Source organism: Bartonella sp. AA168HLJHH (assembly GCF_042197365.1).
GTDB lineage: Bacteria > Pseudomonadota > Alphaproteobacteria > Rhizobiales > Rhizobiaceae > Bartonella.
Genome location: NZ_JBHIRS010000001.1, coordinates 134,853 through 192,523 on the forward strand (window position 1 = coordinate 134,853; position 57,671 = coordinate 192,523).

The window sequence follows — 57,671 nt, forward strand, 5'->3', positions numbered from 1 at the left end:
TACCCTGAATTGTGTAAGTTGGTGCTTTACCATTAGATACATCTGCACCACCACCAAAATATTGTGATGTATTTTGACTTACACTTGCAACGTCCCGATTAACCTGCTCCAACTGCGCAAAATTCACTGCATCATCAGGTTCTTCCCCAGCTGCCACTCCTGTAATCTGCTTATTGCCAGCATCAATACCATCCACAGTTATTTTAGCCCCATCAGCAAACAAAATGCCATCATCACTGATAGAGCTTCTCCCAGCGGTAACTCGTTCCACTGTAATATTATTAGCTAGATCAAATGTTACATTATTGTTTTCCCCACCTTTTGTAATCTTAAGGTTGTCACTTGCAGCCGACAAATCTACAGTATCTTGTACACCAACAGCTTTAGCATTTTTACCTCCAACAGATAGTGTCCAACCTTGGTCTACGTATTTTTGTAATGATTTTAACTGTGCAACATTAACGGCATCAGTGTCGCCACTACCAGCTGCCACTCCTACAATCTGGCGCGTTTTTTTTGATTTAGCATCACCAACACTCACTGCACCTAGCGTACTCGCCCATATCATGTCGTCAGAATCTGAAGGGCCTTTAGTTAAAGAATTATACCCGATAGCGCCAGCAGCAACATCAGCCACAGACTCGCTCCCAAGAGCAACACCCTTATGCTCAGTCGCTCTTGCATCTGAACCAATCGCTATCGAAAGATCTGTTTGAGCTTGAGCACCATAACCTATAGCAATTGCTTTTTGTCCACCTGCAAGTGATTTGTTACCGAATGCAATACTATCAACGCCTTTTGCTTTTGCACGCCCACCAATAGCAATCGTATTGCTTGCTACTGCTTCAGACGCAACCCCTATAGCAATACTTGCTTGTCCACCTGCAAGTGCAGCAATACCAAAAGCTTGTGATCCCCCAAACTTTGCAGTTGCAGCCGCTCCAAATGCTGTTGAATAATGCCCCGTTGCGGAAGATCCACACCCAGTTGCAAAAGAATACACACCATAAGCTTCAGGCAGAACATTTGAAAGACCACCGGTTGCTTTTCCCATATATCCCCCCTTACCGGTCAGACCATCATCAACCCAATTAAGCTGAACCTTCGCCCAGTTAAAAGGACGCTTGCCATTAATCTCTTTATTCATAGAAACTCTTTCATATAGTTCCTCTGCAGTGATTTGGTTATTAGTACCTTGATTGCTTCCACCACGATCAACAACATTAAACACACCACAGTAATCCTTATCGCCAGCTAATACAATACTGCCATGGCTAGCGTATTGATAAGACACGCTAGGACCACTTGTACTTTGAACTTTATCACTTGTTATCGCAAGATTTGCAGCAACCACAGGAGAAACACTCGACAAGAGCGTCGCTATAACTGTTCCCAATGAAACAGCTTTAATCAAATTTGGTGTTGAATATTTTTTCATAATACCCCCTCATAACAATAGATTAAAAACACAAAAAAGGTGTGTTCTAGAGCTTTCTTATTTCCCTTGCGTGTTCCTGCTTTTACAGCGTGTTTTAGGACATAAATAAAATTAAGACGTAAGCTGTTGTTTCTGCAACGCCTTTATAGGGTAATTAGGGGTAGGTTCGTGAAAGTCAATTTGAGGAAGGTAAAAAAATACTTAATATTAGAATGGATTTCGTTTTTCTATCAAAGGTTGTGTGTCGTTTTTAGCTTTGATCTCTTTGAAAAAGGTATAATTTTTGTGCCTATTGATCATCCGCTTAGGCATCAGTTTATTTTTCGTGAATAAGATTTTTTATTTCATTAGAGGATTTATGAAAGCTTTTTACTAAAATGCCCCATCTATATCCTTACTAATGGTAATGTGTCTCGTTGCTGTATCCTATTTTACAAAAATACTCACTGCTACTTGTTCTTTTATTCCCTTCAGTTGTGAAAAATTCACTGCATCAGTATTGCTAGTTCCTTCTGCAACATTTGTTACTTTTTTACTTGCCGCATTAATATTACCGGTGGTTATTTGCGGGACATCAGTAATTACTAAGCCTGTTGCATCGACTTTTCTTTTCTCTCCTAATGTTATGCTTTTCAATGCTATATCATTAGCCAAACCAAATATGAGCTTATTTTCATCGTCCTTATCTCTTTTAACCCTGAAGTTACTTCCTCCAGATGAAAAATTTATTGTACTATCTAGCACCCATATCTTTAGCTGCCTCACCAGAAATAGACAGTTTCCAACCTTTTTTTCTTACGACTTCTTCTAAATCCTGCAACTGTCTAAGGTTCACTGCATCGGCAGGTTTGCTACCAGCTGCTACACCTATAATTTGTCGCGTTATGTTTTTACTAGGAACACCAATACTTACTGCAAATTTCGTACTTTTCCATTGAGATTCAGTGTTTTTAGCCGGTCCTTTCAGAAGAGACGTATACCCAAAAACGCCATCAGCCCTACCGGACACAGAGTTGTTCTCAATAGCCCCCCATCAACCGTCACTTTAGAATAAGAACCTAAAGCGATACTTCCAACCCCATTTGCTTTTGAATAGAAGCCCATAGAAATAGCTTCTTGAGCAAATGCATATAGCACGGAATGACCAAGTGAAATCGAACCACATTCCAAAGCTTTAGAAATAGCTCCCACTACTGTTGAATAATCACTCTTCGCAAGTTGTATAATCATTTTCCCCGTATTCGCTCTTCTTATTATATTCACTACCTATTGCGATACTGCTTTTCTCTAAAGCGTAAGCCATATTGCCTACAGAAACGCTTCATTCTTTTTCCGTTTGCGCTCCACTACCCTAAAGCAATACTTGTGTTTGGAGTACGTTGCATATCTGTAGATCGTTGCATTATAAAGCATACGTTTAAAACTATACGAAAATAAAAGCTAAAACTGTCTTCTTTTAATAAAGGGTATATTCGTATTTACATTTCTTGAAGCATTTTAATAAATCAAAATAATAGCAATCAATTTTTTAAATCTTTACCATTAAGGTCTTTTATTCTCAAAAAAAGTTGTCATAGGCTTTTTATATTCGGATTTTATATAATTACGGGTGTTTTATACATTTAGAATAGCTTTAGAGAGCTCTGGAAGAAAGTAAAAAATTTGCCCTTTTCTTCAATTAAGAAAAAGGCAAATCAATTTTATGGATTTAGTCGTTTATTAGTTGAGTATCACATTAACCCCTGTACTTATACCCCAGTGACCTCCAGAAGTGGTAATTGACAAGTTGGAACCAATATCACCGTTCTCTGAAGTATAACCTGCACCAAAAGCAAAAGCAGATTGACTACGCCATAAACCACTACCAAATGCGATTGTTAATTTTCCAGGAATATCACTATAGCGTAAACCAGCTACCGCTAAACCAACAGCTGCTGCTTGTCTTGCCTCTTTTCGAACATCCTCAACAGCATAACTTAATGTCGAAAACTTCATATCCGTATACGAATTAGCCTCACTAACTCCATCTTTTACAAGATGAGAAACTTGCTCATCCGTATACTTATTGGCATTTTCAAGCACAAAATCCATCTTATCTTTTAATTGACCGCCATTAACCGCTTCTTTCGAATCCTTTTCAATCTTTCCATCGGCTACATTGGCTATTAATACTGGAGAACTGTCATCTCCACCAACTAATGTAACTTTATTGGTCTTTTTGCCCGTTTTTTTATCTTTATCGTATTGTACAGATCCCTCCGTAACTTTATTTTCAATATCCTTGACCTGATCTGTAATCATTTGCTGAGTTTCCCAAAGCTGTCCTCCATTCACAGCTTCTTTTGAATCTCTGTCTACCTTGCCATCCTCTACATTGATAATCTTACTTGGACTCTTAACACCCTGAGCATCAACATGAGATGCATCATAGCTTCCTTTTTCTTCATTCCAATTCAGACTATTCGAAGAGGTACTCTTTTCAACTTCTTTTATACGATCGTTGATAGTGCTCATGCTGTCATTAACAACATCAAATGCTTCAGAGACATTATTACGCTCCTCTTTATCACCTTTCGTACCATCCTTATTAAAGACCTGAACGGTGAATTTTGGTCCTTGCCAGTTTCCTTCCTTATCATAACCAGCTCCTCCACCAAAATATGAGGCAAATGTCTGTTGAAGTGTATAAATCTGACCACCATTAATCGCATCAGTCGAATCTTCTGATATCTTTCCTTTCGCAAGGAACGTGATCTTGCTGTTTTCCTTTTTACCTTCTTTCTCATGCTGTGCTATAAACGCACCTGCATCATCACTCCACAACAACGCATTTTGCTCAATGTTGCCTGAAATCTCATTATGAAGATTCTTGAAAACCTTATTTACACCGGCAAACGCGGCTGCAATGCTATCATAATCCTTCTCTTCAAAACTTCCATCTTCTTGGAAAGTCATTATCTTGAAACCTGGAAGCGCCCAGCCATCACCATCATACTTAGCATCACCACCAAAATACTTTGCTAGCGACTGATTCAGATCATAAATCTGTCCGCCATTAACCGCATCACTCGAGCCTGATACTATAGAGCCAGCCGCAAGTGATGTGATCTTGCTTGCTTTTCTGTCTTCACCTTCCCCATGCAGAGCTACAAAAGCTTTGTCACCATCGCTCCAAGATAAAGAATCTTGTGCAATTCCCTCTGAGACCTCCTTAATGCGAGCGTTCACATTCTTGATATTGTCATCAAGCCCTTTAAAGGCAGAACCAACATCGGTATGCGGTTTATCTGTTACTTCGCCACCTTTATCAATACTGGATAAATTATAAGTTGGCCCTTTAAAAGCACCATCCTTAAATTCAGCATCTCCACCCAACAATTTTGCTATATCCATTGAAAGGATGTGAACCTGCCCTCCATTGATAACATCCGTTGAGTTTTCCGCAATCGATCCGGCGGCTACATTATGGAGCGCAACAGGTGTAGCATCCTTCCCTTTCCCAAAAGTTACATTTGTATAATCAGTTTGATTATCTGTTGTTTTATCGTAAAGAACAACAGAAGAACTATCAGACAGAAGGGTATCAGAAAGATCCTTCAAACCTTTATCAAATTGTTCTTTGTTCACGGCTTCATTGTTTTTTTCTGCCGCCTTTACACCAGAAAGAGTTCGATCCTTACCACCCTTGTTTGCGATATTGATTTCACTACCTTCTACTCCTTTACCAATGTTGATAACATCTTCATTTTTCGTAACAAGCAAATTACTGATTACATCGCTGATCGCAGTTTGAACCTTTGTGAAAAGTTTACCCACACCTGAAAATGCATCTGATACATTCTTATAGCTTGATTCAGCTTCAGTGCCATCATCATTGATAATTTTGAGCTTAAAATCAGGAACTTTCAATTCCCCATCCTTATATTCAGCGTCATCAGAAAAATATTTTGCAACCTTATCGCCCAGTGAATAAAGTTGAGAACCATTTACGGCATCCATCGATTCTTTCGTAATATCTCCTACAGCAAGCGATGTGATTTTACTTGCCTTTCTGTCATCACCTTCCCCATGCTGGGCAACAAAAGCTTTGTCAGCATCGCTCCAAGATAAAGAATCTTGTGCAACTCCTTCTGAGACTTCCTTAATGCGAGCATTCACATTCTTGATATTGTCATCAAGTCCTTTAAAGGCAGAACCAACATCGGTATGCGGTTTATCTGTTACAACACCTTTTTCATCAATATTCGATAATTTATACTCTGGTACTTTAAAGTTTTTGCCATCAAAGGATACATCTCCACCTAAAATTTTTGATAAATCCTCAGTGATTGCATGAAGCTGATCGCCATTAATCGCATCACTCGAAGCTGATATTATAGAACCAGCGGCAAGTGATGTGATCTTGCTGTTTTCCTTTTCTCCATCTTTTTCCCCATGCTTGGCTACAAAGGATTGTTCTTTACCATCCCACAACAGAGCATCGCCTTGGACAGATTCTTTGATATTCGTGACTTTGTCATTAAAATCATTAACGATGTTCTGCACATTCTTATTCACACTCTGGAAATTCTTATCAATTCCGTCAAAGGCTTCCGCTACATTATTGTAGGTTTTTTCTTCAACTTCAATTTCATTGCTCTCTAAGTTGAAAACTTTGAGTTTGAAGGTTGGTTTGTTCAATATGCCATTCTCATACGTAGCATCGCCGCCAAAATATTCTGCAACTTTGTTGCCCAGTGCATAAAGCTGGGAACCTGTTATAGTTTCGTGCGAATCTTTCTCTACCTTACCATCAGCGACATTAACAATCTTGCTCGCATCCTTCTCACCATGAGCAGCATTGTAGGCACCATCATCACCTACACTGCCATCCCAATTTAAACTATTCGAAGAGATGTCCTTTTCAAACTCCTTAATACGAGCGTTCACATTCTTGATATTATCATCAAGTCCTTTAAAGGCAGAACCAACATCGGTATGCGGTTTATCTGTTACAACACCTTTTTCATCAATATTCGATAATTTATACTCTGGTACTTTAAAGTTTGTTCCATCAAAGGATACATCTCCACCTAAAATTTTTGATAAATCTCCAGTGATTGTATGAAGCTGGCCACCATTAACGGCATCTGTCGAATTTGTGCTAAGATCTCCACCCGCAAGACCTGTTATTTTTTTACCTGCAGCATCAATACCATCCGCTATTACTTTGGGACCATTTTCAATGGTTAATCCCGTTTTATCTAAAGTGACGTCTTTTAATTTTACACTGTTCAATGTGACATCTTGTGCCAAATCAAATGTTATTTTTTTGTCTTTATTTTCTGTTGTATCACTATTTTTAATCTCAAAGTTTTTGCTTCCAGAAACCAAATTTAATATATCACCCGGCTGAAAGTTTGAAACAGCCTTATCATTAAGAGAAAGTGTCCACCCTTGTGCTACAAATTCTCTTAATTTTTTCAGCTGTGCAATGTTGACGGCATCAGTGTCTGCATAACCCGCTGCTACACCTGTAAGCTGTCGTGTTATCTTATTCGGAGTATCACCAACACTAAAAGCTCCTTGAGTGCTCTTCCATATCACACCATCATCCGTTGACTGGCTCCCTATGGAAGGATCATAGCCAACTGCGGACACTGAGTTACGAGAAACAGATTTATAACCCACAGCAACACCACCCTCAGGAAGTACTTGTACATTTGAACCTAATGCCATACTATTTTTAGCTGTTGCAGCTGAAAGTCCACCTAATGCAATACTATTTTCACCAGATGCATTTGCAAAACCACCTAATGCAATACTATTTTCACCAGATACATTTGCAGAACCACCTAATGCAATACCATTGTTGGCAGTTGCACTTGAAAGCTTACCTATAGCAATACTTTCTTGCCCACCTTTTCCCTCACTGGCAGCAATTGTAATGCTCTCCGTTTCGGCATGCCATTTAAAGACACTATCATCGGTAGCTTTTTTAATCTCATTGTGAAGATTTACATAAGACTTACCCACACCTTCAAAGGCTTTGGCTACATTTGGAAAACTTTCTTCTTCAATCTCATTCGTCTCAGGATTTAAAGTTTTAATTTTGAACTCTGGATTATCCCATTGACCATTCGTAAATTTAACACCACCGCCTAAATATCCAGCTATATGGGTAGCTACAACATTCAACTGACTACCATTTACCACCTCTTGTGAATCTGCACTAAGATCACCAGATGTAACACCCGTTACCTTTTTATTTCCAGCATCAATACCACCGGTGGTTATTTTCGGACCATCAGTAATTACTAAGCCCGTGGCATCGAAGGTATTTGTACCTGTCTTTACGCTCTCCAGTGCAATGTCTTGCGCCAGATCAAATTTTACTTTATTGTCATCTTCGCCCTTTGTAATATTTAGGTTGCTACTTCTAGCGGAAAAATCTACCGCGCTATTCATAAGAACAGTGGTAGCATTTTTATCTCCAACAGAGAATTTCCAACCGTTTTGTCTTACAACTTGTTCTAAGTCCTGCAACTGTCTAAGGTTCACTGCATCGGTAACATTAGAACCAGCAGCTACGCCTGTAATTTGTCTGGTTATACCCTTACTATAATCACCAACACTAACTGAGCCCCGCGTACTTTTCCATTGCGCCTCGATGTTTGTTGCAGGACCCTGCAACAAAGAAGTGTAGCCAAACTCACCAGCAGCCCTATCGGATATAGAATCGCTTCCTAGAGCAACACCTCCCGCAACCGTCACATTAGAGCTAGCGCCTATAGCAATTCCCTGCGTCGCCTGCTCCTTTGCATATGCATTGTACCCCATAGCAATCGCTTCATTTGCATAACTATGTGCTTTACTACCGAAGGCTATTGAAAAATCACCAACTGAAACTGTTCTCTCTTTTTCATCATAACTATCGGTTAGAGAAGAGCCGATTGCAATGCTATTTTTAGTATTTCTACTACTACCAGCTAAAGCAGTTAAGCCGATAGCAATCCCTTGGTCAGCCTTTGTCTGCGCTACTTGCCCGAAAACAATAGCATCATGCGCTTCTCCCTGAGCTCGTTCACCATAGACAAGAGGATTACCCAAATCATCCCTAGTTATCTGATCTCCCTTTACAACTCCTGGAGTTAAAGCTGCTCTTGTTATTTTTTTACTTCCAGCATTCATATCAATTGAACGTATCGAATCGCTGGTTTCTGCCAAAACATTCACTATAGGACTATAATTACTTACACCAGTAAGAGTTTTGGTTAAAAAATTTTCATAGTCATCAGCAGCACTTACCTTGAATGTCAAAGCAACATTCAGCGCTGTTAAATAATTTTCCTGTGATGAACTAGAAGAATCCAAATCATTCGAAAAAACAGGGGAAACACTGGCTAAAAGTGCCGCTATTGAAGTCAAGGATAGGACTTTAATAAAAGGAAAACGAGAAAATTTTAAATTGCTCCCTGCTAATTTTGTATATAATTTTTTCATAATGAGCTCCCCAATGAAAGAAATAACTATAAACACAAAAAAGACACATTTAAACGCTATTAGGTCCTCCAAAATTGGTTTTTCTAAACGTATTCAAAAATTTAGTACCTGACTGAAAAGATAGAGACGTTGTGTTTTAGGTTTTATGGTTAATGCGTTTTGCTCTTTTACATTTCCTAAGAAAGTAAATTTTTTTGTGGTGATTGGTTTTTTTTAACCTTTAAACTTATTTGTTGTTTTTTGCAAGGGGTAGAGTTAATTTAGCGTATTGTTTTATAGCTTCTTCCAGTAAAGTTGAAATACATTTGAATGGAGATTTTTGTCTTAGTAGAAAGCTTTTTAATAGATTTGTAGAGAGCAAAAGGTTTTTTTATCTGTAGAGTGCTACAGATTTTTCAGATTTAAAAATTAAAGAAGAAAATAATAAACTTATAATTTATGAAAAAACTCACTATCTTATTTTGAAATAAGAAGTTCATTTTGTTGAAAGCGTCCGGTTTTTCTGTTTTTTAAACCTGTATTTATCGTTAGCGCTTATCAATTTATATATATATATTTACATACCTAACAACAATTCACCCCTGCCTCATGAGACAGGGGTGAGAAGGAGTTTTTATGTATTTTGTTTATTATCAATTCAATGTCATATTGAATCCCGCACCTACACCCCAGTGACCTCCAGAAGTTGTTGCGGATATGTTAGAGCGGTATTTTCCATTTTCTGAGGTGTAACCTGCACCAAAGGCAAATGCAGACTGACTACGCCATAAACCAGTACCAAATCCAACGCTTAATTTTCCAGGTGTATCATTGTAGCGTAAGTTAGACACCGCAAGACCAATAGCCGCTGCTTGTCTAGCCTCTTTTTTCACACTCTCAATACTATAGTTTAAGACATCAAACTTCATATCTGTATATTGCTTAGCCCGATCAACAGCATCATCAATCGCATCAATCACAATATTATTAACCCGTTGATCTGTATACTGCTTGGATTCATCAAGAATAATCTTCATCTGTTCTTTAGTATAATCATGAAGTTGACCACCATTTACAGCCTCTTTCGAGCCTTTTTCAATTTTACCATCAGCTACATTATCAATCAGAACAGGTTCACTGGCATCCCCCCCCGCTAATGTGATTTTATTGGTTTTTTTGCCGTTTTCATCTCTATCATAACGAACAGCATCCTCTTCAATGCCGTCAACTCTATTATTGATGTTATCAACTTTGGCATCAATATTGATAACTGTATCACCAATATCAGCAATCGTATTGGAAATGGTATCAACTCTGTTGGTAAGATGCTTCACATCTTTTTCAACACCAGTAACACGTTCATTGGTTTCCCAAAGTTGCCCACCATTGACGGCATCTTTCGAGCCTTTTTCAACTTTACCATCAGCTACATTGATAATTTTATTCGGCTTTCCATCGCGACCAGCATCATAGGCTTTTTCTTTATCATTCCACTTTAAGGCATCTGAATCGACCTTGTTGATGACATCATCAATACGGTTATTAATATTTGACATATTTTTATTGACGTCACCAAAAGCATCAGCAACATTATGGTGCTCTGTCTCAACAGTCGTACCATCAGCATTGACTTGAACAATCTTAAAAGTAGGATCTGTCCATTTGCCATTCTCATATTTGGCACCGCCACCGAAATAATTCGCAAGTTGGTTATTCATGGAATAAAGTTGGTTGCCCGTAATGGCATCTGTTGAACCTTGAGCAATCTCACCATCCAAAAGATACTTCAATTTGCTGTTTGTTTTCTTGCCATCTTTTTCATGACGTGCCACAAATGCTTCTTCCTCATCATCCCACAGTAAAGCATCTTTAGAGAAATCTTCAATTTTCTGGTTAAACTCATTGGATACATTCGTTAAGCGTTGATTCACATCTTGAACATTTTTATCAAGACCTGTTAAAGCATCACCAACATTGTAAAAATTAGCCTTCCCTACTTCACCACCTACAATAGCGGATAAAGTATATTTCAGCCCTTCAAAAGCACCGTTAATGAACTTTGCACCACCACCAAAAAACTTTGCAATATCTGCTGATATTTTATTAATCTGACTACCATTGATTGCATCGTTGGAATTTTCAGAAATGCTACCATCTTTTACGTTATGAAGAGCAACTGGTCCGTTGTTCTTATCGCCGCCCAAAGTTACACTACCATAATTAACACTATTATCGTCATTCTTATCATAGAGAACCGCAGCAGCAGTTACTGTCTCAATATCCTTCGTAATATCCTTTATGCTTTTATCCAGTTGGTCTTTGTTAACAGCTTCATCGCCCTTCTCTGCTGCCTTAACACCAGAAATAGAACGCGCTACACCAGCATATCCCGCAATATTGATCTCAGTACCAGCTGTATCCTTACCAATAGTGATAGGAGCAGAAACTCCGTCTTGCTTAACAAGACTATTTTTTACCACTTCGGAAATCTTATTATCAATATTTGTGATCGAAGTATTAACACCTGTAAACGCTTCCGTAACATTATGATAGGTCTCCCCCTGAATAAGGAAAGCTGGTTCTATACCGTTCAATACATCTGTACTACCACCAAAATATTTCGATGTATTTTGAGCGACTGTTTTGAGATCATTGTTAACAGTTGTAACCTTCTTATCCGTAGCAAAAAGCTGTGAACCATTTACCGCTTCCGTTGATGTTTGAGAAAGTTCTCCATCTTTTACACCGGAAAGTGTTCTTTCTTGCTTATCTTTATTTACAAGGCTGATTTCAGTACCACCGGTTGCTTTACCCACAGTAATAAGACCATCTTCTCCCTCCTGCTTCACAAGACTATTTTCTGTCACATTATTAATCTGATTATAAATATCTGTGATAGAATTATCGACACCCTCAAAAGCATCAGCGACATTATGATGCGTTTTCTCAACAATAGTGCCATCCTCATTACGCTGAGAAACTTTGAAAGTAGGATCGCTCCACTCTCCATTCTCATAGCGAGCACCACCGCCAAAATAATGCGCAATCTTATCGCCCATCTTATAAAGTTGAGAACCATTTATTGCCTCTGTTGAATCTCCTGAAATATCGCCATCCGCAAGGAACTTAATCTTACTATCTGTCTTCTGTCCATTTGGTCCACGCAGTGCGACAAACGCTTTTTCCTCTTCACTCCAAAGTAACGCGTCTTGAGAAAATTTATCAAATTTATCATCAAATTTCTTGTCTACATATTGTATATGTTTATTCACATTTTTGACATTCGCATCAAGCCCAGTCAAAGCATCACCAACATTGTCAAATGTTTTCTGTACTACTGTACCATCTGCAGAAACCGTAGATAAATTATACTGTGGTCCAACAAAAACACCATTTTCAAACGAGGTATTACCACCAAAGAATTTTGCAACATCTCCAGCTATTGTATTAATTTGACTACCATTTACAGCTTCCATGGAGTCTTTGGAAATTTCACCATTTTTTACACCTGCAATGGTTCGCTCTCCCTCAGTACCTGTGATATCAATTTTCGTACCGCCTTTTTCAGCACCAATAGTGATAAGCTTCTGATCTTCTTTCCATTTAACAAGACTATTTTCTGTTACATTATTAATCTGACTATAAATATCTGTGATAGAAGTATCAACAGCAGCGAAAGCATCCGTTACATTGTCGTGTTTTGTATTCTGAACCGTAAAAGTTGGTTTGATACCATTAAGTATATCTGTCTCCTCACCACCAAAAAAATCCACTATATTAGTAATATAATTAAACAGTTGATGGCCATTTATTGCTTCTGTTGAATCGGAACTGACTTTTCCAACTGCAACGCCAGAAATAATTCGATCTCTGCCTTCAGAGTTCGCAATATTGATTTCGATACCTTCTTTTTCAGCACCAATGGTAATATTTTTTTTACTTTTACTCCATTTAACAAGACTATTGTCTTCTATCTCAAACTTCATTTTATATAATTGTGAAAGATTAACAGCATCATGCTCATTGCTACCATCTGCGACTCCTGTAATTTTTGTATTGGCGGCATGAATACCACCCTTGGTCATTCTTGGGCCATCTTTGATCATGAAACCGGCATTACTCATTCTGCTGTCCCCTGTTTCTACACGACCAACTTTAATATATTCGCTTAAATCAAACTTTACTTCATTGTTATCACCTTTGGTAATTTTTATATTTGTGTTCTCACTCTCATTATTATCATCGTCTTTATGCTTAACTGCAACAAACTTTACTGTACTTCCTGCTTCAACATCTGTAGCTTCTTCATCTTCAACAGCAAGTTTCCAGCCCGTTTCCATCCCCGCTGTAAAGTCTTTCAGCTGTTTATAATTTACTGCATCAGTATCATCAGTACCAGCTTTCACTTTTGTAATCTTTTTGCCACCAGCATCAATACCTTTCATAGTTATGCTTGGACCACCATCAACAAACTTAAAGCCATCGTTGCTCATAATGCTGTTGCCTGTCGTGACACTCGTGAGCTTAAGAGTATCATTCAAAGAAAATGTAACTTTATTACTGTCTTTTGCAATTTTTATATTTTTGCTACCATCTTCATTTTCACCAGCAACAAAATCTACTGTACTCCCAGCTTTAACATCTGTAGCATTGTTACCATCAACAGAAAGTTTCCAGCCATTTTCTGCAAGTGTCCTTACCTCTTTCAGCTGTTCATAATTTACAGCATCAGTATTGCCTTCTGCCTTAGCTACTCCTGTAATTTTTTTATCACCAGCATTAATACCATTCAAAGTTATGCTTGGTCCATTACCATCAATAAACTTAAAGCCCTCATCACTCATAATGCTGTTGCCTGTCGTGACACTCGTAAGCTTAAGAGTATCATTCAAAGAAAATGTAACTTTATTACTGTCTTTTGCAATTTTTATATTTTTGCTTCCGTCCTCACCCGCATCCGCAACAAGATCTACTGTACTCCCAGCTTTAACATCTGTAGCATTGTTACCATCAACAGAAAGTTTCCAACCTGCTTCAGCAAGTGTTCTTACCTCTGTCAACTGCTTATAATTTACAGCATCAGTATCTTCTTCCCCTGCCGCTACTCCTTTAATCGTTTTATTACCAGCATGAATACCATTAACAGTTATGCTCGGCCCCTCATCACCGTCAAATCTAAAGCCAGCAGCATCCATAATGCTGTCTCCTGCTGTGACAGTCATTACCTGAATATCATCAGCTAGATCAAATGTGACATTGCGATCATTATCTTTTTCGATCTTGATATTTTTTGTACCTTTATTGTCAGCTGACTGAAAATTTACTGTACCATTTGGACCAATAGCCGTAGCATTTCCACCGTTAACAGCAAGCTGCCAACTCGTTTTGTTCGCGTTTTTCACCTCTTGCAACTGTTTATAATTCACTGCATCGTTAGGTTCAGACCCATCTGCTACGTTTGTGATCTTTTGCTTGGCTGCATCAATACCATCAATAGTCATGCTTGGACCATCATTACCATTAATAAAAAAGCCGTCTACAGTCATGCGTGAACCGCTTTCACCGTTAACAAAAAAGCCATCATCACTCATCGTGCTTTGGCCTGTGGTGACTTGCGTCAATTTAAGATGATCATTTAAAGTAAATTCAATTTTATGCTTATTATCTGCAGTGTTTTTTGCAATCTTTAAGTTGTCTTTTCCCGCTTCTTTTTCACTTTTCACTGAAAAATCTACGGTATTGCCTGAATTCACATCTGTCGGATCGGTATCGTTAGCAGAAAGTTTCCACCCCCCTCCCCCTGCTATGATATCTTTCATAGCTTTTAGTTGCGCCACGTTTACCGCATCGGTATCTTCACTTCCAGCAGCGACCCCTGTAATTTGTCGTGTTAGCGTACCCTTACCAATACCACCAACTTCACCAACGCTAAAAGCGCCTGTGGTGCTCTTCCATGCTATACTGGTTTTTGTTGTCCCTTTACCTGTTACAGGATCATAACCAGCAACATTCTTGTCTCTATCAGAGATAGCCCCACCACCTACAGCAACACCATCTTTAACAAGCACTTGCGAATTTACACCAATGGCAACCGAATCTTCTTTTTCAGCATAAGCTTGCGTACCTATAGCAATCGCATTTTCAGCATTCGCGATTACTTTTCTGTTAGGATCATTTTCTTGGGTTCTGTCAGAGCGCCTGCCCCCTATTGCAATAGCACCTGAAGCTTTAGCTTCAGCATCTGTACCTATAGCAATCGTATAACTCTTTTCTGCCTTTACCTTTGTACCTAAAGCAATGCTATTTGTACCTAATGCAGTTGCAAGCCCTCCAATAGAAACTGAAGATTTGCCCGATGCTTCTGAGCCTACACCCATAGCAACACTTGCTATACCACTTGCAAGTGCGGAAACACCAAAAGCTTGTGCACCCCCTGCCTTTGCTGTCGCACCTGCACCAAATACGGTTGAATAATTACCCGTCGCTGCAGATCCACAACCCGTTGCAAAAGAATAAACACCATAAGCCTCAGGCATTGCACTAACGATACCGCCAGTCGGTGTCCCCATATAACCTTTAGTGGGATCACTTAATGTCCCATCACCAGTCCAAGTAACCTTTTCAGTAGTCGTGCCATAAGGTTTACGACCTCCAAAAACTTTCTCACCAATAAATCTCTCATATTGTTGCTCTGCGGTTATTCGTTGACTTTCACCAACTCTCTCTTGTTGTTTGCCGCCACGACCAATAACGTTGTCTACACCACAGTAGTCATCATCACCAGCAAAAACAACACTCCCATGACTACCGTGTGGATATACAACACCAGTACCAGTTGTACTTTGACTCGCCCCTCCTACTATCGCAAGATTAGCAGCAAAAACAGGAGAAACACTCGATAAGAGTGTGGCCATTACCGTACTAAGAGAGACAACTTTAATTAAATTTGGTGTGGAATATTTTTTTTTCATAAGAATCTCCTCCTACAGAGTTCAACATCATCACAACGCGCGAAAACACACATGGCAAAACCCTTAGTTTGCGCACTTCAAAAACCAATAAATCAAGACAAAACTCCCCCCTACGATACCGATAGTTATCCGGCATCGACCTAAAATCTCTGCAACAACATCAAATCTAGAAAAGTCCCCAACCCTTTTAGCTAGAGGGTTTCAAGCTAAAAAATAAATAAAAACACAAGACTTTGAAAATATACCGTAATCTCCATTCAAAAACACTGCGATTTATCTCTTAACAAAAATAGTTTCACTAAAGAGCAATTCTACTTTTCAAATAAAGCGCATCAGAAGAATGGCAAGAGTGTAAAAATAATTTTTTATAAATTTGTAAAAATACTTCTCAATAAATTAGCTGTTCTTATAAGCACAAATTTATGATTTTTTTAACTTATCGCACAATGTAATAGATAATGATTATCATCATAATCTCACTTTTTGTTGCGAGGTAAACTGTTTCAATATACTATACATCTCTTTGAAAGAAATCTGTCTTAAATATAATGATGCACGCTCTGTAAAAAGTTTTAACGTACTCATCTTATCATCTTCATAAAAAGACAAAAGCGCATCTATAAATAGTCTTTCGTTCTTCTCTCTTATATATCTGTTACCCTTCTATAGGAACAAAACATCGTCATTGTATTTTCACTATTGTATAAATTTTTTAATATCACAAACCGAAAAGAAGCTGTTTTCTAAACTCTTTCCTCTCACAGAACCCACTGTATTTTCACTGTTGTCCGTATCTTTTCTTCAACCAACAAATATTTCAGGAATGATGCTATACTCGCTTCCTTTTGAAGAAATTTTGTTTGTATTGCTACCTGTCGTTCTTTTTATGAACCGTTTTATTTTTAATCAGAACAGTCTATTGATTTATAATGATAGTTTCTCGTTTTTCAGGTTGAATAAGAGACTCGAAGATCGTGAGATCTTCACATTCCAAACTTGGTTATACAGCAGAAAACCAAAAAAGTTTTATTTTTTAAAAGGCTGTTCATTCGTATCTTATGAAATTTCTAGATGTGCTTTTCAGTTTCGATTTTACGCTTTAAATGTAATTTTAAAAGTGGCAAAGTGGCTTCGACTTCTTCTATATCATTGAGGTTTTGAATAAGCTCTTGCAATCTTCCATAAAGCTCTGCTGCTAATTCCGCAACATCTTCAGGAGAAAGTGTTATTTTTGCATCATGATAGGTCGTATAAGCTAAATGTCCAAGCTTTTTCATCAGCCCAACAGGTATCGCTTGCGGTTTAAAACCAGCTGCTTTTGCCTTTGCCATATCTGAAAACATCTCGCCATTTCCCGTTACTAGCCAATCTAATGAAACACCACAAATTTCTTGATATTTGGAGAGCGCAGAGGCTGTAGGCTCACTTATACCAGTTTCATAAGTTCCTATAGAACCAGCAGTGATACCAAGATGTTCAGCAAACTGCTTACGCTCTGTAAAACCAAGAGCGTGACGCACTTCACGAAAACGTTTTGCCAACTCAGTTTTAGGTTTTGCTTCCGGACGAGCCAAAAAAAACACTCCAAAATCAATATAATTGTTGACTAAATAACTATATTGATTTATATCTATCATTACTACCCCTTAAGAAGAGCAGTTATCACATACATAACCCCACAAAAACGGATGTTACAGCATCCATTCAAGCAGGAGCGAAAATTATGACAATTACAAAAAATGCAATCGCCGTGGTATTTTTCTGAGCTGCGCCCCTGTAATATAACCTCGAAAAAACTCAAGCCTATCAGAGGTTATTTTCCAGAGTCAAAAACATTTGGACACAGGCCAATGAAAAAACTAAATGCGCCACTGCCAACTCTATCAGTTTGCATGCCAAGCCAATTCTTGCCAACTGCTTTCTCAAAAGTTGCAGTCATATTCTTTCAAAAGCAAAAAGCCTAATACGATTCTCTTCATTTCATGCTGTGCAATATACCACTGAAATCTTATTACAAAAATATGCTAATGCATTTCCCATAGGTTTTATAAGGTAAAAAGTTTATCAATGTCTAAAAATCAATATAAAATAGGCAAAATAATTGGTATTCTACAAAAAATGAGATTATCACTCGTTATTAAAAAGTTAGACGTTTACAAACCCTGTTTGCTTATTTTATATATTAATGGCACTGATTTAGCTGTAACTGGCAATAGAGATTTCAGGGTTTTTGGTTTATCGTCAGAATACTCTTCCTCTACGCATATTAAAAGCCTTTTGGCAATGTATTTTAAATGCTATAAATTCTATAGCAAACACATTGCCATCCATATTTACAATTGGGCGCTTCAAAATCTTGGAGTAATAAAATCTTTAATAGGCTTTGATTTAAAAGCGCGTATTTTGCAGAAAATTGACAAAACCATGAGGTTCGTATACATGGCAATTTTAAGTGATGATAGTGGAGTGATACTTAAAAAAGCTGCATGGAAACCCGCAACGTTGAGGAATTAAGCATGACCTCTTTATGCGATAAAGAATTATCTGATACACTGGTTGGTCTTTATGACGACTATCAACGCGGTTTCGACATTGGAGAAGAGCTTAAATTGTGCGTGGATTTGGCGTTATCTCTTGAATTGGAACTCAGTATTCACCGTTTAAGTGAAACAGATGCTGTTTTAAAAAAAGAGATTGTGCAAACCTTGCATCGTCGTAGAAATACTCATTCCAGTGAAGATGAAATTGATACAATTTTTCATATGGATTTTGAAAAACAAAAATAATACAATACTCTCCCCATATGATAAGATATTACCTCATTGCTTTACTTTCTACTACGCTTAAACAAAAAACTTTCAAGAAGATTTAAAGTGTTACGTTTTCGTCTTCTTAACAACAGTGAGATGAATTAAAGAAACGCATCAATTCTTTTAGATCATTATCAAAAAATAGAGAGTATTCTCTAGCATACATCAATTTATACTTTGTTCATTAAGCACCAACTTTTACATTTTCTCAACTCTCCTTTAAAAGCAAAATATGAAATGTGCTGCAGCGTAAATGTTTAAAAATAGCGTATATTGACCACTCTTAAACGTAATTTATTGTTTTTCATGTTTATAAAACAGCACTATGAGTATTCCAACAAACGCAACAATGCTTTGAAAAAAATATATCGATTGAGGTGATATGTTACTGTTATCGCTTGCCATGATGAGATAGACTCCGAGGATCAAGCATCCAGAGATACCATTAAAACTTGCCTGCAATCTTCCTTGGTATTCAGGATCACAAGAGAGTTGTGATAAAGAAATCGAAAGAGCCCAACTCGAAAGTCCAAATCCAATCATAAAGTAAACAGGAAAAACAACAAAATTGTGTGTATTAACAGATAAAATAGCGAGGCCAATAGCCATAAAAGCTAATAAAATGGCTAATGTTTTCCTGATAGATAAAACTTTACAAAGAAGTGGTGAAAAAAACGCACCTGTCAATACACCCATAGAATAAAGCACCTCAAATATTGCAAAGGTCCTGTTATCCGCATGTAAAACCTCTTGTATATAAGGAACGAGAATAACAGGAATGGTCATCAAAAGAGTCATAATAATCATCTGGCTTATATAAGGTACAAAAAGAGCCGGATTCTGTTTAAAATAATGAAGGGATGCTGTATAATTTTCCCACCAATTTTGCTGGTTTTGTTTTTTAGATCTTCGGTTTTTAGGTACCTTCATTGCAAAATTAAATAAACCAGCAATGATAAAGAATATACCACCTATTAGAAGAGTTCCTTTTGTTCCTGCATAGGACAGTATAAATCCACTTAAGCCCATACCTACGATAGTGCCAAGTTCATAAACCATATCGATGGTTGCATTTGCATTGATGAGCTGTTCCTTCAGCACAATACTTTGAATTAAAGAAATAGCTGATGGCATATAAAAAGGGATAAAAATACCCAAAAGAGCAGATAAGACCATCAATTCAATTTTTATACCAAAATGCCAAAGCATTACCCAGCTCACGATTACCAAACCTCTCACAAGATTTGAAATAATAATCTGCGTTTTACGGTTATATTTATCTGCCAATATGCCAAAAATAGGCGCAAAAATAATGCTAGGCGTCCAAAGAAAAAGCATTATCAACGCCACACCACGGATTGAGCCCGTCTGATTGTAAGCGATCCATGACAATGTAATATAATTTAGTCCACTTCCAAATGTAGCAAATAAGCCGCTCAAAGTAAAATAGAGAAAAGTTCTATTTTCAAATAAAGCAATGCGTTCCTTCAAATTTGAAGTGAACATAAATTATCCTCTAAAATGAATACCAGTCGATATGCATGATACATCCTGTTTAAAAACAGGCATTCTTACAATTTTCATTTTAGATCATTAAATTTAAGAAAGCAAAATTTCTTTTTTGAGGCTTTTACAATCTTTGTGCTGTTTTATGATTAATTCTTCTATGAAAACGGAACATTTATGGACAAAAACAAAATTAATATTTTATGTGCGTTTTATTCAGAAGCTACACCTTTATACATATGTGAAACAATTTTACGGTATGGAAGCTTCACTCACATTTTATTGTCCTTATTATTCCGTGCACTAAAATATGCTCGAGTATATTCCTCCATGTCGTTCTTCTATCACCACACTTCATCTCTAAAAGAATAAACATACTATTATCCTCACAATAAATATTGCTAACTTTTCTACTCCCCTTCTCTAAATCTTTTAAAACAAGCCCATTACAGTTAGTTTTCTAAATACATTTTTTCAATAAAAGAGAGTTTTTCTTCGTATTTTAAGTTTAAACCATTCCTTTTCTGCAATCGTTCCAGTACTGTAGTGGGCGGTAAATGAAGATAAAATGTAATATGGGGTCTTGGAATAGATTGATTTAATTTAACGACACTTTCAATAGAAAGCTCTCGAGCATAAAAATAAGCAAGACTAGAATAAACAGATCAATCGCTAATTAATAAATTTTGCAATGAAGCTAAGGAAGGTTCAATAATTTCAAGCGTATGTTTGCGTCTATCTGTCTTGCTAAGAGTGCTAAAAGCAACGGATCAATTGCTTTTCCTTTATCTAAATATCTCTAATTTATGGATTATTTCTATACTAAGAACTGTGTTAAAAGTTTGTATTATATGTTTTTCTGTTGAGTAATGACGAGAAATTTCTTTGAAGACCGCATGGAGTTATAAACTTTTTTATCAAGATACATTCTGTCTATATACTCTCCATAAGTTAAATTGTTTTTTGTCTAAAATCTTTTAATGTTCAATAAGATGTTTTTTAACTCGTCTCTAAACAGAAAAACACAATACTCCCGCATTTTGTATAACTTATTAACTTTATGATAAATGGCAGTATATAGACTTAGTTTTAAGATAAGGTTATATTTTAGACAACTTAAAATAAGATTAAGTATTTGTAAAAAATATATTTTTTTGTTCACACTCCATAACCTGCCATTTTCTAACGAATTCTAGTAGATTTCTGAGGATTACTCCTATAGCGTCGTGTAAATATATAGAAATGAGTTCGATCTCAGTATATTATTGTCCTAAGAGCTAGTACTGGATTGCACTACATAGAAATCTAATGAAATCAGCTCTATCTTTTCTCAAACCACCGCTCACACTATAAGCATTTGATATTCAATTCCGTCAAAAAGCAGCAGAGCAATTCTCAGAAAACATCGCTGAGATATTGAAATATGTCTTGCAAAAGCGTTTGAATCAAATGTTTCAATATATCTTTCGGTATATTCATAAACTGAAACTAAGAATATTATAATAAGCCCTCAAACAACGACGACGCCCAAATCGGCCGTAATAAAGCCTCCTAAAACTGAACCAATAATACCTCTCTCTGAAAAAGACTACTATGTAAAGGCTTTAATACAATACCTTAGCGCTAATGCCATAAATGTTTCTGATAGATAACGAAGTTTATTGTCACAATAACATCTAACAACGGTCAATAGAAAAACCTCAACCTTGAGTATAAATGGAGGCAATCTTGAGAGTGCAAACACAGCCTTCCCAAGAACATAGCTATACTGGTCATTTAGCGAAGAAACTCCTCATTGGAAAAGCACCTCACAAGAGATACAGTAAAAATACCAACCGCCTCCGCTCTCAGTTTCTCCAAAATTAGCTATCGCTATGATAAACGTTATCGTTCAAATCTGTACCATGCTTCTATCGAAAAAACTTGACATGCCTAACAACATATATATTAGCTTTTTGTAAAAATGTATAATTTATAGCATGTCTATTTAACATGGGGGGATAATGTGCACAAACAACTGATGTTTCGGTTTTATGGGCTTGTTGTCCTGCTGTATCTTTCTGATATGGTTTTATTTTTAAGTAATCTTTGGAATGCTTATCGCATAACATCCTCATCGGTTTTTCTAGGCGTAACCATGGCTTTGGGCACCCTTATGCCCTATCTTTTGAAAAAAAGCAGTCTTGTGCGCATTAAAGCCTCACTGCGGTTGGTCGATTTATACAAAAGGCGAATCATTATCTATAGCCTTCTTTTATTGATTGCTCTTTTCCATTACGCTGATTCCCCCTTTGGTTTTATTGCTGTCTCTATCTCTATCGGCTATCTCTCTTTGATTACCTTAAGCACACTCGAGACTTATAATACTAAACTAGCACTTAGTGGTTATATTAGCGCCCAAAAGGCTTCCCGCATTATGCAAACAGTGGTGCAAATTGGCGCATTTTTGGGAGCAGCACTGAGTGGTTATCTCTTAGAAGCGACCAGCCCTCGAGGGGCAGCAGCTGAAATCGGTTATAATGGTTTGATTGTGACACTTTGTGTGTTTGACATCATTATAAGCCTTATAGCCGGATATATTATCTTTTGCGATGAATACAACGCTACAGATACCACAGCACTTGCAACTGGTAAGAAGCCAGCACCTACACCGCAAGTGGATGAGCTCTCCCATGAGCTTAAACTTTTATGCGTCTGCATAGGACTTATTGGCTTTCATATTTGCGCTTATAATACGCTGGCAACTATTCTTTTTCAGAGTGTGAAAAATTTTGGCTCTGAATATTATGGGCTTTGCAGTGCGGTTGCAGGCGTGGGCGCTTTTTTGGCTGCTTTTATCAAAATCCCTCGTTTTGAATTTATTCTCCCAGCCCTTATGTTGAGCATGGCTGATCTTATTTTTAGCACCACACAATCGCCCTATTTGGCTGTGGTCTTTTGCTTTTTTATTGGCTTTTCAATGAATACCATGCGAATTAATGCCCGCAAACATACGATTGAAGCGACCAAAACAGAGGCTCAAGCAGAGCTGGTGGGAAGCTATAGCGGCATGCTTTATACTCTCTCCCAATCGGCAGGTTATGTCATTCTTGGTCTTCTTACAAGCTCTGCCCTTATGGGTCCTCAAGCAGCTGTTTATCTTCTGCCCCTTATAGGGTTGATAATCTTTATTTATGTTCTTTTCCTTTTATCGCAGCGGAACAAAGTATGAGAAAACCTATTCTTATTGTCGACCCTTTCTCCACGGGTGCCCTCTATGGCCCTGCTTTGCAAAAATTAGGCTATGCTTGTTATGGTGTTGTCTCTCAAGCAGCTCCTTTTTCACACTATATGCTTTCTTATCAGGGAAAAGGCATGGCAGAAGCGAAGCTTCATAGTGTCGATGAGATAAAGAAACGCTTTCCTATCGGCACGATAGAGGCTGTAATAGCGGGTGCCGAAAGAGGTATCTATTGTGCAGAGAAATTGGCGGCTTATTATGGTTGTCTTGGGAATAACCCCTTGACTACCGATTGGCGACGGAAAAAAGCAGCGATGCAAAAACGCCTTTGTGAAAATGGTTTATCTTACATCCGATCAAAGATTCTTACAAAAAACGATTGTACTTTCGATGGTTTTGAAAGCCACAGCGGCTATGTGGTAAAGCCAAATGATTCTGCAGGGAGTGATGGTGTTTTATTTTTCTCTAATCTTGAGGAAGTAGTAACGTGGACCTCTGAAATCGACTGGAAGAAAAAAAATATTTTTGACGCACCTAACGAGGCTTATTTGCTCCAAGAAAGATTGGAGGGAGAGGAATACATCGTCGATGCCGTTGTAAAGGGAGAGGCTATAAAAATATGTAGTTTGTCACGATATAAAAAAGGTATTCATAATGGAAGTACTTTTGTTTATGAAACGCTTGATGTACTTGATTCTCAAGATCCCTCTTATGCCCCTCTTATCTCTTATGCAAAACAATGCATTCGCGTGCTGGGAATTGAATATGGACCTGCGCATATGGAAATCATGCAAACAGCTCGTGGTCCAGTGATGATTGAAGTAGGAGCCCGACTCCACGGAGGAATTGCACCCACCTTGTTCGCACATTGCTATGAAGATGATTTACTTGAAAGCTCCGTTAACCTTATTGCAGGCGTGTTTTCGCAAACACCAAGTCGCTTTAAGAAAAAAGGGCGTATTATCTTCCTTATCAACGAGATCGACGGTCATATTATAAAAGATGTTAATGTATGGCGGCAAAAGCTTCATTCTTGGGAAAATGTGGTTCATTTTATGCTCTTTTTTAAAGAAAATGAGCCCCTCCCCCTAACCATCGATTTAAATACCTGCCCAGCTATTATAGCAATTTGGGGACACAGTGATGATGAATTATCAGCTTTGGAGAGGATCATTCGTAGCAATTTCTTATAAAATACAGCAATTGGGAGGAAAACATGGATTCAGAAGCGCAGTCAATTGAAAATATAGACAAATATTAAAAATGGAAGCAAGTCATTTTTAAAGAATTCAATGCAACCATGAATAACACAATTAGGCCTTTTCTGCCTATTCGGTGTAAATGGATACTCAAAAAATATGCTTAGATTTGGGTTCTACAATAAGTTGACCGCAAAAAATATGATGGAAGACCTGATAACTTATTGCGATAACTATAAAAGTTTTGGAAAGAACACATCTTTTGTTGCATTCGAGAAGCCTGCCCCCGTACAAAGTATCGAAGTTTATAGAGAAAAATTCTGGTCTATACTTAAAGATTTGCGAACTCTTGATGACCAAGAATGGCCTAAGCATATACCAAAAAATATGTACAATCGTCTATGGGAGTTCTGCTTTCATGGCGAACCTATGTTTATAGTTTGCAATATCCCGTCTCATATAAACAGAATAAGTAGGAGAAGTTCTACATTTATGTTAACTTTCCAGCCTAGGTGGGTTTTTTCTGATCTGCTCGATACAGAACAAAAAGCAAAAAATGCATTCTCCGCTGTAACAAAAAGACTTGAACCTTTTGATATTATCACAAAATCTCCTTTTTTAGGAAAATATGGCGAACCCCAAAATAGAGAATGGACGCAATACTTCCTGCAAGGTAATAATATTGAATCCCCACCTTGCCCATATCATATAATGGAGCACGATAATGACTAAATTTTCTAAAATTAAATTAAATAAAAATATCTATGATATATTCAAAATGATGCTTCCAGAGCAAGGATCAATAGAGATACAAAGAGATTTTCCAAAAAAAAATACACGATTGGCATATTCACCAGGTCGATGAAACTCTCTTAATTATAGAGGGTGAGCCAGATTTTTTCTATAGCGAAAAACATATAACCTGTACACCAGGAGATATTATACATCTACCTGCCAATACAAGGCACAAATCAATTGCGGCATATGTAGGATGCATATATGCAATTGCTACAGAAAATCTCACTATTGGAGATATTAGAGATGGGTAACCGCACGCTCTTTAATGGATTCTTTCTCATACAGGATTTTATTCTTTTACTCCTGCCTCCCATAATGCGCCCATAGATTCTGCGGAAAATAAGGCTATGAAGTTTACGTCCTCTACCCAAACCAACGTGGAAACTTTTCAGAAACCGCATTTTACAGTACAAAATAGAACGTTATTCTTTAGGAAAAAAAATGGATCAAGCTTAACGGATTAAACAAAAAGGAAATAATTTTGTTTACAGCTTTATTGTCGAGCATTCACGAATGGATTCTGGTATTATCTCTATCTGAAATTCCCTACAAGCATGAAGCAGAAAAGTTATCAAGCATATTTAGTATACCTAATGAAAACTGCTATTACCATGCGTGATGGCTCTAAAATGTAGATGGATTTGAATTTTTAAATAATTTTTAACTCTTGCATCACTTTATTTCCATAATTTTTAAATAATATTCAATAACTTAAGTAAAATAAATATTTTTATTTTGGGTTTTGTTGTGTTGTTAATCTAAAGCATGTGAAGAGAATATATTAAAGAATTAAAATATTTATATATCGAAATTGAAGATGTCCTATTTTACCCAAAAAAGAACTATTATGACATAGGTGAATTTAGCTATTAATCTTTTGTTGCCAACAAGTGGTAAAATGATGCTGAATGTAGAAAAAATTGCATAAGAACCTTTAACAAAAATGATTAAAATTTAGATAGAATTACAAGGTATAAAATAGAATTTATTCCATCAGCGCTGCAATTTTTTCTGGTTAATTTATTCTACCAATATCATTAAAGCTTTCTTCTAATGACATCGTCTATCATTGGAAGGAGATATATGATTGTTTTTCGAATTGTGACAGCACAGAAATTTCGTGATTTATTTTGTCCATTAAAAGATGTTTGTTAGTTGAGTAAGTTAAAAAATACATAGCATTCCGTATAATGTAATGTGTATGTATAAAACTTCTCAGGATGATCGTGTTATTTGGGAAAGATTTTACAGCAATTACGAGTATCTCTAGAATGAAAAGCACTGATTTTTAGAACAGAGAAAAACATTGATTATAACAGTTTATTAGGCTAAACGCAAAATATTATTCTAATAATTGATGGTTAATTGTAACGGGATAGTTTTTTGATAATCATAAAGAAAAAGGTATAGAGCGTGTTTCTTTTAGTTAAGGAAAAGTATTGCTCATTTTTCTTTCTAAAAGTAAGCAAATTCAAAGATAATTTTTTGTTCTTATAGTGGTGAGAAAATAATTGTCGAAGTCAGTGAAGGGGAGATTCTAATAGATTGTTACAAAGTTTAATAAAAGTTGGAATACTTAAAAATTCTTAGTTCCTATGATGATTTAAGAATACCAGATTAGGATACGGAGAATTCAAGAGCTCAAAACTTTGTGATAATATTGGTTTAGAATTACATCTTGTTCATTCAGACGAGATGAGCCAATTATTATATGTCACAGAGACATATGGGTGGAAAATTTAAAAAAAGCTTATCCAGAATCTGACTTAAAGGTTATTGGAACTTTAGTAGTAAGATTGGCTTGGTCTCATGTTTCTCAAAAATTAGCAACCAATCTTGTTGTGACTAGACTAAATTTGGAAGATCTGCTCACTGAGCGTTTTTATAATATTATGAAATGATAAAAATATTAATATTTCTTCTTGTCCGGGACATGAAGCCGGTGCTATTTGTATTTATTATCCGTTGCACCATTGTCCGAAATATATTTTAAGTGGTTGTCACTTGAAATATGCCTTGGAAAATTATTTGGCAAGAGAGCGTACCTATATGTATTGGAAAGTAATTTCCTATTATTTGTCTCAATCTATGGGTACAACGTTGCCAAGTATAGAATTCATGCTGACAGATGACTTTCAAAAAATAAGTGCCTATAACGCATTTGAACTAAACTTTTATGAAAAACTGGAATTTAGTACCGAACCATATTCGACAATGGAGAAAATCATAAAATGGCTTGAGTCTCTGTTTAAGAGGGAGGGGGCTAGTGCGTAATTCTGTTTTTCTTATGATTGTGATTGGTTGTTTGACGAGTTTTTGTGCTAGTGGTGTATTATCTATTGGCCTTTCTTTGTTACAATTCCAAGATACAACGGGAGAAGCGTCTGCTACTTTAAATGTCGTTAATTTAATCGCAATTGGAATTGCTGGCTTATGTTTGGGAAATGTGTTGGCGTACTATCAAGGCTTTATAATTGGGTTTTATAGTCAAATTATTTGCGCTTGTTTATTGTCTTTCTTATTATTTATGAACAATCCGGTGCTTATTTTATTTGTATTTTTTTTACTTTTTCTCTTGATGGGGGCTGATAATCCAAATAACAATAGTGCCTTGAATCAGCTGGTTCCAGCTCCCAAACAAAAAGCTGGAATTTTTGCATTTTATACTAGTTGCTGTCAGTTTTTTGTTATTATATCCCCGTTGCTTATATATTTTATAATTGCGCATTTGGGGCACAAAATAGCCATAGCCTTTATTGTATTTATCTATCTTTTGAATGCCAGCTTATGGTTTTGTATAAAGTCTATACAACAACTAAACAGAGCAAAAGAGCTATTAAAAAAGCCATCTCAAAAAGCTTATGGAGTTGGGTTCAGGTGCCTTTGGCGGATTTCTGCGTTGCGTTTTTTAACGATTAATCGTATTTTGAATAATTCTCTCTATACGGGGCCTATTGTTTTATTGCCACTTGTTCTTGCTTCTATAACATCAGATAATATAAAATTTACAGCTATTCAAAATTCTATTTTTGCTTTGTCAGCACTGGGTTTTGTGATCAATGGTCTTATCTCATCTTATTATTTACGGAAATTTCCATCTTTAATTCGTTTTTTTGTATGGGGGGCACCGGCTTTTGCCGTGATCGCAATCTCTTTTGTTTTATATTTAAATTTTACTCAATATTCCCTTTATATTATGGGATTTTTATTAGGTATTGGGCAATTTTATTTTAGGGTATCGGGCATAACAATTGGACAAGCTATCACACCTAGTGAAAATTTAGCCGAGGTGATTTTGGCAGGCGATGCCAGTGTACGCATCATAACAGCTTTATTCTCTATTGTGCTTTTATATGCAGGAAAATTTTTTTCATTTTCTATATTATACGTCCTGTGTGTATTTATAGGCTTTTGCGCCCCTTTATTTATTTTGCACGGACTATCTATTTACATACAAAGCTTAGAGATAAAAGAAAGCGCCGCATGAATGATGTTCAATTATTATATTACGTCAGCCTTTTTTTGATTATCGTATAGATAAAAATTTTGTACAAATATTCATGACATTAATTTTAAATAAACACATTGCGTGAGAAAAGCTGAGGTATTCGTTACCTCTCATGTGGATAAAACGCATTTAGCCCGTTAATCAACGAAATTGCAAATAGCACTATGATCACCATTAATTCTAAAAGCTCTACCAGAAGTTAGTGATAATGGCAAAAATCCTTTAATGATATTTGAAGAGATCGTTTTAAATTAATGGCGGGGTATTGCCCCCCTTTGAGTTCGAATCCTCTACACCTACCATTGAGTTGCAACAATAGTCGTCCTGAAAGATAACAAAATCAAGGTTTTTGTTGCTACGGTACTGAGGGTTTGCATTTCAAATACTGGGTAGCATGAACCCTTTAATGCAGATTACTACGGTACTATACCGAGGGTTCGAATCCTGCCTTGCCTTCATTGGAAACGGATAATCGCCGCAAAATATACGGTGATTAAGCCAGTTATTCACCGCAACGTGCTGTAGCTATTGCTGTCTTAATAATCGGAGCAACAGAATCTTTAGATATATTTCTGTCAGAGCAATATTTAGAATTAAGCCATTCAAGCAAAGGCTTTTGTCCCTTGCTTGAATTACATCCACAACAACAGAGCGCTATATTTTCCCGTGTGATTATGGATGCGTCATTAATGATATGCTCCCAACTTGCCGCCGTTTTTCTAGAAACGTTTACTGGCGTAAATTCTGACCTGCAATAGACGCAAATCTTATCACGATCCCGCACTTCTTTTTCCAACCAATCAGGAATGTTCCAGTTATTAGCCAAGGTTACTTCTCCTCGGAATTTGTTGCGTATCTCCAGAGGCTGCATACTCATCCAGCCAGCAGAATGTGTTGACCAGTTTCATCTGCTCTACAGAGTCGCATGGGATTTCCAGCAATTTTGGATTAGCGATCACGACCGCCAAACACTGTACGCGTGACACGGCAACATTCAAACGGTTCTTGCTGTAGAGAAACTCAATGTTGCGCGGCAGATCTTCGGCGCTGGATGTCACCATAGAAATCAGCACGATCGGCGCTTCTTGGCCTTGGAACTTATCAACGGTGCCGATCTTAGCATTGTCCGGCAGGATGGAGCGCAGATAATTGACCTGCACATTATATGGCGTGACCACAAGAATATCGTCCTCGGTGGATCGGGCGGATGCCATTACGGTCGGTAAACTCTTGGCCAAGCAAAGCATCATATTTGGTTTTGATGATCTCGCCTTCCTCAACGCTTTTTTGTGAGCAGCCTTCATGCTCTGCCGGGATCATGACAATCCCTGCATTGGGCAGATCAACGCCTTGCAGATTCAGGCCGCGCTCAGCAGTGCTTTTATGAGCAGTCAGGCGACCATCATAAAAGGCATCAGAAATAAACTAGCAGATGCTTGGACGCATACGGCGTGTCTGACCAAGGAAGATGCCGCGCTCAGCCGGAATAGTGGAATAATTGCCCAACAAGAATTCCAGCACTGACAATCCAGCCTCGCCCGGATGAGTGCCTTGGATAGGCTGACCAAGCTGCATTTGATCTCCTACCAGAATGATATTCTTGGTCGCCGTGGCCATCGCCACCACATTGGCGGTAGCAACTTGTCCGGCCTCATCAATAAACAGGTAATCCAGCTAACCATCAAAGTGCGGGCTGGCAAATGTCCATGCGGTATCCGCAAACAGATCAGTGCCAAGGCTCATATTCTCGATCTTGGTTTCTGAGCGGATGAATTGCCCATCAAAGACGGTTTCATCATTACCGCTGCTGGTTTTTTTTGATGCCATGGAAGTTCCGGCCTTTTTCAGCAGCAACGCTTTCCACTTTTTCCAGCAAGTTGTGAATGGCCTTGTGCGAGTTGGAGGTAACGCCGATTTTCTTGCCGCGTTTGATCAGGTCCACAATGATATGGCTACTGGTATAAGTCTTACCTGCGCCCGGTGGACCTTGGATAAAGAGATAGCTGTTATCTAATGCCGCAATGGCTTCCAGCGCATCGCCTTGCAGATCATCAGAGGTGATAACCGCTTCGCCCGACTGCTTGCCCTGAATGCGTGGTACATTTCGCGCCAGTAGTTCTGTCGCGGCATGAGTGCCTTCTGACGCTTCCAGCACATGGTCGGCATAGCGGTAAATAGCGGAGCGGATGATCTTGCTGTCAATCGGTCCCGGTGGGCCAATTGATAGGCTTTCCGGCAATGGTTCTTTGCTGACCCCGCGCTTGATTTTGACAATGCAGGCATCTTCATCGATTTCAACAATCGTGCCTGCATTTTCCATGACAGCAATATCAACGGCCTGAGCGCCGACCTTCAACTTGTATTACTGTGAAGGAAAGCGATCGCTGTATATCAGGGAACGCTTTTCAGGCTCGGGGCTGCCAACTTGCCGCAGGCCACCAAGGCACTCCGTATCGTCAACCAGCTCATCTTCAAATTTGTTCTGCCGTTCAAAGCTGCTCCACCATTGCGGCTTGGCTTCCCGATTATGAAACTCCCGCAGATGCGATAGCCGCTCATTGATCGGCGGTGGGTTATTCTCGATCACACCAAAGCGGGTTTGGTAATCCTCATATTCGATTTCCCAGTCCTTGCGCTGTAGCTTTTCTTCCTCGGCATATTCCGGAAGGCCCTTAAACCACGGCGCATCTTCCGGCTTAAGTGTCAGCAGCCAATCACGCAGCAAATGCGTGGAAACGCAATCCACCTCGTTATAATCAGGAATCTCTTGCAGCAATTCATCAGCACCTGTTTCACGCCATTCGTTGTAGACGATGATGCTATCGGCGGCGGGTCGCCACAGCATTGGCACGCTTGTCCATATAGAAGGTTTCCATGTTTTTAATGGAATAGCCGGGTTCAGAGGTGCGGATGCTTTCACGCACCACCAGATACATATCAATGAATTTCTGGTTGCGAAGCAGATTATCCAGCTGCTCTTCGCAGACCGCATAACGGCAGGCCAATCGTATCAGGGCTGTGGTTTCATAGTGGTTGTAATGATAGATATGGGCATGTGGGTGTTTAGCAAGATGATCAGCCATAAAGCCCATGAAGCGCTTAAAGGTCTCTTTTTCTTCTTCATGGTCATGCGCCCAGAACGGAAGGAACAGCTCCTTGCCATCTTTGAAATAATACACCCCAAACAAATACTCCAAGCCATTCGGGTAAAGCGGATCGCCTTTCATATCAAAGAACAGGTCACCATTATCCGGCACTGGCATACGGGTAAAGCCCTTGCCTGGAGGAAACGGAATGATCTGGCATTTATTCTCCCCAGTGGTGGCTTTGTGGTGTTGCAGGACAGCTTGGGAGCGCAGGCGTAAAAATACATCACGGCTCAAATCAGGGATTTTGGTGTCAGGTGCAGTGGCGGCAAGCTCTGCAACGGTGCGGATACCAGCCTTCCGTAGCTTATCCATCTGTGAGCGCTGAATGTTGGCTACAAGGCTTAAATGGTCATCTTGCTCCCACTGCGCTTTGCAGCCATCACGCCACGGGCAGAAATTGCAATGGCCACAAGGCTCAGGATATGAGTCCGCAGGCGGGTTTTGCAGATAGCTTTCAAAGCGGCCTTTGGCGCGGGTGTAGTAATAGAAAAAGTCAGCCACGCGGAAGCTGTGTTTTTCATGGTCGCCCAGAAACAGATGCATATCAGCCGGGCGCAATCCTTGCAGGTCAGTCAGCAGCTCAGAATAGACGCAAAGCTGCATGATATGCTTGGGCTCAGCCGTTCGCGCCAGTTTGGTATCCAGCATCTCATAGCTGAAATCGCCTAAGTCTGATGACGTATCGCACTTAATCAGAAAGTCAGCTTCACCCCGCCAAGGCGGCACAAAGAAAACGACCTGATAAATGACATCCGCACCGGACTGCATGGCCTCCAGTGTTAGCTGGGCACAATCTTGCAGATTGCAATCTTTAGGGATTTCAACGACGGATTTACCTTCGTCTTTAAGCTGCTGGAGATACACCGCCTCATGTTCCAAGCCTTTTTGCTGCAGTAGCTGAGCTGTAGTGCTGGCTTCGGCCTTATCTATGCTCTCGCTCAGCGCCTTCACATCAAGGAAGCTCGCATGGTGACACCCCAAAAAGGTGACCAAGTCCGATGGTGAGTAGAGAATCTGATCGTTACCGTATTGCTGCACTTACATCCCTGCCATTTTTTATCATTGCCCTTGTGCTTATGAATATTTTAGAATATTTTACATCTTAATGACCAAATTATAAGTAAGAAGGCATGTCTGACGAGCACGATATTCTGACAGTTGAGGAAGTGGCCCGTTACTTAAAAGTAACAGAACGGCACGTCTATAAACTCCTTTCAGACAGGAAGATACCCGCGTTCAAAGTTGGTGGAGCTTGGCGTTTCAAACGAGAGCAGCTCGAAAAGTGGATAGAAGAAGGCGTTAACGAACAATCAAAAGAAAAAAGAACCAACAAAGATGATTGATATTTTTAAGACAAAATACAGCGATTGGAATTCTCTTGAGAGAACGCTTGAGGCTATTGGTGACAACAAAGCTAAAGGCGATGCGTTTGAATATTTCTGTTATTTTTATTTGAAGTTCTTATCTGACTTACATCAGATTAAAGAGATATATTGCCCAATTGTTGATAACCGTCCGTTTCCAAAGCATGTTGTTGATAAGCTTCGTCTGGAGAAAACAGACTATGGCGTAGATGGAGTTTTTATCAACAACGCAGGAGATTATATCGCTTGGCAAGCCAAGTTCCGGTCTGGGCGAGCAGCACTTACATCACGCGAACTTTCAACATTTTGGGCTGAAGCAGAGTACGCTGATTACAGGTTTATTATTTCTAACACTCACATTCTGCCGAATGTAGCTCATAAAAAACCGGGCATCTAAGTGCATTAGTTGACCGATTTACCTCTTTGGACGAAGACTTCTTTTCTTCTTTATATCAGTCTGCCATTTCTCAAAATATTCAAATTGAAAGAGATAAGAAGAGTCCTCGACCATATCAATCTGAGATACTTCAAGACATTATTTCTGGATTTTCATCAAGTGATCGAGGAAAGCTCATTGCGGCTTGTGGAATAGGAAAGACTCTCATCGCACTGTGAACCCTTGAGCATCTTCAAGCTGACAACGTAATATTTTTTGCCCCAAGCCTGCAACTTGTTAGGCAAGCACTGGAGGAGTGGTCCGCTGAGTCTTCATCGCCATTTTAGTATTTGTGCGTTTGCAGTGATCAAACAGTTGATGCAGAAGTTGATAGCAATAACATTGATATAGGCGATATTGATTACCTGTGACTACCTCAGCAGAAGCTGTACGTAATTTTATTGCCCAGCCTTCTAATAAAAAGAAGTTTATTTTTAGTACATATCACTCTGCGGAAGTAATAAAGAATGCGCTATCCGAGAATGAAAATAGCTTTTCATTCGATATCGCTTTTTATGACGAAGCGCACAGAACTGCGGGAGTTTCAAACTCTCAGTTTAATATTGCTCTTGACGATGCTGCCATAAAAACAAAGAAAAAACTTTTTCTTACCGCCACAGAGCGCCTCGTTAGACCAAAACTAAGTTCAAAACTCGAAGAACATAATCTCTCTGTTTTTTCTATGAATAATAAAAGTATCTATGGTGATGTTTTTCACCGGCTTACGTTTGGTGAAGCAATAGAGAAAAATATTATCTCAGATTATCGCATTGTATTTACGGGAATTAGCAGTTCTGAATATAATCAACTTATAAAAAACAATGTTTATGTGACTGATGATAATAGTCATACAGAAACTGTTCAAAATATTTATAAAATAGCTTTGCTAAAGAAATCCATACAAGATCTTGGATTAACAAAGGTTATATCATTTCACTCCAAGATTTCTGAATCTCGTGATTTTGCAAATCGCTTGTCTGCTGAGAGCTCTTTTTATGATAAAAAGACTGCTATTGCACACATCAACGGAGCCATGACTGCTCAAGATCGTGCTGAAATAATACAAAATTTTGAAGACTCAGAACTGGGCGTGATCACAAATGTTCGTTGCTTGACTGAAGGAATAGATATTCCTCTAATTGATGCTGTCTTCTTTGCTGACCCTAAAGGTTCAATGATTGACATTGTGCAGGCTGTCGGTCGTGCTGTAAGACAGAAATTTGGAGAAACAGGCAGGCTTTCGTATATAATCGTTCCTGTGTTACTCGATCAAGAAGGTGAAGATGTACTTTCTGGAGCTGGATTTGAAGCTTTATTTAATCTCATTCAAGCTATGCGAGATCAAGATGAAGCTCTTGCAGAATGGATCGATTCAATCAATTTGTCTGCTGCAAAAGGTCGAATAAAAGGTAGTAGTTCTGTTCCGGGAAAAGTAGTTATAAATCTGCCAACGGAATTGAACACTTCGGACTTTGAAGATGCGCTTTTGCTACGAATTGCAAACGTAAACAAAAACCCAACGGGTAGCATAGGTGTCGGTAGTAAACTTGGAAAAAATGAAAGAAAAGGCGACTTCACACGTATTTTTAAGACACTTTGTGACTATACACCAATAAAATTAGAAGAAAGCTTAATAGCTCCTACATTTGAAATTATCACTGATAACCCTGATGCAATATACACGTCAAAAGAGATCAGAATAAACAATAACAATGTATCTCACTGTAAAAGGGTTGGCTTCCTTCATGAAGTAGAGAGAAACAAATACCAATTAAGTAAACTAGGCCTTTTGTACAAGCAAGGCCATATAAGCTTTTTAGACGCTCTTAAAAACCAGTTTCTTTTGTACAGGGAAGAACATAAAGACGGTATTCTCTTTCCATATAGGGAGGCGATTAGCTTCATGCTTGAAATAAAGAGCCTGAACTACATCCAGTTTTTGTATAGCTTATTTTCAATTCAATTCAATGATGGAAAGCCTGATTTAGAACTTGCAATATCGGTTGCCAAGGAAATAGAAGCTGCATACCCTAATATTTTGCTTACAAACGAAGCAAATAAAAATGAGATACTTAAAGACTTAAATTCAAGATATGAAAAGGATTTTTCGTACAATAATGTATGGACAGATCGTACTACAGCTGGAAACCAGTATCGGTACCTTATGCGGCACCTAGAAATCTTTGATGAGTGCTTTACCTCAAATAAAAATATCTTCTTGATAATAAAGGAAAAAGAAGCGTTCCTAGCGTCACTCCTTGCGGAGTCAGAAAAACACATACATAAAGATTATGGAGATACGCTATGGGTGAAATAAATCAAAAAAAATATTTTAGCAAACATTTAAAGTCACTTGGTCACACTCCGATTTATAAAATGCATAAATATTTCGCGAGAAGACCTCACAATGTATTTCGTGAACTCATCGACTTTTATACGAAGGAAGGTCAAATAATTTTTGATCCATTTGGTGGAGGGGGCGTCACCTTAATTGAAGGGTTAACTCTTAATCGAAAAATTGTTTCGACCGATGTTAATCCGGTAGCCTCTTTCATCCAGTATTGCCAAATTTGTGACGTTGATGCCGCTAAAATTCTTTCTTATGCACTTGACCTTAAGAAAATGGTTAAAGGTCATTTTGAAGATTCTTTTACAACAAAATGCGGAAACTGCAAAAACGACAAGGCACATGTTCGTTGGATAGAGCATGCATATTTAATAAAGTGTCCACATTGTAGCAAAAACACGTCCTTTCGTAATGACAATAAAGCGCTTAACGATGCTGGAAAACCAAAGAATGGCATATATGTCTGCGACCATTGCAGCTCAAATATTAAAGCAGCAGACGCTCCCAGAATTTCCAGTGAAATAATTAGCTTAAGATATCGATGCAAGAAATGCGGAGCACATGATGCAAAGGAACCGTCTAGAGACGATATTGAGAAACATAAACAATATAGGGAAAACCTAGAGAAATTAAAAACTAGTTTAGGACTTCATTTTCCTGATTTTGAAATTCCGGCTGAATGGGACCGACAACAGGAAGACTGTCTTCATAGAAAAGGCTTTGTGAAATTTACGGATTTTTTCACCCCAAGAAACCTTTTGATTTCGGCGAGCTTTTTTGAAATGGCCAAGAAGCTTAAAATTCAAAAAGATATGAGTGATCCCGAGTATGATTTTTTAATATTTATATTGAGTTCATTAATCAGGTACACCAACAACATGAACTTCTCAACTTCATCTTGGATGGATGGAAGACCTGTTGCGTGGGCAAAGCATGCGTTTTGGATACCAAATCAATTTATTGAAGCCAATCCATTTGAATATTTTGACAATAGATTAAAGGCGATCAAGTCTGGCCTAAAAGATCGAGATTCTAGATTTAATTCAAAGAAAAATACTCTGAACTTCTCAGACCTTGAAAAGGGCTCTGCCGACTTCATGGTGCAATGCGTGGATTCAAAACAGGTCGATATCCCAGATGGTTCTGTCGACATGATTATAACTGATCCACCATATGGAAGTAATGTCCAATATGGTGAATTGTGTGCTTTTTGGCAGGTCTGGTTAGAAGGCAGAACTAAGTTTCCATTTCCAGAGCATAAGCTTGCCTCTGAAGCCGTTGTTCACAGAAAAACAAAAGATAAAACCTACCAGAAAGATTTTTCCGATTACTATGAACTTTTACTCGGCGTTTTTCAAAAATGTAACAGAGTATTAAAATCAGACGGTTGCTTGGTTTACACCTTTAACAATAAAGATATTAGAGCATGGTATGCCGTTATCAAAGCAACCTTGGATGCAGGATTTCATATTGAACCGGAAGGGATTTTTTACCAAGAAGCCATTCATGCTTATCGAGATACGGCGCACCTCCGTCACGATGGAACTCCACAGGGTGATTTTATTTATACATTCAGCAAGAAAAGTCTGCCTAATGAGAAAGACTATAATGGCAGTTTCAATGAATGTCTCAATGATACGATGTTAAAGCTTCAAGAAAAAGACTGCAGTGTGTCATTCGGGGAATTTTTAGTTGAGCTTTATGCTAACTCGGCCCTTTGCCTAATACGTCAGATTAAAGATGGAGCAAATATTGAGGATATCGAAAACGAATTTAATTCGATGTCGCTAGAAAAAGCCTATGCGCGGATAGATCTAAGAACTAATCAAGAAACGGAGGGCTTAGCGGATGTTGCAGCTTGCTAAATCAGAAAATCAACCACGTTTGATATGGTCGGATTTGGAAGATACATTTTCGTCTACAGAACTCTGTAAATCTTTAGAAGATCTAGAAGAAAAATATAATGTTTCAAATGAAGAATCTTTCTTTAAAAAACTAGTTAACACTTCTGTTTCAAAATTACAGCCATACCACAGGTGGGTTAGATACCGCGAAGGTTATGCAGGAGATCTTGTTAAAGAAATTTTATCCAGATACCCAAACGTTTCTGGCAGTATTGTTCTTGATCCCATGTGCGGCTCAGGTTCAACCTCTGTAGCAGCGTCAGAGCTAGGCATTTCATCTGTCGGCCTAGACGTTAATCCTTTCGCAATATTATCTACAGAAGTCAAATCTTACGCTTTATCTACAGGTGAACTGCAGAAACTTCATAAGATAATAAATAATTGGAATAAATGTACTGACCATGAAAAATATGAATACAACGAATATGAGGATCAAATTAGTAAATATTTTGATCAAGGCAACTTTACTGAACTTGTTAAAATAAAGCGTCGCATTCACGAAGAATCAAATAAACGCATATTCAACATTTTGAATTTTTGTTTATTAGCAATTTTGGAGGACTGTTCTAATCGAAAACGTGATGGTAACGGGCTGGCAACAAGACCTTCACCTGTAGGTGACGTTAAAAAGCGTTTCTTGGACCAGCTGCAACTAATACTGATTGATTATGAAGAGAACCCACACAATGAGGACAGTTTAGCACGTGGCGTAGAATTTGATGCAAGAAAGTTGAGTTTAAGTGCTATATCTGGCGATCACGCTGGCTCTATTATATTTTCTCCGCCCTATGCAAATTCATTCGATTATTTTGAATCATATAAGCTGGAAATTGTTTTTGGAGAATATTCTCTACTAAGCAAACTTGGCAAATACAGGGAAAGGCTTGTACGAAACTATAGAATTAAAAAGTCTGCTGAAAAAACAACTGATATTGATTTAGTTGATACGCTGTGTGTTGAAATCGAAAAAAAGATTCCTGAAAAAGAGAAAATGACTGGCAAGCGTGACAGTCGTACACGTCTCGTGCTGGGTATGCTTCGATCATATTTTTATGATATGCGAACAATTATTGAAAACTGCTACGATGTTTTATTAAAAGGCGGATTTATGCACATCGTTGTCGACCAAAGTGCTTATGTAGGAATACCCATACCCACAGATACACTCCTAGCTAAGATAGCAGAAGATACAGGTTTCAAAGTAAGGGAAATGATTGTTTGCCGAGGAGCTAGCACATCTGGCCAGCAGCTGAAAATGAACCCAAGACTCAAAGAGCTGCTTAGAGAAACAATAATTGTACTAGAAAAACCACTCTAGTGTATTTGATAAAGCAAGCATTCGGCATACCTACGCCGAACTAGCCCTTTGAGCTTACGTCTGCCCGCCCAAACCCAGCGCATGAACTGTTCTGGTACTTCGGCGTATTCCTCACGATTGATTTTACGGCGCAGTGTTGAACGCTGGAGTGCTCCGCCGCCAAGATTGTAGGTGAATAACACTAGCGCATCGAATTGGCCATCTGTCAGCGGCACATTGATTAGGTGCAGGACGGCACGCTCTGCGATCGTGGCATCTTGGCGCAAGAGTTCTTCAGCCTGTGTTTCATCAATGCCTGCCGAAAAGTCCTCGTCGTTTTTCACAACATGGCCATAACCGATTGTGGGATAGCCAGCTGGGCAAAAATAAACGGTTCGAGAGAAGCCCTCGAACCGTTTGATCAGGTCCAATTCGTTTTGTGTGATATGTCTCATTTTTCCAGTGTTCCTATAACTTTAAGGTTCTTGCTCCCATATTCAAAAACGCCATGCCATTGCTCTTGCCCGAGGACTTCTTTGCGCTCAATCATCAGCGTAAAGCGGTCAATGCCGTATTGCTTGGCCGTGGCGTAATCTTCCAGTGCGTACCAAGCTTTACGGGCCAGTGTGGTGGCCATTTTCTTGACCGTGTATTCAAAAGCATCGAGCAGTGCTTCGAGCTCTGCATCGGTACACTTCTCATTTTGAACATCTTCAATCACGGCCTTGTAAAATAGTTTGCTCATGGTGTTATCTCCCTGTTTTCAATTACTTTTTACACTTACAGTAACGCTTCATTCCGGGCGCTTATCAAGTGAATAAGATCTTGTTTTTCAAGGATTTGAGCGGAACTTGGCTAAGGCACGTTGATCAAACCAGAAGGACATGACAGCGGCAAATAATGCCTGTGTTTCAGCATCCCACAGGGCGATCAGTCCGTCAGTAATTCCGACACCCTGATCCAATAACTTGAACAGTGCAGCGGTTTTGACGGTGGCGAACAGAATGAAAAACGCATAGGTGATAATCGGGCGAACAGATGCACGCAGAGCCTCAACCCATTTCACCCCACTGGGCTGGCTGGCATGAGCATAGAGCGCTTTGCTTTCTGCCACATCGGCCTGCACCTGTATTTCTTCAAGACGCTGCGTATGGCCTTGACGTTGCGCTTCCGTATAAAGCTCACGGATGACAGACAGGTGCTTGTAAATGGCGCTTTGTTCTTTATCCAAAGCCTGTGCGGCAAAGGCCAGATCATCCAGAGTGGCCTCATGGATAGGTTTGGTGGTGTCTTCTTCTATGGCACCAAGTGCCGGGATTTGAATAAATGCCGGAACATATTTGGCGTAAAGGCTGTCTTTAATCAGCTTTTGTAACGATGGTTTAAACATGAAACCTCCTTGATTTCGTGGGTTAAAATTTGCTCTTTGGTCATGTCGTTTCGGCTGCCGGGTTCTGACGCCGCCCAAAGAGCAAAGCGGTCGCGGTATTTCCTGCTTCAGGTCTTGTATTTCCGCGAGAACCCGGCATGTTTTCTTGCCTTCAAGGAGTTACTTACCGAGAGGACTCAAAAACTGTCGGCGGCTCAGTGCAGATATTCCGCAAAGCCACGCTCCTTCAGCGATCCGCGAAGTTCGGACAGCGTCCCGTAGAGGGTTGAGCGTGGGGTTTTGGTTTTGCGTGAGATTTCACTGATGCTGAGCGTTCGCAGATCAACCAGCAGAAACACAAGATGCGGCGGCATCTGCTGAACAGCTTGTTCAAGGTCAATTTGAAGGTCGCGGTTGGTCAGGTCTTCGGTTGCAGGGTCAGGCAGAGCGTTGTCGTCGCCGTCCTTATCCTCAAGCCACGCATCAAGTGAAAAATCACTGATGCCGGACCCACGTTTTTGGGCGCGGGCAGCCTCAATGAGGCTGGCACATTTGTGGTTGAGGATGCGGTCAACAAAGGTCGACCATTTTGCTTTTTCAGGAACATAAGCCTGCTTGCGGGATAAATAATCCAGCATCAGCTCTTGCTCGAGGTCCTCGACTTCTACGCCATGAATGGCGGAGTGCCGCATCAGGCTGCGTGCGTGATAACGGACTTGGTTTACGACATAAGGATAGATGCCTTCATAGTTGTTTTTGCTCATGATTTTCGTCTCCTGTTGCGGTTAGCCGCCACGCGGGCGGGTCAACTGGGACTGGCGAAAACTCACTGGAGACTCTGAAAATCGGTGCGTTACTCAAGGCGCAAAAACAAAAAAGCCCCGCATGCCGGGGCTTTGGTGGGTGTAAATTTTTTTGAAAAAAATTTCAGGGTGGTCGGTGAAATTTCACCGAAGGGAGATTAGGCAAATCCAAAATGCTTTAATTGCTCATCCCAAATATCGGGAAATGGGGTTTGTATATCCTGCAGGCTTAACTGGCGCAGCTGCGTGCCATCCAAGATGGCCTTTTTGATCTGGGGAGCAAGTTGATTGAGGCGCAGTATCCGCGACATATAAGAGGTGTTGATCTGGCGTTGGCGTGACATGTCATCAATGGATTTATAGCGCCCCGTATCAAGCAGGTTTTGCCAGTAATAGGCTTTGGCCAAGGCCGTTACGAGTGTTTCGTCTTGCTTGGGTGCTTCTTGTGGCGGGGTCATTTGGTAGCCTTCAGGCAAAATAATCATTTTCTTGCCACCATATTTCTTGATCCGCATTGGCACCCGGATTGAAATGGTGTTGTTCGCCATCATTTTTACGCATTTATCCATGCTTTCTCCTCCAGTTTTTTTGTTGAAGTGCCTTGCAGCCGCTTGTCTTGCTCGTCCAATTCCCGAGCCAAACTATCCATGCCTGCAGCCCTGATCCGGATATCGACAAATTCATAATTGACGATGACTTTTTCAATCATCAGCTCAAGGATGCGTTGTTTTTCAGCAGGATAAAGTTCTTTCCAGATCGGGACGATGTCATTCAGGTTGCTGTAAACCTCATGCTCCGTGATGGTCTCATCCTCTTTTTGTGCTTCGCGCCACGTTTCCATGATCATCTCCGGCGAGGCAAAAACAGCTTGAAGCTGATTCAATATCAATGCCTCCATTTCATTGGTGCTGACATTGCGAACCTTGCAATCCGGGTTGATACCTTTGCGGTAATGTTCACAGGTGTAATAGCGATAAAACCTGCCACCTTTTTTACGGGTATGACTTGCCACCAATCCACATTCGCATTCACCGCACTTCAAAAGCCCCATCAAAATGGCCTTGGTTTTCTTCCGCGTGATTGCGCCTCGGTTGATGGTATTTTCTTTCATGGTGGCGCGGACTTTATTCCACGTATCCATATCGATGATGGCTGAAAGGCGGCCTTCGTAGATTTTATCTTTATGTTTGATTTTTCCGATATAGATGGGGTTTTGCAGAATCTTATAAAGGCCGCCTTTATCCATTGCTTTACCACCGATAACACGTTCGTTTTTGGTTGTGCGTTTTTTGCTTAATACCCCCATGCGCGGCAACATCTTTGCCATTTCCGTGGGCGACTTGGTCATCAAAAATAGATCGAATATTTTGCGGATACCCTCAGCCTCATCGGGCTCAATCACAAGCTCACGGTTTTTGACCACATAGCCCATAGGTGTGACACCCCCATCCACATGCCTTTGCGTTTGGAGGCTGCCAATTTATCGCGGATACGTTCGCCGATCACTTCACGTTCAAATTGGGCAAAGCTGAACAGGATGTTCAGCGTCAATCGGCCCATTGATGTGGTGGCGTTGAATTGCTGAGTAACGGAAACGAAGGACACTTTGTGCTCGTCAAACAGATCAATCAGTTTGGCAAAATTAGCCAAGGAGCGTGACAAGCGGTCAACCTTGTACACGACAACTGTATCAATCAGGCTGCTTTTGATGTCGTCCATAAGGTGTTTTAAAGCTGGGCGATCCATATTGCCGCCTGTAAAGCCGCCATCATCGTAATTATCGGGAAGCTGGAACCAGCCTTCATGCTTTTGTGAGGCGATGTAGGATTCACAAGCTTCTCGCTGAGCATCAAGGCTGTTGAACTCCATGTCTAAGCCTTCCTCGGTGGATTTGCGCGTATAAATCGCGCAGCGTTTTTTCGGTGTGGTTGTGCTCAATGTTTGCCTCTTTGTGCTTTGTTGTTTAATCCGAAGAAGGCAGCTCCAGACCAGCTGCTGCCTGTAATGGCCAGTGCAACCTTGGACAGGCTTTTGTATAGGCAGCCTGCATATTCATAACCTTCCTCTACAATGGTGACCTGATATTCGATGCCCTTATATTCCCGCACCAGTTTGGTACTGGGGATGGGCCGCTGATATTGTGTCTTGCGTTTCGGCTTGGCTTTTTTGCCAGAGCCGAATAAATCATTGGCCTGCTGTTCGATCCGGTTCTCAATCTGTGGATCAACGCCGTAAGCAAGATCCTGCAGGCGATACGCCAGTCTGCAGACAATGTGGCTTTTATGGCCACCAGGTGGTTCGGCCTGATACACATCCCGCCATAAAGCCTTTAAGTCGGATAACGGCATATTTGGGAGCGCCGCCACACGCGCCAGAAGTGTTTTATCCATTCTTCACTTCCTGCGATTCTGCTTTTTTCTTTTACTTCAAGCGGAGGCGTTGCCAGCCCAAGTCGACAATATGGGCGACTTCCTTTTGCCGATCTGCATCGGACACAAGTCCGGCAGGAAGTTGGCCCAGCTTGATTTGTAATCGCTCTCGTTCGGTGAGCTCTTTGTTTTCATGACTCATCAGGAACTCCTTGGTTTTTTGGTTCTTCGTCATGGACATGAATGCTTGGAAAAACCCTGAAGTCCAATGAATTAGAGGGATGTGTTGGCTCGAACTGACGGTTCAGGCGTATCTTGCGACGCAGGATGCCAAGTGTCAGCAAATGTGCTACCTCATTGCGGCGATCTCGTTCATTTATTAGGTTTGGAGAAAGTGAAGACATGGCGAACCTCCTTGAGAATTATTGCGTCGTTCAAGGAGTTACTTACTGAAATGACTTGAAAACTGTCGGTTCAGTCAATGCTGTGCATTGAATCAAATTAGGCTTGTGAAAATCATAAGCCTAATTTATATTAGGTTGTTAATTAAAATATAGTTGAAGTTTGAAAATGTCAATTTTGCTCAAAGATATATGGCCGATTGAAAATTTGGCCGACTATAAAATTCACTTTGCGAGATACAACCAGCACTCGCAGCCGCTAGAGGTATGGGGAAGAAGCAAAGAAGAATGGCAAGGCTGGCAGGAATACTGGCCGGGCCGCAATGATTTTAACAGGCCGCTTATTTTCTCACTCATGCAATTTCACTACGAAACCGACATCTGGCTGTTCGGTGGTGTGTTCAGAGTATTGGAGAAACATGCAGACCGCTATGAGGTTGAGCTTACTGATTTGGGCAAAGAGTTTATTGGGCGTCTGAAAATCCGATCATCTTATCGCAACCGCACGACTAGGACCAATATGGAGCCACATTACCATAAGTTTGAAGTGCAAGAGATTTTGCGTGAGCCATATTCCGGTAGAGCATTCTGCGGATACGATAAAATAGACTTATCATTTGAAGAGCTCGAAGTCTTGATCAAGAATGACAGGCCAGATTGGAAAACAGCACTAGAATGCGTTAAGGGTATTTACCCGATTACCGATACGCATACGGGAAAACGCTACATCGGCTCTGCTTATGGTGATCAAGGCATATGGTCACGATGGAAGTGTTACATTGAAACGGGTCATGGGGAAAACAAAGGCATTCATGATATGATAAACAAAGCGGGAATTGATTACTGCCGTTCTCATTTCCGTTTTGCGTTGCTTGAGCAGCGGCTTAGCACCCCCCCCCCGATGAAAAAATACTGGAAAGAGAAGTCTTCTGGAAACGCATTTTGCTCACAAGAGGCGAGCAAGGGCTTAACCATAACTGAGTGTAAGATGGATAGATTAACACAAGCACAACAGAGTTTATTACAGGCCATTGAGCGCCTGAAACGTGCCATGGAGATGTCGCCCACGGTACAAGAGCTTGCTGTGGAATTGGGGGTGAAAGCACCCAGTGTGTTTGAAGGGCTCAAGCGACTGGAAGATAAAGGCTATATTCGCAGACAGGCGCGAAAAGCGCGGTCCATCGAAATCCTCCATGCACAAACACCGGATAAGACCAACCTGACGGCTGTTCCTGTTTTGGGGATGGTTGCGGCTGGCCAACCGATTCTTGCTCTTGAAAACAAGATTGGTCAGGTCATGGTGCCGAATAATGTTCTACGCGGGAAGTGCTTTGCGCTCAAAGTGCACGGCGACAGCATGATCGATGCTGATATTTTCGAGGGAGATTACGTTGTTGTGCGCCAGCAATCTATTGCTGAAAACAGCGATATTGTGGTGGCCATGGTTGGCGAAGAGGCCACTGTAAAGCGGCTGAGTATTGAAGGGGAGCATATTGAGCTGCGCCCTGAAAATCAGAAACGAAAACCCATCATCATAGGACAACAGGATGAACTTAAAATAATTGGGAAGGTCTTACACGTCTGCTCGGGTATTGACACCGAGGCCCTCCTAGACGAACCCCAAGGAAGATAACTACATGAGCACCTATAATTTACGACGTTTTGCCCAACCTGATGTTTTGAAACACATCGAACAAGATAATCTGATTACTTTTCTTAAACGGTATGAAAGCTACCTGACCAGACGCGGGTTCAGCTTTGAACTGAATGAAGATAATGAGCTGGATTTTGAAACGCTCTGCCAAGTTCTGATGAATCCATCAGAGGATATGGACATTGAATTCGTTGAAGCCTTGTTTTTCATTCAAGAAATGTCCGATGGTGAACATTTTGAAGAGTTGAGTGAACAGGCTGAAGCCAATAATATTGACACGCATGAAGATTCAACAGCAGCTGATTTGGCCTTAGCATTATGGCTGCACGATCCCGAGCTTTTAAAGCGTCCTCACGCAGAGGCGATGATCCTCAAGCCAAAATCATTCATGTATTTCCAGTCTGATCAAAAGTCCCCTGATACGTTTACTCTTCCAAAATCAGAAACCATGCGAACGCTGGAAGCTGATATGGACGCTTGGTTTTTGAAAAATAAACGCGGCACTGACTGTCGAATTTTGCCTGTCAGCGCAGAGGACGAAGACAAGACATACTTCCTGATCCGTCATGGCATGCCGTTTAAGCGTGAGGGCAAGATTGAATCTGGACAATCCAAGACCATTTTTTACCGCCCAGAGTTTCATGACGTGATTGTCTATGATCGTGCCAATAATGAACTAGCCGTCTTTAATAAGTCCGGTGCCAAGAAAGAGCGCACCATGTATTTAGATTTGTTCAGCCAACATCTCTTCGGTCAGGCTGAATATTTCCCCGGCGCAGAAAAATATACATTGCAGCCACTGATCGATAACGGCGTTGATGCTTTGGCTTGTGCCGATATTGATGGACTGGAAGATATAAAGCTGGTAGAAATCCAGCACCAGTTTCTTGGACCGTATAATGACAAGCAGACGCTACGCTCAAATGATGTGTTTGCGTCCTTAGCCTCAAGAGATCGTGAATTCCCGAACTTTGGCAGACTAGTCTCAGCCAGTTTTTCGGTGAAATTTGAAAATGCCAAACGTCCACGCATGGTCAAGGTGCGAACACCGAATATGGCCAACTTTGATCGCAAGGAAGATTCTCACCTGATTGAAACATGGCTGCGGAAACGTGGCTTTGTAAATGAGCAGAAAGAGGAAGAAGACAGCAAACAACCCGTAGCACATCAGGAGAGTCATGACGCCGTATCAATCGCCGCCATGGCGTAAACTCACAGAGCTTTCTGGTGGCAAGGGTGTAAAAGCTGAATGGCTAGACTTTCCAGAAGAATTGCTTGCCATCACCAATGAGCAGGCATCTGCCATTCCCTGTAATGGCCGAGCTGGGTGCTACATGAATGTCGTGCAACATGGGTCTAGCGATATTGTTGGCATCTGCACATCAGATACCAAGCAGTGCGACCGACGCACGCTCAAAAAATCAGAACTGGCGCTGTATCGCATAGATCATAAAAAGCTGGCGACCAAAATTGCTGAGGCCATTGGTTTTACTGAGGAAAATGAAAAGATCACGGGCCAAACGGCTCTTTGGAAATTTGGTGTGCTCAATCCGCAAGCCGAGCATAGCTTTCCTGTCTATTGCTTTTTGGGCCAGACATCCTCGCAGTTGGATAAAATTGTCAATCAGCTTTGCATGGCTGATCAGACGTTTCTGTTAATTGCCTCCACCAGCAGTCTTATCAGCACTGCCAGCTCTGACGCAAGCATCAGGCATAAATCCAAGCTCATCGGCATAAATGATGTGCTCGTCGTTGATGCTGCAGGCAAGGTCACGGCGAGAGACAGCGCTCAAACCATCATCTCCAATTGGTTGGAAACGGTGTTGCCGAAATCAGCTAAACCGGGATCTGAGTACCAATTCCCGACACCAGCAGGCGCAACATGGGAGCAGTTTGTGTTCGAATTTACCGCAACAGAGATGTTGTCAGTGACATGCGGACAAACTCAGAAACGTCTGGAACCTGAGCATCTGAAGATGAAAGATCAGAGATCTGGAAAAAGAACGAACCAGTGGACACTCCTATTGGTTCTTGCAAAAACCGGGGGAAGCCTCTCGTGGCAGGATAGCGATGCAAATGATAAGCTAAAAAAGCAGAAGCAGGAATTAGCAAACAAACTCAAACAGACCTTCGGCCTTTCTGAAAACCCGCTTCGATGGTCGCGTAAAGAGGAGTGCTATAAAGCCCGCTTCATCATTCGCGCAGATGATAATGTCCTGCGTCAGCTCACTGGTTGACAATGCTAGGCATAGACTGCTGCGAACTGGTCAATTGCCAAACCCTTGATTTCCCATGACTAAAAGCTCCGTACTTCGTTTTTCCAAGTACGGTGTTTTTCAGGAAAGGGGCATATATAGGAGAAAAATTAGAGAAAAACGGGGTGTTTTTATAGAGAGGAAGTCAATTGCAAATAGCGAAAAAGCCCGCAAATGCTGGGCTTTTGAGGCTATGCCATATAAGGCATATGAAAGTTCGTTTTAGGTTAATGGCGGAGAGAGAGGGATTCGAACCCTCGATATGGTTTCCCATATACACGCGTTCCAGGCGTGCGCCTTCAACCACTCGGCCACCTCTCCAGAAGTTCGCACTATACCCAGAAAGAAATAACGTGCAAGTCTAAACTATACATTCAAAACCCAAAAAACAAATTCATTTATTAAAGTAAGAGCTTTTATCTGTTGAATAACAAGCACATCCCTTCTTTTTAAGAAAAAACTTTTTTCGTGGATAGGTTTGTAGAATACAATAATGAGAATAAAAAGATTGTCACCAGTTATAAACTTTCATGCTCATTTACGCACTTTCTGCTTCACAAAAAAATACTTCTCTTAAAATTAGCATACAGCCCATAGTTTTACACAACCAAATAATTAAAATCACTTACTTATACGTCATAGGAAGGGATGGTATGTGGGGGAAGAACATTTTAAGAGAGGATAAGCGGCTCTTATGCATTTTCTTAAATAGCACGAATTTTTGCAACATTGAGAGCTGTAAAATAGTGTGATGGTATCAGTTTTCTCTTTCATAGGATTACATAATAAGCCCTATTCTAAATCCTCTATTCAATTTCACACTTCTATATTTAGTTGATACTAAAGAAAATAAAATTCAGAAAAAACTTTGTATTTTTAATTTAATATGTATGAATATATCTTATTTTCTGAAATGAAAAAATAGTCTCATTTTGATCAAATACAAAATCATAAAAATGCAAACCTGTTTTCATTTTTACCATATACTTTTAAATCCAGCTTTACAGTTTTCAAAATATCTAAAGTAATCTCAATTATTTAAAAAAAATTATGTATTACTTCATACTTTTGATTATCGCATTCTTTAAGCGTGATATGGTCTCATCACAAAACAGAATACTCTAAAAATACTATTTTCTTTCCCATCCACACGTTTGTAAAAAAACATCTCTTAAAGCTTGCTACATCTACCTCATACGGTATCTATGAATGGTATAAAATCTATTGGATAACATCATCTTTCCTTAAATAAAAAGTAAAAGCCAAGTACTATCACGCTATTTGTCGCCTAATGTTACAATATCTATTGCTATTTGAGAGAATGCATAAAAGGAATTTATTCTTTCTTAGAGTGTTTTTATCCATACATTACTCCTCATTGTAATGTATAAAAGAGTAATTTTTATTAATTAAATATAGAGAAATTTAAAACGAAAAAACCCTACAATATTCAGGGTTCTCATTATGTAAAACGATAAATTACCATTATAAATTAATATACTGTATTAATGTTTTACAGCACTAAAGATCTGATTAGTCTGCAAAATGAGCTCGTTCTTTCCCCTTAATGTTCTTTATTACCTTATATCCTTGCTTAGAGCACGTACAGCTCGTGCAGTTTCACATTGTAATGCTTTTTGTGCTAAAATTTTCATATCTTCAAAACTATGAGTCTGTAAACACGCCTTTACTGGAGAAATATCGCAAGATATCATAGAAAGCTCATTAATTCCCAATCCAGTCAAAATCATTGCACCAAAAGGATCTCCAGCCATACCACCACATACACTAACCCAACACTTATGTTGTGCAGCTCCCTGAATAGTCTGATAAATCATACGCAAAACTGCTGGATCAAGGCTATCAGCTTCAGACACAAGGTACGGATTTTGCCGATCAACAGCCATTGTATACTGTGTTAGGTCATTGGTTCCAATTGAAAAAAAATCAACATGGGCGCTTAATACATCTGCCATAATGGCCGCTGCTGGAACTTCGATCATAATACCAAGTTTTAATTTTGGTGCATCAACATCGTTGCGGATTTCCTCTGCAATCTTTTTTATAGCGACAATCTCTGAAACAGACATGACCATCGGAAACACAATCCATAGATCTCCACCCTCTTTTGCCGCTCGATATAAAGCACGTAATTGAGGCACCAAAAGATCACGTCGACGTAACAAAAGCCGCGTTCCTCGAACACCTAAAAAAGGATTGTCCTCTTTAGATAAATGTAAATGCGTAACCTGTTTATCTCCACCAATATCAAGTGCACGAATAATTAATGGCTTATCTCCTACAGCTGTAATCATCGCCCGATATATATTAAATTGTAGCTCTTCATCCGGAATATATGGATTCTCTAAAAACAAAAATTCCGTGCGCATGAGTCCAACACCTTCAGCCCCTAAATCAAGCGCAACAGGAACCTGATTTGCGTAATTGACATTAGCCATGATACGAATTCTTTGACCATCTGTCGTTTGCGCTGGTAATCTACATGCATTTATTTCACTGACACGTTTTTGCGCAACAGTATCAATATGCCTTTGAGCATCTTCAACGTCTTCAAGCGTAGGATTAAGGTAAATAAACCCGTTATCGCCATCAATAATAGCCTGAATATCAGACTGAATTGCTAAAATATCATCACCTGCAGCAACAACCATTGGAATACCAAGAGTACGCGCCAAAATAGCTGTATGAGATAATGGACCTCCCCATGCTGTTGCTAATCCTTTTACCCTTGTACAATCAAGTTGTGCTACATCAGAAGGAGAAAGGTCATTTGTAACCAGAATTACACCATGTGGAATATCATTTAAAAAGAACGATCTATAGGATGGATTGATTTCACCTAAAACACGTCGACCAACATCAACTAAATTAACAGCACGTGCTGCTAACAAAGGATTATCTACCTTAAAAAACATATCTGAAAATTGACGAACCGCTCTATCCCAAGACCAAGCGACACCATGACCTTCCGCTATAAAACGACAAGCTTGAGCTATTAAATTTTCATCTTCAAGCAAAACCATTTGCGCAGAAAAAATCGCAGCAGAATCTGCTCCCATACGCACTGTAATATCAGAAATCACAGATGCCATTTTATGTTTTGTTTTTGTAAGAGCATTTTCAAGACATGCTGCACCAGCTGCAAAATCAATTGGCTGATCTATTATGGAAATATCATTTTGCCTTAAAACAAAAATCTTACCAAATGCTAATCCTGAACTCGCTCCAACACCAGAAATGCCTTTTTGCATAGAGCGTGGATACCAACCATGAAAAGCCTTTGTTTGAGATTCCATTGCTCTCATCAGACATTTTTCACTAATACTCACTTTTTTTGCAATAGCAATGGCATCATTGAGAAGTTGTGCTCCTTCTGCAGCATCTGTAGAAAAAATCAGAACATCACCGTTTTTTGCTCCTAATTGCAATAAACCAACCAAATTTTTCATTTCAACGGTATATTGACCATGGCGAACTCTGATAGAGTTTTGAGCCTTTTTCGCAAAATCAACCCATAGAGAAGCTGGTCGTGCATGAAGACCACTTGGATAATCTAAAGTCCATTCCTGACACACCGAAAGGTCACCAATAAAAGTTTTTTCTATCTTCATCTCTTGGTCAAACAAAGTTGTAACAATTTGCTGTTTGTCCATAGTTGTTGCAAGTACTTCAAGCTGTTTTTTATCAAATAAAAGAGACGTCAATTTTTTACAAATTTCTCTATAGCGATCTGGACACGCTGCAATGGCAATAACCAAATATGCTTTCTTGCCATCCTGCCACTCAACACCAGCAGGCACCTGTATAACAGCAACAGCATCCTTGATAATTAAATCACGATTTTCAGCCATACCATGAGGAATGGCTATACCATTTCCAAGCCAAGTATTGGTTGTTTCTTCACGTGCAAGCATACTTGCCAGATAACACTTATCAACTGCACCAACCTGCACAAGCAATTCAGCAGCAGCATAAATTGCATCATTTTTATGATCAAAAGCAGCTGCAAGTTGTACAGATCTTATAGACAAGATTTCACCATCAGTAAAATCTACATTCATTGCTTCTGCTTTCTCATATCTCATCATGAATTCAAATTGCCTCACATTTGAACACCAATATCTCTGATACATTCCTTTTCAAAGCTGCATTTCCCAAAATACAAGCTATAAATACCACCACAGCTCTCTTTATATTTTACAGAATATAGCTAAGTGAGGTGCTTAAATACCTCAATATAACCGATAAAACAATTAGATATTATTATCCACCTCAGTGCTCAAAACCATCATAAACAAGTCTGCCTCTTACTCTTTTACTTTACAAAGACAAAACCCCGTTTTTTACAGCACCAATCACCTGAAAAACTATGCTTTCAAAATGCTCTCATTATCCTAAGTTATCCAACATAACTTTTCACTATTCTCCCTACAAGAAAGCATCCTTCCCAATCATCCGTAACTTCAGCTAATATTTTAATTGATTCCTCAAAGTTTATTTAACCTATTATCCCTCTTTATAAGTTCATTACATAATTACAAATTGCTCCATGCAACTTATCATCTTTAAAATTCCGTGCTACCCATCTTATGATATCAAACTCTCGATATATAATATTTATATATTTTAAGCTACACCTTTACTTCAATCAATATCGCAAATACACAATACCCTCTGTCGCACATTTGCAAAGTACGACATCCCCTCCCAAGCACCATCACCAACTACTAAAATCAAGAAAAACTCTACAAATAAGATAAATAAAGTAAAAAATGAAAAGCAATTATTGCCTTAACCCTAGCTCTTATGCTTGTCTATTTTCAACAATACACAATAATAGTGAAATCAGAAAAAATATTCTTGAAGGGCGCTGATTGCAAGTTGGTTATTTTTATATCTTTAAACACCGTACTCCTTAAAAATATAATTTCACTCTCGATTTACCGAAAATTCCTTAATGCACGTCACTTTCAAAGTAGTTTTGACTACCTTCTTATGGATTTTTTATCCCTATGTCTTTTTAAATGAATAGCCCCACCTACCCACACTACCACCTAAAAACAGTATGACAACTCATCAATACCACAATGCCGATAAAAAGATCCATCTTTATCAAAATGATTACATCAATAATGCTCTCATTAAATTTCTCATAATTTTCTGAAAACAAACTGCTTCTCTTATAAGAAATTACTCGACGCTTCTTCATACATAAAAAGAAAGTCTCTCCTCACTGATTATTATACAGAAACTTATCAACAAACTCTATCATAATATCAATATGTTCAGTACTTAAATACTAACATAACAGCGCACAAACTTTTTCCCTCATTGAGAAAAGCCATTTCCCCGATTCTACCTTTTTATCTTCTACATTTATTATAGTACCAACGCAAAAAGAGAAAGATGAGATTCATCTTTCCCTTTGAATACTTATAAAACCACAACTACAATTCAATGAAATCCCGTTGATGGCTAGAGAGTGTTACAGATTACTCTGCTGCCTCCACCATAGGAATGACTGAAACATAGGAACGATTACCCGCTTTGCGTTGAAAAGAAACCTTTCCATTTGATAATGCAAAAAGCGTATGGTCTTTTCCAATGCCGACATTGTTTCCAGGATGCCAACGTGTACCACGCTGGCGAATAATAATATTTCCGGCAATAACGGTTTCACCACCAAATTTTTTAACGCCTAGACGTTTCGATTCTGAATCACGACCATTACGCGAGGAACCACCAGCTTTTTTATGTGCCATAGACGCTCTCCTTTAATCTTTCTTACTCTTTGATGCTACAGATGCTTTCTTCTGCGACGCAGTCTTTTTTTCAACCATTTTTTTAGTCGTCTTCTCAACAGAAGCAGCAGCTTTTGTTTCTTTTGGTGTAGTTTCTTCTTCTTTTATAGGTTTCGCAGCAACTTTTTTAGGTTTTGAACCACCCATTAAAATTTCTAAAACACGAAGCCTCGTAAATTCTTGACGATGGCCACGCGTGCGTTTAGAATTTTGACGACGGCGCTTCTTAAATGCGATAACCTTGCGCCCGCGTGCCTGTTCTAAAATCTCAGCTGTCACCAATGCATCAGCAACGACAGGGGTACCAATAACCGCATTACCTTCTTGCCCAACCATTAATATGTCATTGAATTCAACCACATCACCCGCATTTCCACTAACTTTTTCAACTTTTACCACTTGATTAGCAACAATGCGGTATTGCTTACCACCAGTTTTAATGACTGCGAACATTTTTTATCCTTCCGTTCACTCCAGCTCTTATTTAATTTCTGCCTTGAAATAAGGGAAAATAGGCTGCTTTTTATCAGTCGTAATAGATCCCAAAGAAGGATAAAACCTTCTTCAACACAAATATGCGCAGATTTCCCCACGCTTATATTTTGTATATATGAAGGAATTTCTATTCTCTGTCAATAAAGTCCCATAAAAAAGAAAAAAAGGTTGTACCAAAAACAATTGAAGGTTATCTACCCCTTATACACTCAAATAGTGCCGATTTTTGTTTCACTTTATTATGGAGAGATGGCTGAGTGGTTGAAAGCACCGCACTCGAAATGCGGCATAGGGGCAACTCTATCGGGGGTTCAAATCCCTCTCTCTCCGCCATTAATTTATAAAGCGATATTATTAAAACTGCCTTTAATCGTAGCTTGCCTGTAGCTTGTCTGTAGCTTGCCAGCGGGTTTTGTATATTTTGACACTAGGTTTTGTACCAATTTATTTTTTTCTCAAAGAGTTTTTAAGAGGTTCTCAAAGGATCTTCAAAGACCTTTCAAAGGTCTTTATCGTTTTTGCGAATAAATTCTCATTTTTACAATTTTTGCACTTTTTTGATTTTCTGTTACATAAATCTAGTTCAGATAACAAGAGAAAGCATAGTAAAATTAAAGAATTATTTCATATTTCTCTCTCATTCTACTTTTGCTTAGTTAGTACAAAACCTACTGTCAAATTATATTTATTTTGCACGTCTTGCTTGAATATGTGCTAGCAACCCTAATGTTGAACTATCGCGATTATCCGCTTTACTTTCTCCACGAAGAATTGGTAGTAACTCGTTTGCTAATTCTTTACCAAGTTCAACACCCCATTGATCAAATGAATTAATATTCATTAAAATCCCTTCAACAAAAGTGCGATGTTCATAAAGCGCAATAAGACGACCGAGTGCAAAAGGCGTTAATGAATCTTGAACCAGCGTAATGCTGGGACGGTTTCCTTTAAAACTTCTATGACGTGCTAAATGATCTGCTTCACCCTCATCAACTCCATTTTTTATCAAGATATGCCGAGCATCTTCAATACTACGCCCCTTCATCAAGGCTTTTGATTGTGCTAAACCGTTTGCTAGCAACATCTCATACATAGAATGTAATTTTTTCTCATGCCCTTTTATAAATAAAATAAATTCTACAGGAATAATATCTGTTCCTTGATGCAGAAGCTGAAAAAAAGCATGTTGACTATTTGTTCCTGAATCCCCCCAAACAATTGGACCACTTGAAAAACTTAATGGTTTTCCATCCAGCGAGACTTGCTTACCATTTGATTCCATATCAAGCTGTTGTAAATAAGCTGGAAAATGTATTAAACGCTGTGCATAAGGAATGATCGAACGTGATGAATAACCACAAATAACACGATGCCAGAATCCTAAAAGAGCAAAACGAATAGGAATATTTTTATGCAAAGGCATAGTTTTAAAATGTTGATCCATTTGCAAAGCACCATTGAGAAATTGGCGAAAATTTCCACCACCTATTGCAAACATAACAACAAGTCCAATGGCTGACCAAATTGAATAACGTCCTCCAACCCAATTCCAAAATTTAAAAACTCTTGTGGAATCTATGCCAAATTCTGCCACTTTATCAAGCGCACTTGAAACAGCAACAAAATGCGTACAAACGGCTTCTTCTCCTAAATGTGAACAAATCCACTGACGTGCAACTTGAGCATTGACCATTGTTTCAGCCGTTGTAAAAGTTTTAGAAGCAATGACAAACAGCGTTGTTGCTGGATTCAAAATAGAGAGAGTATCAGAAATATGGGCACTGTCAGCATTCGAAACAAAATGACACTGTGGACCATCATGATAAGGTTTTAAAGCATACGTGACCATTGCAGGACCAAGATCAGAACCACCAATACCAATATTGACAATATCACTTATTCTCTCGCCACTGCCTCCCTTATAGCTTCCATCACGCACCTTTTCAGAAAATCTTTCCATATCGTCAAAGACGTCTTGAATATCGCGAATAAGATTATGACCATCCAACATGAAAATTTCATCAGCAGGTAAACGTAATGCAATATGAAGAACTGAGCGTTTTTCAGTTGTATTAATCGCCTTACCAGAAAACATTGCATCACGCCGGCCTAACACATCTGCTGCGACCGCTAAATCATCTAGAAGTTGCAATGTTTTAAATGTCACACCACATTTTGAAAAATCGAAAAGAAGATCATCAAGTCTGAGGGAAAAATGGGAAAAACGCTGTTCATCTTCTACAAAATGCCGACGAATATCATAGACCCCATCCTTTGCGGCATGGTTTCTTAAAGCTTTTAATGTGGCTTCAAAAGCCATTTCATTTCGAATCGAAAAGCTATCTCCCATAAGCTTATCCTATACGGTTATTGATAATGAAATCTATGCCCAAACAATAACAAAGCAGAAAGCATCTCTTTTATTGCTCGCTATTTTCACTGCTCACATAAAAATGAAGGAATATACAAAATATAAAGGATAAGATCCGAAAATGATATTTTTACAAGAATAAATTTTCAAATCTTTTCTATCATATACATCATTTAACTTGATTGAGTTCTTTTGTTAAACGTAAATCTTCTTCTGCTTTTGGTCTTATAAAACGCCCTAAAAAAAGATAAACAACCGGTGTAACATAAAGCGTAAAAATAGTTGCTAAACCTAAGCCACCAACGATAACCCAACCTAAAGCTATACGAGCTTCTGCGCCAGCACCTTTGGCTAAAACCAAAGGAATACCTCCTAAAATGGCACAAATCATTGTCATACAAACTGGACGAAGGCGAATGTTTGCTGCTTCTTCTACGGCTTCACGCACGCTTCTTCCCTGATCACGTAATTGATCTGCAAATTCAACAATGAGAATACCATTTTTTGCCATAACACCAATTAACAAAATTAATCCAATTTGGCTGTAAATATTAAGACTCACACCACTTAATAGCATAGCAATTACAGCACAACCAATCCCTAATGGGACAGTGGCCATGATAATGAATCCTGAAATAAAGCTTTCAAACTGAGCAGCCAAAATCAATAAAATAATCAAAAAGGCAATGCCAAAAACAATCATAAAATTGGAAGATGTTTCATT

47 protein-coding genes, 2 tRNA genes and 2 pseudogenes (1 of these 51 only partly in view) are annotated in these 57,671 nt (G+C 39.2%); 20 read left to right on the plus strand and 31 right to left on the minus strand.

Annotation, left to right across the window (positions count from 1 at the left end; genetic code table 11):
• The 7 genes and pseudogenes from ACFINM_RS00530 to ACFINM_RS00560 all read right to left on the minus strand — a co-directional run.
• Positions 1–1,438, minus strand: a pseudogene (locus ACFINM_RS00530) (hypothetical protein); the annotation flags it as partial.
• 426 nt (positions 1,439–1,864) lie between these two features.
• Positions 1,865–2,182, minus strand: a complete 318-nt coding sequence (locus tag ACFINM_RS00535) for a hypothetical protein (RefSeq protein ID WP_375620819.1) — start codon at positions 2,180–2,182, stop codon at positions 1,865–1,867.
• Positions 2,172–2,447 (minus strand): hypothetical protein, encoded by a 276-nt coding sequence (locus tag ACFINM_RS00540; RefSeq protein WP_375611460.1) that lies wholly within the window; start codon positions 2,445–2,447, stop codon positions 2,172–2,174. The genes ACFINM_RS00535 and ACFINM_RS00540 overlap by 11 nt, the downstream gene beginning before the upstream one ends.
• On the minus strand, positions 2,402–2,668 hold the full coding sequence (locus tag ACFINM_RS00545; protein WP_375639554.1) for a hypothetical protein: 267 nt from the start codon (positions 2,666–2,668) through the stop codon (positions 2,402–2,404). Before ACFINM_RS00545 ends, ACFINM_RS00540 begins: the two co-directional genes overlap by 46 nt.
• A 489-nt stretch (positions 2,669–3,157) precedes the next feature.
• Positions 3,158–8,920, minus strand: coding sequence for a YadA-like family protein (locus ACFINM_RS00550; protein WP_375639558.1), 5,763 nt, complete (start codon positions 8,918–8,920; stop codon positions 3,158–3,160).
• Positions 8,921–9,552: 632 nt separating this feature from the next.
• Positions 9,553–15,870: a Vomp family autotransporter gene (locus ACFINM_RS00555; RefSeq protein ID WP_375639562.1), complete on the minus strand. Its 6,318-nt coding sequence runs from the start codon at positions 15,868–15,870 to the stop codon at positions 9,553–9,555.
• Between the two features lie 1,067 nt (positions 15,871–16,937).
• A complete protein-coding gene (locus ACFINM_RS00560) occupies positions 16,938–17,444 on the minus strand; it encodes a helix-turn-helix domain-containing protein (RefSeq protein WP_375639995.1) in 507 nt (168 codons plus the stop codon).
• A 493-nt stretch (positions 17,445–17,937) separates the two neighbouring features.
• On the opposite strand from ACFINM_RS00560, the gene ACFINM_RS00565 reads away from it, so the two are divergent.
• Both ACFINM_RS00565 and ACFINM_RS00570 read left to right on the plus strand, forming a co-directional pair.
• Positions 17,938–18,384 carry a hypothetical protein gene (locus tag ACFINM_RS00565; RefSeq protein WP_375608751.1) on the plus strand — a complete coding sequence of 149 codons (447 nt, stop codon included), beginning with the start codon at positions 17,938–17,940 and terminating at the stop codon, positions 18,382–18,384.
• Between the two features lie 2 nt (positions 18,385–18,386).
• Positions 18,387–18,656: a hypothetical protein gene (locus tag ACFINM_RS00570; protein WP_375634046.1), complete on the plus strand. Its 270-nt coding sequence runs from the start codon at positions 18,387–18,389 to the stop codon at positions 18,654–18,656.
• 318 nt (positions 18,657–18,974) lie between these two features.
• On the opposite strand, the gene ACFINM_RS00575 is transcribed toward ACFINM_RS00570, so the two are convergent.
• Both ACFINM_RS00575 and ACFINM_RS00580 read right to left on the minus strand, forming a co-directional pair.
• On the minus strand, positions 18,975–20,186 hold the full coding sequence (locus ACFINM_RS00575; protein ID WP_375639565.1) for an MFS transporter: 1,212 nt from the start codon (positions 20,184–20,186) through the stop codon (positions 18,975–18,977).
• Positions 20,187–20,638: 452 nt separating this feature from the next.
• Positions 20,639–20,836: pseudogene (locus ACFINM_RS00580) on the minus strand (hypothetical protein); the annotation flags it as partial.
• A gap of 1,370 nt (positions 20,837–22,206) precedes the next feature.
• Here ACFINM_RS00580 and ACFINM_RS00585 point away from each other — a divergent pair.
• The 7 genes from ACFINM_RS00585 (at position 22,207) to ACFINM_RS00615 (ending at position 28,890) form a co-directional block, all read left to right on the plus strand.
• Positions 22,207–23,397, plus strand: a complete 1,191-nt coding sequence (locus ACFINM_RS00585; RefSeq protein ID WP_375639999.1) for a hypothetical protein — start codon at positions 22,207–22,209, stop codon at positions 23,395–23,397.
• Entirely contained in the window at positions 23,394–24,599 is a 1,206-nt protein-coding gene (locus tag ACFINM_RS00590) for an ATP-grasp domain-containing protein (protein ID WP_375629281.1), read from the plus strand. Before ACFINM_RS00585 ends, ACFINM_RS00590 begins: the two co-directional genes overlap by 4 nt.
• A 192-nt stretch (positions 24,600–24,791) precedes the next feature.
• Positions 24,792–25,337: a YqcI/YcgG family protein gene (locus tag ACFINM_RS00595; protein WP_375639569.1), complete on the plus strand. Its 546-nt coding sequence runs from the start codon at positions 24,792–24,794 to the stop codon at positions 25,335–25,337.
• Positions 25,330–25,470 (plus strand): hypothetical protein, encoded by a 141-nt coding sequence (locus ACFINM_RS00600; RefSeq protein ID WP_375632724.1) that lies wholly within the window; start codon positions 25,330–25,332, stop codon positions 25,468–25,470. The genes ACFINM_RS00595 and ACFINM_RS00600 overlap by 8 nt, the downstream gene beginning before the upstream one ends.
• Before the next feature lie 13 nt (positions 25,471–25,483).
• Positions 25,484–25,654 carry a hypothetical protein gene (locus ACFINM_RS00605; protein WP_375640004.1) on the plus strand — a complete coding sequence of 57 codons (171 nt, stop codon included), beginning with the start codon at positions 25,484–25,486 and terminating at the stop codon, positions 25,652–25,654.
• Positions 25,655–27,133: 1,479 nt separating this feature from the next.
• A complete protein-coding gene (locus ACFINM_RS00610) occupies positions 27,134–27,304 on the plus strand; it encodes a hypothetical protein (RefSeq protein ID WP_375611449.1) in 171 nt (56 codons plus the stop codon).
• Positions 27,305–27,669: 365 nt separating this feature from the next.
• On the plus strand, positions 27,670–28,890 hold the full coding sequence (locus ACFINM_RS00615) for an MFS transporter (protein WP_375639578.1): 1,221 nt from the start codon (positions 27,670–27,672) through the stop codon (positions 28,888–28,890).
• 523 nt (positions 28,891–29,413) lie between these two features.
• Here the strand turns inward: ACFINM_RS00615 and ACFINM_RS00620 are convergent.
• Together ACFINM_RS00620 and ACFINM_RS00625 are read right to left on the minus strand one after the other, a co-directional pair.
• Entirely contained in the window at positions 29,414–29,737 is a 324-nt protein-coding gene (locus ACFINM_RS00620; RefSeq protein WP_375612865.1) for an HNH endonuclease, read from the minus strand.
• Positions 29,730–30,215 carry an AAA domain-containing protein gene (locus ACFINM_RS00625; RefSeq protein ID WP_375639582.1) on the minus strand — a complete coding sequence of 162 codons (486 nt, stop codon included), beginning with the start codon at positions 30,213–30,215 and terminating at the stop codon, positions 29,730–29,732. Before ACFINM_RS00625 ends, ACFINM_RS00620 begins: the two co-directional genes overlap by 8 nt.
• Between ACFINM_RS00625 and ACFINM_RS00630 the strand changes: the two genes are divergently transcribed.
• Complete coding sequence (locus ACFINM_RS00630) at positions 30,214–30,435, plus strand: hypothetical protein (protein WP_375639584.1); 222 nt, start codon at positions 30,214–30,216, stop codon at positions 30,433–30,435. The genes ACFINM_RS00625 and ACFINM_RS00630 overlap by 2 nt on opposite strands.
• Before the next feature lie 150 nt (positions 30,436–30,585).
• Here the strand turns inward: ACFINM_RS00630 and ACFINM_RS00635 are convergent, their stop codons facing one another.
• The 4 genes from ACFINM_RS00635 to ACFINM_RS00650 are packed head-to-tail and all read right to left on the minus strand — an operon-like array spanning position 30,586 to position 33,098.
• On the minus strand, positions 30,586–30,738 hold the full coding sequence (locus ACFINM_RS00635) for a hypothetical protein (RefSeq protein ID WP_375639586.1): 153 nt from the start codon (positions 30,736–30,738) through the stop codon (positions 30,586–30,588).
• Complete coding sequence (locus ACFINM_RS00640) at positions 30,710–31,267, minus strand: AAA domain-containing protein (RefSeq protein ID WP_375639590.1); 558 nt, start codon at positions 31,265–31,267, stop codon at positions 30,710–30,712. Before ACFINM_RS00640 ends, ACFINM_RS00635 begins: the two co-directional genes overlap by 29 nt.
• Before the next feature lie 6 nt (positions 31,268–31,273).
• Positions 31,274–31,756: a ribonuclease H-like domain-containing protein gene (locus ACFINM_RS00645; protein WP_375639595.1), complete on the minus strand. Its 483-nt coding sequence runs from the start codon at positions 31,754–31,756 to the stop codon at positions 31,274–31,276.
• The gene (locus ACFINM_RS00650) at positions 31,731–33,098 is read right to left on the minus strand and encodes a TM0106 family RecB-like putative nuclease (protein ID WP_375639599.1); all 1,368 of its coding nucleotides are present in this window, start codon (positions 33,096–33,098) and stop codon (positions 31,731–31,733) included. The genes ACFINM_RS00645 and ACFINM_RS00650 overlap by 26 nt, the downstream gene beginning before the upstream one ends.
• Positions 33,099–33,190: 92 nt before the next feature.
• Between ACFINM_RS00650 and ACFINM_RS00655 the strand changes: the two genes are divergently transcribed.
• The 6 genes from ACFINM_RS00655 (at position 33,191) to ACFINM_RS00680 (ending at position 39,429) form a co-directional block, all read left to right on the plus strand.
• Positions 33,191–33,403 carry a helix-turn-helix domain-containing protein gene (locus ACFINM_RS00655; protein ID WP_375612860.1) on the plus strand — a complete coding sequence of 71 codons (213 nt, stop codon included), beginning with the start codon at positions 33,191–33,193 and terminating at the stop codon, positions 33,401–33,403.
• Positions 33,396–33,821: a hypothetical protein gene (locus ACFINM_RS00660; protein ID WP_375639604.1), complete on the plus strand. Its 426-nt coding sequence runs from the start codon at positions 33,396–33,398 to the stop codon at positions 33,819–33,821. The genes ACFINM_RS00655 and ACFINM_RS00660 overlap by 8 nt, the downstream gene beginning before the upstream one ends.
• Before the next feature lie 26 nt (positions 33,822–33,847).
• Positions 33,848–34,039, plus strand: coding sequence for a DEAD/DEAH box helicase family protein (locus ACFINM_RS00665; RefSeq protein ID WP_375639606.1), 192 nt, complete (start codon positions 33,848–33,850; stop codon positions 34,037–34,039).
• Between the two features lie 188 nt (positions 34,040–34,227).
• Complete coding sequence (locus tag ACFINM_RS00670) at positions 34,228–36,177, plus strand: helicase-related protein (protein ID WP_375639614.1); 1,950 nt, start codon at positions 34,228–34,230, stop codon at positions 36,175–36,177.
• Positions 36,165–38,072, plus strand: a complete 1,908-nt coding sequence (locus ACFINM_RS00675; RefSeq protein WP_375639619.1) for a DNA methyltransferase — start codon at positions 36,165–36,167, stop codon at positions 38,070–38,072. The genes ACFINM_RS00670 and ACFINM_RS00675 overlap by 13 nt, the downstream gene beginning before the upstream one ends.
• A complete protein-coding gene (locus ACFINM_RS00680) occupies positions 38,056–39,429 on the plus strand; it encodes a DNA methyltransferase (protein WP_375639623.1) in 1,374 nt (457 codons plus the stop codon). The genes ACFINM_RS00675 and ACFINM_RS00680 overlap by 17 nt, the downstream gene beginning before the upstream one ends.
• Here the strand turns inward: ACFINM_RS00680 and ACFINM_RS00685 are convergent.
• The 10 genes from ACFINM_RS00685 to ACFINM_RS00730 all read right to left on the minus strand — a co-directional run bounded on the left by ACFINM_RS00685 (position 39,426) and on the right by ACFINM_RS00730 (position 44,353).
• Positions 39,426–39,863, minus strand: a complete 438-nt coding sequence (locus ACFINM_RS00685) for a lysozyme (protein ID WP_375639627.1) — start codon at positions 39,861–39,863, stop codon at positions 39,426–39,428. The two genes, ACFINM_RS00680 and ACFINM_RS00685, sit on opposite strands and share 4 nt — an antisense overlap.
• Positions 39,860–40,153: a hypothetical protein gene (locus tag ACFINM_RS00690; protein ID WP_375639632.1), complete on the minus strand. Its 294-nt coding sequence runs from the start codon at positions 40,151–40,153 to the stop codon at positions 39,860–39,862. Before ACFINM_RS00690 ends, ACFINM_RS00685 begins: the two co-directional genes overlap by 4 nt.
• Before the next feature lie 87 nt (positions 40,154–40,240).
• The gene (locus ACFINM_RS00695; RefSeq protein WP_375639637.1) at positions 40,241–40,798 is read right to left on the minus strand and encodes a hypothetical protein; all 558 of its coding nucleotides are present in this window, start codon (positions 40,796–40,798) and stop codon (positions 40,241–40,243) included.
• Positions 40,799–40,992: 194 nt separating this feature from the next.
• Complete coding sequence (locus tag ACFINM_RS00700) at positions 40,993–41,541, minus strand: RNA polymerase sigma factor (protein WP_375639642.1); 549 nt, start codon at positions 41,539–41,541, stop codon at positions 40,993–40,995.
• A gap of 197 nt (positions 41,542–41,738) precedes the next feature.
• Positions 41,739–42,149 carry a hypothetical protein gene (locus ACFINM_RS00705; RefSeq protein ID WP_375639647.1) on the minus strand — a complete coding sequence of 137 codons (411 nt, stop codon included), beginning with the start codon at positions 42,147–42,149 and terminating at the stop codon, positions 41,739–41,741.
• Positions 42,134–43,012 (minus strand): recombinase family protein, encoded by an 879-nt coding sequence (locus ACFINM_RS00710; protein WP_375639651.1) that lies wholly within the window; start codon positions 43,010–43,012, stop codon positions 42,134–42,136. The genes ACFINM_RS00705 and ACFINM_RS00710 overlap by 16 nt, the downstream gene beginning before the upstream one ends.
• Positions 42,979–43,518, minus strand: coding sequence for a recombinase family protein (locus ACFINM_RS00715; RefSeq protein ID WP_375639656.1), 540 nt, complete (start codon positions 43,516–43,518; stop codon positions 42,979–42,981). The genes ACFINM_RS00710 and ACFINM_RS00715 overlap by 34 nt, the downstream gene beginning before the upstream one ends.
• A complete protein-coding gene (locus ACFINM_RS00720; RefSeq protein WP_375639660.1) occupies positions 43,515–43,970 on the minus strand; it encodes a DUF2924 domain-containing protein in 456 nt (151 codons plus the stop codon). Before ACFINM_RS00720 ends, ACFINM_RS00715 begins: the two co-directional genes overlap by 4 nt.
• Before the next feature lie 31 nt (positions 43,971–44,001).
• Complete coding sequence (locus ACFINM_RS00725) at positions 44,002–44,151, minus strand: hypothetical protein (protein ID WP_375639664.1); 150 nt, start codon at positions 44,149–44,151, stop codon at positions 44,002–44,004.
• Positions 44,141–44,353 (minus strand): hypothetical protein, encoded by a 213-nt coding sequence (locus tag ACFINM_RS00730; RefSeq protein WP_375639669.1) that lies wholly within the window; start codon positions 44,351–44,353, stop codon positions 44,141–44,143. The genes ACFINM_RS00725 and ACFINM_RS00730 overlap by 11 nt, the downstream gene beginning before the upstream one ends.
• 166 nt (positions 44,354–44,519) lie before the next feature.
• Between ACFINM_RS00730 and lexA the strand changes: the two genes are divergently transcribed.
• From lexA to ACFINM_RS00745, 3 genes are read left to right on the plus strand one after another with little or no spacing between them, the layout of a single operon-like run.
• Positions 44,520–45,983, plus strand: a complete 1,464-nt coding sequence (gene lexA / locus ACFINM_RS00735; RefSeq protein ID WP_375639673.1) for a transcriptional repressor LexA — start codon at positions 44,520–44,522, stop codon at positions 45,981–45,983.
• Positions 45,984–45,987: 4 nt separating this feature from the next.
• On the plus strand, positions 45,988–47,214 hold the full coding sequence (locus tag ACFINM_RS00740; RefSeq protein WP_375639678.1) for a hypothetical protein: 1,227 nt from the start codon (positions 45,988–45,990) through the stop codon (positions 47,212–47,214).
• Positions 47,183–48,241, plus strand: a complete 1,059-nt coding sequence (locus ACFINM_RS00745) for a hypothetical protein (protein ID WP_375639683.1) — start codon at positions 47,183–47,185, stop codon at positions 48,239–48,241. Before ACFINM_RS00740 ends, ACFINM_RS00745 begins: the two co-directional genes overlap by 32 nt.
• 249 nt (positions 48,242–48,490) lie before the next feature.
• On the opposite strand, the gene ACFINM_RS00750 is transcribed toward ACFINM_RS00745, so the two are convergent.
• The 4 genes from ACFINM_RS00750 to rplU all read right to left on the minus strand — a co-directional run bounded on the left by ACFINM_RS00750 (position 48,491) and on the right by rplU (position 54,534).
• Positions 48,491–48,580, minus strand: a tRNA-Ser gene (locus ACFINM_RS00750).
• A 1,256-nt stretch (positions 48,581–49,836) separates the two neighbouring features.
• A complete protein-coding gene (gene ptsP / locus ACFINM_RS00755) occupies positions 49,837–52,368 on the minus strand; it encodes a phosphoenolpyruvate--protein phosphotransferase (protein ID WP_375620828.1) in 2,532 nt (843 codons plus the stop codon).
• A 1,404-nt stretch (positions 52,369–53,772) separates the two neighbouring features.
• Positions 53,773–54,042 (minus strand): 50S ribosomal protein L27, encoded by a 270-nt coding sequence (rpmA, locus tag ACFINM_RS00760; protein ID WP_273723965.1) that lies wholly within the window; start codon positions 54,040–54,042, stop codon positions 53,773–53,775.
• Between the two features lie 12 nt (positions 54,043–54,054).
• Positions 54,055–54,534 carry a 50S ribosomal protein L21 gene (gene rplU, locus ACFINM_RS00765; RefSeq protein WP_375620829.1) on the minus strand — a complete coding sequence of 160 codons (480 nt, stop codon included), beginning with the start codon at positions 54,532–54,534 and terminating at the stop codon, positions 54,055–54,057.
• Positions 54,535–54,819: 285 nt separating this feature from the next.
• On the opposite strand from rplU, the gene ACFINM_RS00770 reads away from it, so the two are divergent.
• A tRNA-Ser gene (locus ACFINM_RS00770) sits at positions 54,820–54,909 on the plus strand.
• Positions 54,910–55,261: 352 nt separating this feature from the next.
• Here the strand turns inward: ACFINM_RS00770 and pgi are convergent.
• Positions 55,262–56,926: a glucose-6-phosphate isomerase gene (gene pgi / locus ACFINM_RS00775; protein WP_375620830.1), complete on the minus strand. Its 1,665-nt coding sequence runs from the start codon at positions 56,924–56,926 to the stop codon at positions 55,262–55,264.
• A gap of 190 nt (positions 56,927–57,116) precedes the next feature.
• A protein-coding gene (locus ACFINM_RS00780) for an efflux RND transporter permease subunit (RefSeq protein WP_375620831.1) crosses the window boundary here: on the minus strand, positions 57,117–57,671 show its end. The gene runs 2,580 nt beyond the window's last position; 555 of the gene's 3,135 nt are visible here — the last part of the coding sequence; its start codon lies beyond the right edge, outside the window; its stop codon occupies positions 57,117–57,119.

Coding starts and splice junctions, on each gene's coding strand:
- ACFINM_RS00545 (WP_375639554.1), bottom strand. CDS start 2,668: ATGATTATACAACTTGCGAAGAGTGATTATTCAACAGTAGTGGGAGCT.
- ACFINM_RS00550 (WP_375639558.1), bottom strand. CDS start 8,920: ATGAAAAAATTATATACAAAATTAGCAGGGAGCAATTTAAAATTTTCT.
- ACFINM_RS00555 (WP_375639562.1), bottom strand. CDS start 15,870: ATGAAAAAAAAATATTCCACACCAAATTTAATTAAAGTTGTCTCTCTT.
- ACFINM_RS00565 (WP_375608751.1), top strand. CDS start 17,938: ATGTCTAAAAATCAATATAAAATAGGCAAAATAATTGGTATTCTACAA.
- ACFINM_RS00570 (WP_375634046.1), top strand. CDS start 18,387: ATGACCTCTTTATGCGATAAAGAATTATCTGATACACTGGTTGGTCTT.
- ACFINM_RS00575 (WP_375639565.1), bottom strand. CDS start 20,186: ATGTTCACTTCAAATTTGAAGGAACGCATTGCTTTATTTGAAAATAGA.
- ACFINM_RS00585 (WP_375639999.1), top strand. CDS start 22,207: ATGTTTCGGTTTTATGGGCTTGTTGTCCTGCTGTATCTTTCTGATATG.
- ACFINM_RS00590 (WP_375629281.1), top strand. CDS start 23,394: ATGAGAAAACCTATTCTTATTGTCGACCCTTTCTCCACGGGTGCCCTC.
- ACFINM_RS00600 (WP_375632724.1), top strand. CDS start 25,330: ATGACTAAATTTTCTAAAATTAAATTAAATAAAAATATCTATGATATA.
- ACFINM_RS00630 (WP_375639584.1), top strand. CDS start 30,214: ATGCTCTGCCGGGATCATGACAATCCCTGCATTGGGCAGATCAACGCC.
- ACFINM_RS00625 (WP_375639582.1), bottom strand. CDS start 30,215: ATGAAGGCTGCTCACAAAAAAGCGTTGAGGAAGGCGAGATCATCAAAA.
- ACFINM_RS00635 (WP_375639586.1), bottom strand. CDS start 30,738: ATGGCATCAAAAAAAACCAGCAGCGGTAATGATGAAACCGTCTTTGAT.
- ACFINM_RS00645 (WP_375639595.1), bottom strand. CDS start 31,756: ATGCTGTGGCGACCCGCCGCCGATAGCATCATCGTCTACAACGAATGG.
- ACFINM_RS00655 (WP_375612860.1), top strand. CDS start 33,191: ATGTCTGACGAGCACGATATTCTGACAGTTGAGGAAGTGGCCCGTTAC.
- ACFINM_RS00660 (WP_375639604.1), top strand. CDS start 33,396: ATGATTGATATTTTTAAGACAAAATACAGCGATTGGAATTCTCTTGAG.
- ACFINM_RS00675 (WP_375639619.1), top strand. CDS start 36,165: ATGGGTGAAATAAATCAAAAAAAATATTTTAGCAAACATTTAAAGTCA.
- ACFINM_RS00680 (WP_375639623.1), top strand. CDS start 38,056: ATGTTGCAGCTTGCTAAATCAGAAAATCAACCACGTTTGATATGGTCG.
- ACFINM_RS00685 (WP_375639627.1), bottom strand. CDS start 39,863: ATGAGACATATCACACAAAACGAATTGGACCTGATCAAACGGTTCGAG.
- ACFINM_RS00690 (WP_375639632.1), bottom strand. CDS start 40,153: ATGAGCAAACTATTTTACAAGGCCGTGATTGAAGATGTTCAAAATGAG.
- ACFINM_RS00695 (WP_375639637.1), bottom strand. CDS start 40,798: ATGTTTAAACCATCGTTACAAAAGCTGATTAAAGACAGCCTTTACGCC.
- ACFINM_RS00700 (WP_375639642.1), bottom strand. CDS start 41,541: ATGAGCAAAAACAACTATGAAGGCATCTATCCTTATGTCGTAAACCAA.
- ACFINM_RS00705 (WP_375639647.1), bottom strand. CDS start 42,149: ATGGATAAATGCGTAAAAATGATGGCGAACAACACCATTTCAATCCGG.
- ACFINM_RS00710 (WP_375639651.1), bottom strand. CDS start 43,012: ATGGGCTATGTGGTCAAAAACCGTGAGCTTGTGATTGAGCCCGATGAG.
- ACFINM_RS00720 (WP_375639660.1), bottom strand. CDS start 43,970: ATGGATAAAACACTTCTGGCGCGTGTGGCGGCGCTCCCAAATATGCCG.
- ACFINM_RS00725 (WP_375639664.1), bottom strand. CDS start 44,151: ATGAGTCATGAAAACAAAGAGCTCACCGAACGAGAGCGATTACAAATC.
- ACFINM_RS00730 (WP_375639669.1), bottom strand. CDS start 44,353: ATGTCTTCACTTTCTCCAAACCTAATAAATGAACGAGATCGCCGCAAT.
- lexA (WP_375639673.1), top strand. CDS start 44,520: ATGTCAATTTTGCTCAAAGATATATGGCCGATTGAAAATTTGGCCGAC.
- ACFINM_RS00740 (WP_375639678.1), top strand. CDS start 45,988: ATGAGCACCTATAATTTACGACGTTTTGCCCAACCTGATGTTTTGAAA.
- ACFINM_RS00745 (WP_375639683.1), top strand. CDS start 47,183: ATGACGCCGTATCAATCGCCGCCATGGCGTAAACTCACAGAGCTTTCT.
- ptsP (WP_375620828.1), bottom strand. CDS start 52,368: ATGATGAGATATGAGAAAGCAGAAGCAATGAATGTAGATTTTACTGAT.
- rpmA (WP_273723965.1), bottom strand. CDS start 54,042: ATGGCACATAAAAAAGCTGGTGGTTCCTCGCGTAATGGTCGTGATTCA.
- rplU (WP_375620829.1), bottom strand. CDS start 54,534: ATGTTCGCAGTCATTAAAACTGGTGGTAAGCAATACCGCATTGTTGCT.
- pgi (WP_375620830.1), bottom strand. CDS start 56,926: ATGGGAGATAGCTTTTCGATTCGAAATGAAATGGCTTTTGAAGCCACA.